At 72.7% G+C, this 48,874-nt stretch carries 40 protein-coding genes; 20 read left to right on the top strand and 20 right to left on the bottom strand.

Features of this window, described 5'->3' with window-relative positions; all coding sequences use genetic code 11:
- Positions 1 to 256: 256 nt before the first annotated feature.
- The 3 genes from AC07CM_RS32865 to AC07CM_RS32855 all read left to right on the top strand — a co-directional run bounded on the left by AC07CM_RS32865 (position 257) and on the right by AC07CM_RS32855 (position 2,610).
- A complete protein-coding gene (locus AC07CM_RS32865) occupies positions 257 to 1,630 on the top strand; it encodes a peptidase C39 family protein (protein ID WP_478880116.1) in 1,374 nt (457 codons plus the stop codon).
- Positions 1,631 to 1,736: 106 nt separating this feature from the next.
- Positions 1,737 to 1,877: an SCO1431 family membrane protein gene (locus tag AC07CM_RS32860; RefSeq protein ID WP_478880115.1), complete on the top strand. Its 141-nt coding sequence runs from the start codon at positions 1,737 to 1,739 to the stop codon at positions 1,875 to 1,877.
- Between the two features lie 79 nt (positions 1,878 to 1,956).
- On the top strand, positions 1,957 to 2,610 hold the full coding sequence (locus tag AC07CM_RS32855) for a TetR/AcrR family transcriptional regulator (RefSeq protein WP_478880114.1): 654 nt from the start codon (positions 1,957 to 1,959) through the stop codon (positions 2,608 to 2,610).
- Positions 2,611 to 2,663: 53 nt separating this feature from the next.
- Here AC07CM_RS32855 and AC07CM_RS32850 read toward each other — a convergent pair whose 3' ends face one another.
- The gene (locus tag AC07CM_RS32850; RefSeq protein ID WP_478880113.1) at positions 2,664 to 3,905 is read right to left on the bottom strand and encodes a glycoside hydrolase family 18 protein; all 1,242 of its coding nucleotides are present in this window, start codon (positions 3,903 to 3,905) and stop codon (positions 2,664 to 2,666) included.
- A 335-nt stretch (positions 3,906 to 4,240) separates the two neighbouring features.
- On the opposite strand from AC07CM_RS32850, the gene AC07CM_RS32845 reads away from it, so the two are divergent.
- The 3 genes from AC07CM_RS32845 to AC07CM_RS32835 all read left to right on the top strand — a co-directional run bounded on the left by AC07CM_RS32845 (position 4,241) and on the right by AC07CM_RS32835 (position 7,960).
- The gene (locus AC07CM_RS32845; RefSeq protein ID WP_478880112.1) at positions 4,241 to 5,413 is read left to right on the top strand and encodes an acyl-CoA dehydrogenase family protein; all 1,173 of its coding nucleotides are present in this window, start codon (positions 4,241 to 4,243) and stop codon (positions 5,411 to 5,413) included.
- Between the two features lie 343 nt (positions 5,414 to 5,756).
- Positions 5,757 to 6,854, top strand: coding sequence for an Rv3169 family protein (locus tag AC07CM_RS32840; RefSeq protein ID WP_478880111.1), 1,098 nt, complete (start codon positions 5,757 to 5,759; stop codon positions 6,852 to 6,854).
- An 11-nt stretch (positions 6,855 to 6,865) separates the two neighbouring features.
- On the top strand, positions 6,866 to 7,960 hold the full coding sequence (locus tag AC07CM_RS32835) for a phosphotransferase family protein (protein WP_478880110.1): 1,095 nt from the start codon (positions 6,866 to 6,868) through the stop codon (positions 7,958 to 7,960).
- Positions 7,961 to 7,982: 22 nt separating this feature from the next.
- Here the strand turns inward: AC07CM_RS32835 and AC07CM_RS32830 are convergent, their stop codons facing one another.
- Positions 7,983 to 8,420: a hypothetical protein gene (locus AC07CM_RS32830; RefSeq protein WP_478880109.1), complete on the bottom strand. Its 438-nt coding sequence runs from the start codon at positions 8,418 to 8,420 to the stop codon at positions 7,983 to 7,985.
- A 234-nt stretch (positions 8,421 to 8,654) separates the two neighbouring features.
- On the opposite strand from AC07CM_RS32830, the gene AC07CM_RS32825 reads away from it, so the two are divergent.
- The 4 genes from AC07CM_RS32825 to fxsA all read left to right on the top strand — a co-directional run bounded on the left by AC07CM_RS32825 (position 8,655) and on the right by fxsA (position 12,782).
- Entirely contained in the window at positions 8,655 to 9,095 is a 441-nt protein-coding gene (locus AC07CM_RS32825; protein ID WP_391328685.1) for an Lrp/AsnC family transcriptional regulator, read from the top strand.
- Positions 9,096 to 9,207: 112 nt separating this feature from the next.
- Entirely contained in the window at positions 9,208 to 10,812 is a 1,605-nt protein-coding gene (locus AC07CM_RS32820) for an amidohydrolase (RefSeq protein ID WP_478880108.1), read from the top strand.
- 536 nt (positions 10,813 to 11,348) lie between these two features.
- Entirely contained in the window at positions 11,349 to 12,143 is a 795-nt protein-coding gene (locus AC07CM_RS32815) for a polyprenol monophosphomannose synthase (protein ID WP_478880107.1), read from the top strand.
- A gap of 87 nt (positions 12,144 to 12,230) precedes the next feature.
- The gene (gene fxsA, locus AC07CM_RS32810) at positions 12,231 to 12,782 is read left to right on the top strand and encodes an FxsA family membrane protein (protein WP_478880106.1); all 552 of its coding nucleotides are present in this window, start codon (positions 12,231 to 12,233) and stop codon (positions 12,780 to 12,782) included.
- A 112-nt stretch (positions 12,783 to 12,894) separates the two neighbouring features.
- Here the strand turns inward: fxsA and AC07CM_RS32805 are convergent, their stop codons facing one another.
- The 4 genes from AC07CM_RS32805 to yczE form a co-directional block, all read right to left on the bottom strand.
- Positions 12,895 to 13,269, bottom strand: a complete 375-nt coding sequence (locus tag AC07CM_RS32805; RefSeq protein ID WP_003977404.1) for an RNA polymerase-binding protein RbpA — start codon at positions 13,267 to 13,269, stop codon at positions 12,895 to 12,897.
- Between the two features lie 255 nt (positions 13,270 to 13,524).
- Positions 13,525 to 14,871, bottom strand: coding sequence for an MFS transporter (locus AC07CM_RS32800; protein ID WP_478880105.1), 1,347 nt, complete (start codon positions 14,869 to 14,871; stop codon positions 13,525 to 13,527).
- A gap of 61 nt (positions 14,872 to 14,932) precedes the next feature.
- Positions 14,933 to 15,709, bottom strand: coding sequence for a glycerophosphodiester phosphodiesterase family protein (locus tag AC07CM_RS32795; RefSeq protein ID WP_478880104.1), 777 nt, complete (start codon positions 15,707 to 15,709; stop codon positions 14,933 to 14,935).
- Entirely contained in the window at positions 15,706 to 16,356 is a 651-nt protein-coding gene (gene yczE, locus AC07CM_RS32790) for a membrane protein YczE (protein WP_478880103.1), read from the bottom strand. Before yczE ends, AC07CM_RS32795 begins: the two co-directional genes overlap by 4 nt.
- A gap of 102 nt (positions 16,357 to 16,458) precedes the next feature.
- On the opposite strand from yczE, the gene AC07CM_RS32785 reads away from it, so the two are divergent.
- Positions 16,459 to 17,967: an SCO1417 family PLP biosynthesis transcription factor gene (locus tag AC07CM_RS32785; protein ID WP_478880102.1), complete on the top strand. Its 1,509-nt coding sequence runs from the start codon at positions 16,459 to 16,461 to the stop codon at positions 17,965 to 17,967.
- Between the two features lie 151 nt (positions 17,968 to 18,118).
- Here the strand turns inward: AC07CM_RS32785 and AC07CM_RS32780 are convergent, their stop codons facing one another.
- On the bottom strand, positions 18,119 to 19,780 hold the full coding sequence (locus AC07CM_RS32780) for an ATP-binding cassette domain-containing protein (protein WP_478880101.1): 1,662 nt from the start codon (positions 19,778 to 19,780) through the stop codon (positions 18,119 to 18,121).
- 41 nt (positions 19,781 to 19,821) lie between these two features.
- A complete protein-coding gene (locus AC07CM_RS32775; RefSeq protein ID WP_020938770.1) occupies positions 19,822 to 20,016 on the bottom strand; it encodes a hypothetical protein in 195 nt (64 codons plus the stop codon).
- Between the two features lie 264 nt (positions 20,017 to 20,280).
- Between AC07CM_RS32775 and AC07CM_RS32770 the strand changes: the two genes are divergently transcribed.
- The 5 genes from AC07CM_RS32770 (at position 20,281) to AC07CM_RS32750 (ending at position 25,847) form a co-directional block, all read left to right on the top strand.
- Entirely contained in the window at positions 20,281 to 20,673 is a 393-nt protein-coding gene (locus tag AC07CM_RS32770) for an ankyrin repeat domain-containing protein (protein ID WP_478880100.1), read from the top strand.
- 300 nt (positions 20,674 to 20,973) lie between these two features.
- Positions 20,974 to 22,392, top strand: a complete 1,419-nt coding sequence (locus AC07CM_RS32765) for a HEAT repeat domain-containing protein (RefSeq protein ID WP_478880099.1) — start codon at positions 20,974 to 20,976, stop codon at positions 22,390 to 22,392.
- A gap of 196 nt (positions 22,393 to 22,588) precedes the next feature.
- Positions 22,589 to 23,719, top strand: a complete 1,131-nt coding sequence (locus AC07CM_RS32760) for a glycosyltransferase family 4 protein (RefSeq protein WP_478880098.1) — start codon at positions 22,589 to 22,591, stop codon at positions 23,717 to 23,719.
- A complete protein-coding gene (locus tag AC07CM_RS32755) occupies positions 23,716 to 24,894 on the top strand; it encodes a glycosyltransferase (RefSeq protein WP_478880097.1) in 1,179 nt (392 codons plus the stop codon). Before AC07CM_RS32760 ends, AC07CM_RS32755 begins: the two co-directional genes overlap by 4 nt.
- Entirely contained in the window at positions 24,891 to 25,847 is a 957-nt protein-coding gene (locus AC07CM_RS32750; RefSeq protein WP_478880096.1) for an SGNH/GDSL hydrolase family protein, read from the top strand. The genes AC07CM_RS32755 and AC07CM_RS32750 overlap by 4 nt, the downstream gene beginning before the upstream one ends.
- Here AC07CM_RS32750 and AC07CM_RS32745 read toward each other — a convergent pair.
- From AC07CM_RS32745 to AC07CM_RS32725, 5 genes are read right to left on the bottom strand one after another with little or no spacing between them, the layout of a single operon-like run.
- A complete protein-coding gene (locus AC07CM_RS32745; protein ID WP_478880095.1) occupies positions 25,748 to 26,617 on the bottom strand; it encodes a 5-oxoprolinase subunit C family protein in 870 nt (289 codons plus the stop codon). The genes AC07CM_RS32750 and AC07CM_RS32745 overlap by 100 nt on opposite strands.
- A complete protein-coding gene (gene pxpB, locus AC07CM_RS32740; RefSeq protein ID WP_478880094.1) occupies positions 26,614 to 27,231 on the bottom strand; it encodes a 5-oxoprolinase subunit PxpB in 618 nt (205 codons plus the stop codon). Before pxpB ends, AC07CM_RS32745 begins: the two co-directional genes overlap by 4 nt.
- A complete protein-coding gene (locus AC07CM_RS32735) occupies positions 27,228 to 27,986 on the bottom strand; it encodes a LamB/YcsF family protein (RefSeq protein ID WP_478880093.1) in 759 nt (252 codons plus the stop codon). Before AC07CM_RS32735 ends, pxpB begins: the two co-directional genes overlap by 4 nt.
- Positions 27,987 to 28,035: 49 nt before the next feature.
- The gene (locus AC07CM_RS32730; protein ID WP_478880175.1) at positions 28,036 to 28,866 is read right to left on the bottom strand and encodes a putative hydro-lyase; all 831 of its coding nucleotides are present in this window, start codon (positions 28,864 to 28,866) and stop codon (positions 28,036 to 28,038) included.
- Positions 28,867 to 28,871: 5 nt separating this feature from the next.
- A complete protein-coding gene (locus AC07CM_RS32725; RefSeq protein ID WP_478880092.1) occupies positions 28,872 to 30,191 on the bottom strand; it encodes an MFS transporter in 1,320 nt (439 codons plus the stop codon).
- A gap of 178 nt (positions 30,192 to 30,369) precedes the next feature.
- Between AC07CM_RS32725 and AC07CM_RS32720 the strand changes: the two genes are divergently transcribed.
- From AC07CM_RS32720 to AC07CM_RS32705, 4 genes are all read left to right on the top strand, one after another.
- The gene (locus tag AC07CM_RS32720; protein WP_478880091.1) at positions 30,370 to 31,077 is read left to right on the top strand and encodes a GntR family transcriptional regulator; all 708 of its coding nucleotides are present in this window, start codon (positions 30,370 to 30,372) and stop codon (positions 31,075 to 31,077) included.
- A gap of 69 nt (positions 31,078 to 31,146) precedes the next feature.
- The gene (locus AC07CM_RS32715) at positions 31,147 to 32,676 is read left to right on the top strand and encodes a hypothetical protein (RefSeq protein ID WP_478880090.1); all 1,530 of its coding nucleotides are present in this window, start codon (positions 31,147 to 31,149) and stop codon (positions 32,674 to 32,676) included.
- Positions 32,677 to 32,779: 103 nt separating this feature from the next.
- Entirely contained in the window at positions 32,780 to 33,658 is an 879-nt protein-coding gene (locus AC07CM_RS32710; protein WP_478880089.1) for a hypothetical protein, read from the top strand.
- Positions 33,659 to 33,723: 65 nt separating this feature from the next.
- Positions 33,724 to 38,382: a hypothetical protein gene (locus AC07CM_RS32705; protein ID WP_478880088.1), complete on the top strand. Its 4,659-nt coding sequence runs from the start codon at positions 33,724 to 33,726 to the stop codon at positions 38,380 to 38,382.
- A gap of 46 nt (positions 38,383 to 38,428) precedes the next feature.
- On the opposite strand, the gene AC07CM_RS32700 is transcribed toward AC07CM_RS32705, so the two are convergent.
- The 7 genes from AC07CM_RS32700 to AC07CM_RS32670 all read right to left on the bottom strand — a co-directional run bounded on the left by AC07CM_RS32700 (position 38,429) and on the right by AC07CM_RS32670 (position 48,584).
- The gene (locus AC07CM_RS32700; protein WP_478880087.1) at positions 38,429 to 39,988 is read right to left on the bottom strand and encodes a GMC family oxidoreductase; all 1,560 of its coding nucleotides are present in this window, start codon (positions 39,986 to 39,988) and stop codon (positions 38,429 to 38,431) included.
- A 26-nt stretch (positions 39,989 to 40,014) separates the two neighbouring features.
- Complete coding sequence (locus AC07CM_RS32695) at positions 40,015 to 41,583, bottom strand: APC family permease (protein WP_478880086.1); 1,569 nt, start codon at positions 41,581 to 41,583, stop codon at positions 40,015 to 40,017.
- Positions 41,584 to 41,663: 80 nt separating this feature from the next.
- Entirely contained in the window at positions 41,664 to 43,130 is a 1,467-nt protein-coding gene (locus tag AC07CM_RS32690; RefSeq protein WP_478880085.1) for an aldehyde dehydrogenase family protein, read from the bottom strand.
- Positions 43,123 to 44,253: an aromatic ring-hydroxylating oxygenase subunit alpha gene (locus tag AC07CM_RS32685; protein ID WP_478880084.1), complete on the bottom strand. Its 1,131-nt coding sequence runs from the start codon at positions 44,251 to 44,253 to the stop codon at positions 43,123 to 43,125. Before AC07CM_RS32685 ends, AC07CM_RS32690 begins: the two co-directional genes overlap by 8 nt.
- A gap of 10 nt (positions 44,254 to 44,263) precedes the next feature.
- The gene (locus AC07CM_RS32680) at positions 44,264 to 46,819 is read right to left on the bottom strand and encodes a GcvT family protein (protein WP_478880083.1); all 2,556 of its coding nucleotides are present in this window, start codon (positions 46,817 to 46,819) and stop codon (positions 44,264 to 44,266) included.
- A gap of 56 nt (positions 46,820 to 46,875) precedes the next feature.
- Complete coding sequence (locus tag AC07CM_RS32675) at positions 46,876 to 47,502, bottom strand: MBL fold metallo-hydrolase (RefSeq protein ID WP_478880082.1); 627 nt, start codon at positions 47,500 to 47,502, stop codon at positions 46,876 to 46,878.
- Complete coding sequence (locus AC07CM_RS32670; RefSeq protein WP_478880081.1) at positions 47,499 to 48,584, bottom strand: S-(hydroxymethyl)mycothiol dehydrogenase; 1,086 nt, start codon at positions 48,582 to 48,584, stop codon at positions 47,499 to 47,501. The genes AC07CM_RS32675 and AC07CM_RS32670 overlap by 4 nt, the downstream gene beginning before the upstream one ends.
- Between the last annotated feature and the right edge of the window lie 290 nt (positions 48,585 to 48,874).

Here is a 48,874-nt window from a genome sequence, read left to right as displayed (position 1 = left end):
CGTCGACCGCGCGCGCGCCGACGGTTTCCCCCGCCGCCCCCCCCCCCCCCCCCCCCCCCCCCCCCCCCCCCCCCCCCCCCCCCCCCCCCCCCCCCCCCCGCCGCCTGACCTCACGGTTTCCTCCAGTGGACCAGACCAATATTGGTGGCGCGCCATACGCGGAAGTGCTGGCAGGGGCATGCCGTGTCCTCCATAGTTGGCGCACAACCACGCACCGGACCAGCACCTACTCGGACACCTGGGGGTAACCGCGCCCATGAGCAGAGCCCAGCAGCCGTCCCGCCGCACCCTCCTCACCGCCGCGATGGTCGCCGCGGTCTCCTCGGGGGCCGTGACCGCGTCCGCCGCCACCGCACAGGCCTCCGCGGCCGACACCGACGACACCGCACAGGCGCCCGCCCGCCCGATCGACTACCGCGCCTGGACGACGTACCGCGACTGGCGCTGTGGCACCGCGCTGGGCGTCCGGGCCGTCTCCGGTCCACGGCCCGGCGTCGAGATCGCCGCCCCCGCCGGGCGCACCGACTACACCGACCCGCACACGGGCACCACCGCCACCTGGGAGTACGCGACCTGGACCGCACCGGTCCACCGGCTCACCACGCCCGCGACCGAGGTCGTCGCCTCGTGGAACGCGCACACCCCCGACGGCACCTGGCTCCAGGTCGAGCTGCAGGGCACGTACTCCGACGGCACCGACACCCCCTGGTACGTGATGGGCCGCTGGGCGGCCGGGGACCAGGACATCAAGCGGACCTCGGTGGACGACCAGAGCGACGGCAGGAGCACGATCTGGACCGACACCTTCGCCATTGACGACGCGAGCACCGGCCTGCGCCTGGCCTCGTACCAGCTGCGCCTGACCCTCTACCGCAGGCCCGGCACCCGCCTCACCCCGACCGTCTGGCGGCTCGGCGCGATGGGCTCCGACATCCCCGACCGTTTCACCGTCCCCGCCTCCACCCCCGGACTCGTCCGGGAACTGGCCGTCCCGCGCTACTCGCAGGAGATCCACAAGGGCCAGTACCCGCAGTACGACAACGGCGGCGAGGCCTGGTGCAGCCCCACCTCCTCGCAGATGATCGTCGAGTACTGGGGCGGCCGGCTCACGTCCGAGCAGCTGTCCTGGGTCGATCCGTCCTATGCCGACCCGCAGGTGGACCACGCGGCCCGCTTCACCTACGACCACCAGTACCAGGGCTGCGGCAACTGGCCCTTCAACGCCGCCTACGCGGCCACGTTCAAGGACCTCCAGGGCGTCGTCACCCGGCTCGCCTCGCTCACCGACCTGGAGACCTTGGTCGCGGCCGGCATCCCGGCCATAACGTCCCAGTCCTTCCTGAAGACCGAGCTGACCGGCGCCGGGTACGGCACCTCCGGCCACCTGATGACGGTGATCGGCTTCACGGCGGAGGGCGACGTGATCGCGAACGACCCGGCCTCCGTGGACGACGGGGCGGTCCGGCGGGTCTACCTGCGGCGGGAGTTCGAGAACATCTGGCTGAGGACCAAGCGCTACAACGCCTCCGGCAAGGTCGTCTCCGGCACCGGCGGGGTCTGCTACCTCTACTTCCCGGCCCGCCCGAACCCGCGCCAGCGCAAGGCGCTCGCGGCGGTGGGCGTGCGCTGACCCGGCCCGTGTGAGCAACGTCTCTGCCGCAAACGCCGTCGTGGGTGGCAAGGTGGACAAATGGGTGGGGGACTCGACCGTGTACGTCCGACCTCTGCGAGAAACCATGAGCGCACACCCCGCCACCGCCACCCGCGTCCGCACCGGCGGCCCCAAGGACGACGGCCCGAAGATCCTCGAACACGTCATGGGCTGGGTGCTCGTGGTGGTGGTCGCGATGCTCGTGACCCGGCTCGGCCTGCTCTGACCCGACCCTCACCCGGCGCGCATGTTCTGACATACTGCGGATGTCCCGCCGACCTCCCAGACCAGGGTCGAAATTGAATATGCGTCAACAGCGTGCCGCCGTCCGTCCCCGGGCGCGCGGCACCGAGCGCTCTGTGGCGCGTCGCGCCGAACTCATCGCCATCGGGCGGAAGCTGTTCGCCGACACGTCCTACGACGCCCTGTCCATGGACGACATCGCCCGCCAGGCGCATGTCGCCAAGGGGCTGATCTACTACTACTTCCATTCCAAGCGCGGCTACTACCTGGCGATCATCCAGGACTCCGTCGCCGATCTGGTCACCTTCGCCGCGAGCGGCCGCGACTTGCCCGCCGTGGACCGCGTCCACCGCACGATCGACAGCTATCTGCGCTTCGCCGAGCACCACCAGGCCGCCTACCGCACCATCGTCAGCGGCGGGGTCGGCTTCGACACCGAGGTGCACGCCATCCGGGACGGCGTACGCGAGGCGCTCGTCGCCACCATCGCCGAAGGGGCCTACGGCCGCGGTGACATCGCCCCGCTGGCCCGCATGGGCCTGCTCTCCTGGGTGTGCAGCGTCGAGGGGGCCACCCTCGACTGGATCGACCGCCCCGGCCTCTCCCGCGACACCATGCGCGAGCTGCTGGTGAAAACCCTCGGCGGAGCCCTGCGCGCCGTCGAGGAACTCGACCCGTCCTACCCGGCCCCACCGGCGGCCCGCCGCGACGGCTGACACCAGGGAGCGGAGGCTCGTGGTCCTCCGCTCCCGAGTCCCCGCTGAAGGGGCTAGTTGATCGCCTTGATCAGCTCACCGTTGGCGGTGTCGCCGCTCAGCTCCCAGAAGAAGGTGCCGCCCAGACCCTGCTGGTTCTTGTACGTCATCTTCGTGCCGATGGTGGCCGGGGTGTCGTAACTCCACCAGTTGTTCCCGCACTTCGCGTACGCCGTGCCGCCCGCCGTGCCCGTCGCCGGGCACTTGGCCTTGAGCACCTTGTAGTCGTCGATGCCCTGCTCGTACGTCCCTGCCGCCGGACCGGTCGCCGTGCCGCCCGGCGCCGCCTGGGTGACCCCGGTCCAGCCGCGCCCGTAGAAGCCGATGCCCAGCAGCAGCTTGGAGGCCGGAATGCCGAGGCCCTTGAGCTTGGCGATGGTCGCCGAGGTGTAGAAGTTCGCCTTGGGGATGCCCGAGTAGGAGTTCAGCGGGGAGTGCGGGGCGGTCGGGCCGGTCGAGTCCCAGGCGCCGAAGTAGTCGTACGTCATCGGGTTGTACCAGTCGACGTACTGGGCCGCGCCCGCGTAGTTCGCCGCGTCGATCTTGCCGCCGCTGGTGGCGTCAGCGGTGATCGCCGCGGTGACCAGGTTGCCGGAGCCGAACTTCGACCGCAGGGCGGCCATGACGTTCTTGAAGGCCTCCCGGCCGCTGGTGTCGCAGCTGTTGCCGCAGGCGTTCGGGTACTCCCAGTCGATGTCGATGCCGTCGAAGACGCCCGCCCACTTGGAGTTCTTCACCAGGTCGTAGCAGGACTGGGCGAAGGCGGCCGGGTTCTTCGCGGCCTCGCCGAAGCCGCCGGACCAGGTCCAGCCGCCGAAGGACCACAGCACCTTCAGGCCGGGGTGCTTCTTCTTCAGCTTCAGCAGCTGGTTGAAGTTGCCCCGCAGCGGCTGGTCCCAGGTGTCGGCGACACCGTCGACGGACTCGGCGGCGGTGTACGCCCGGTCGGTGGCCGCGTAGGAGTCGCCCAGCGCGCACTTCCCGCCGGTGACGTTGCCGAAGGCGTAGTTGATGTGGGTCAGCCTGGCCGCGGAGCCCGAGGTCTCGATGTTCTTGACGTAGTACTTGCGGTCGTAGGTGCCCCACTCGGTGAAGTATCCGACGACCTTGGAGCCCGCCTTGAGCTGGGGAGCGGCGGGGGCGGCCGCGGTCGCGGTGCCCGCGCCGGCCAGCAGCCCGGCGCCGAGGGCGGCCGAACACACGGCCGCGAGGAGCGCCCGGAACCGGGCGCGAGGACGGTGGGGAGTGCTGTGCATCGGGTGGCTCCTCGTGGGGGAGAGGGGAACGCGCGCCGATTGGCATGAACGCGGTAAAGCGTTGGCAATGCACAGTAGGAGGACTAGACCACTACGTCAATGGTTCGGACCAATCCCGGGCGTGTGGACGCTCCCGGCTGGATTCTTGAAGTAAGCGGTCGTTAACTGGTGACGAGAGGTCGCTGATCGGGCATACTCACGGCACACAGCCGCTGGTCAGCAGCTTCCGAGACCCGGGAGCGGGTGCCCTCGGCCGAACCGGAACGATCAGGCGGAGCCGCCCCACCCAAGGCGCACGTCCGCCGATGTGCCCGAACAGGGAGGAGAGCGACGCCATGTCCGACCGCGACCCGCAGCCGGTGGAGCGTCAACTGCCCACGGAAGAGGCGAGGGATCTGCTCGCGCTCGTCCGTGAGATCGCGCAGCGCGAGATCGCGCCGAAGGCGGCCGAGGAGGAGGACGCCGGACGCTTCCCGCGCGAGGTCTTCACCCTGCTGTCGGAATCGGGGCTGCTGGGCCTGCCGTACGACTCCGAGTACGGCGGCGGCGACCAGCCCTACGAGGTGTACCTGCAGGTGCTGGAGGAGCTGGCCGCGGCCCGCCTGACCGTCGGCCTCGGCGTCAGCGTGCACACGCTCGCCTCCTACGCGCTCGCCGCGTACGGCACCAAGCAGCAGCAGGTCGAGCACCTGCCCGCGATGCTCGGCGGCGGCCTGCTCGGCGCCTACTGCCTCTCCGAGCCGTCCTCCGGCTCGGACGCGGCCTCCCTGCGCACCAAGGCCGTCCGGGACGGCGACAGGTGGGTGATCACGGGTTCCAAGGCCTGGATCACGCACGGCGGCATCGCAGACTTCTACACCGTGATGGCCCGCACCGGCGAGGACGGCCCGCGCGGTATCACCGCCTTCCTGGTGCCCGGCGACGCCGAGGGGCTGAGCGGCGCGGTGCCCGAGAAGAAGATGGGCATGAAGGGCAGCCCGACCGCCCAGGTCCACCTGGACGGCGTGCGGGTCGGCGACGACCGGCGCATCGGTGAGGAGGGCCAGGGCTTCGCCATCGCCCTGTCGGCCCTCGACTCCGGGCGCCTCGGCATCGCGGCCTGCGCGATCGGCCTGGCCCAGGCCGCGCTGGACGAGGCGGTCGGCTACGCCGCCCAGCGCCGGCAGTTCGGACGGCCCCTCGCCGACTTCCAGGGCCTGCGCTTCATGATCGCCGACATGGCCACCCAGATCGAGGCCGGCCGGGCGCTCTACCTCGCGGCCGCCCGGCTGCGCGACGCGGGCAGGCCGTTCGCCAAGCAGGCGGCCATGGCGAAGCTGCACTGCACCGACACGGCCATGAAGGTCACCACGGACGCCGTGCAGATCCTCGGCGGCTACGGCTACACCGCCGACTTCCCGGCCGAGCGCTACATGCGCGAGGCCAAGGTGCTGCAGATCGTCGAGGGCACGAACCAGATCCAGCGGATGGTCATCGCCCGTCACGTGGCAGGGCCGGAGGGTCGCTGAACTGCCCCCTGCGGACCGTCGGGGCCGCCAGCCTGACCCACTCCGGGTCGTGGCGGCCCGGCAGGGTGCGGCCCCCGTCGGCCCAGGCCCGCATCAGATCGCGGTAGATGGGCGGATCCTGCGGCGGAAGCGGCGGAAGCGATTCTGCGGGACGGGGCACGAAGATACGGCGCTGACGCACGGGTGCCGAATACGTGGGGGCCATGTCAGGAGAACGCCGCGCGGCCCGGGGAGGTCACCGCCCGGCGGAATCGCGCGTGAGTTCACCGACGACGACCGGTTCCCGCTCTGGCCCCCCGCAGCCGGCTGACGTACCGTCAGCTATCCGTCCCAGGGGGTGTCCGTGGCCGACGACCGTCCCGTACCGCTCGACGAGTACCCCGTCCACCAGGTGCCGCTGTCCATGAAGCACGTGGCGACCGGGGACCGCAACGCCTACGACCGCTGCATCTTCCACGTCTTCGACCACGCCGGCCGAGCCCTGCTCGTCCTCGGCCTCGGGGTCTACCCCAACCTGGGTGTGATCGACGCCTACGCCACCCTGCGCACCGGGGACACCCTGCACGCCGTCCGCTCCTCGGACGCCCTCGGCGAGGACCGGATGCGGCTCGAGGTGGGCCCTCTGCGCATCGAGGTCCAGGAGCCGCTGCACCGGCTCCGCCTGGTCTGCGAGGACGAGTTGTCGTACGACCTCACCTGGACCGCGGCCTTCCCGGCGCTGTGGGAACCGCACCACCTCCAGCGGCGGGGCGACCGGCTCACCCTGGAGGGGCGCAGGTTCGTCCAGGCGGGCACGGTGGAGGGCGCGATCCGGGCGGGGGACACGGAGTTCACCGTCTCGTCGCGGGGGTGGACCGGAACACGAGACCGCAGCTGGGGCGTGCGGCCGGTCCCGGGCGAGGACGGCGGGCGGCTCGCCGAGGAACACCCGGCCGAGGGGTTCCACTGGATCTGGTGTCCGGTCCGCTTCGAGGACCGCTTCCTGATGGTCATCACCCAGGAGGACGCCGACGGCCACCGCTCCCTGAACGACGCCACCCTGGTCCGCCCCGGTCACCGAGACCGCCAACTGGGCTGGCCGCAGGCGGAGATCGGCTACCGTCCGGGCACCCGCCATCCCGAGCACGCGGTCATCCACCTGGGCGACCCGCGCACACCGCAGGAGCTTCAGGTGGACGTCCTCACCTCCTCGCCGCTCGCGGTCGGCGCGGGCTACCCGCCGGCGGACGACTGGCAGCACGGCACCTGGCGGGGGCCCGGCTGGGTGGACCGCCGCACGTACGACATGACGAAGCCGCACCCCCTCGCCGGCTACGGCGTCACCGACCACTCCGCCCGCTTCCGGATGGACGGGCGGACGGGCTACGGCATCTTCGAGCACGGCTCGTTCGGCCGGCACGACCCGAGCGGCTTCACCGGCTTCGACTCCGTCGCGTCCTGAGGGAGGACTGGATGGCCACGGCACCGCGTCCCCGTACCAGCACCCGCGACCCCGAGGAGCTGGCCCGCCGGCTCACCGCCTGGCTGGGCACCCGGCTGCCCGGCGCCAAGGCCGTCGGCGTCACCGTTCCCGCCTCCAACGGCATGTCCAGCGAGACCCTGCTGTTCGACATCGAGCACCCCCGACCGCCGGTGCGCTCCTGCGCGTTGCGGCTCGCGGCGGATCCGGCGGCGTACACCGTCTTCCCGGAGTACGACATGGTGCGCCAGTACCGCACCCTGAAACTGGTGGCCGACCGCACCGACCTCCCGGTACCCCGGGTGCTGTGGCTGGAGGAGGACCCGGGCCCGCTCGGGGCGCCGTTCTTCGTCATGGAACGGGCGGCCGGACGCGTCCCTCCGGACGTCATGCCGTATACGTACGAGGGCAGTTGGCTGCACGCGGCCAGTGACGCGGAACGCGAGCACCTGGAATCCGCCACGGTGGCCCTGCTCGCCCGGCTGCACGACCAAGTGCCGCCCGCGGACGCCGGGTTCCTCGCGCTGCCGGGTGAAGGGAACGCCCTGCGCCGGCATGTGACGGCCCAACGGGCCTACTACGCCTGGGTGATCGACGGGCTCGCCCGCTCACCCCTCATCGAGGCCGCCTTCGACCGGCTGGAGCGGCTGTGGCCGCACGAGCCCGGCGACGCCGTCCTCAACTGGGGCGACGCACGCATCGGGAACGTCGTCTACGACGGCTTCGACCCGGTCGCCGTCCTGGACTGGGAGATGGCGGCCCTCGCGCCGCGCGAGGTGGACCTCGGCTGGACCGTCTATCTGCACCGCTTCTTCCACGACCTCACGGTCGCCTCAGGACAGCGCGGACTGCCCGACCTCCTGCGCCGCGACCGCGTCGAGGCCCGGTACGCGCGGCTGACCGGCCACACCCCGCGGGACATGGAGTTCCACACCCTCTACGCGGCCCTGCGGCACGCGATCGTCATGCTGCGCATCGCCTACCGCCAGGTCCACTTCGGCGAGGTCGCCCTTCCGGCGGACCCGGACACACTGATCCTGCACCACGGCAGTCTGCGCGCCATGGTGCAGGGCAGCTACTGGGACTGAACGGTGGCCGGTCCGGCGGGACTCAGGCGGCCTGGCGGCGCATCGCCGGCACATGCATCGGGCGCGAGCCCGGGCCACCGACGTGCGAGAACGGCTGCGTCCGCCAGTCCAGACCCTGGGGAAGCGTGAGCAGCAGGCCCATCTCCTGCTCCTGCGGTGCGAAGGACTCGTCCGCGGGGCGGGCCTCGGTCGCCGTGCGACCGGTGCCCGCACAGACCGTGAGCCCGAACGGGTTCCACGGCGAGGCGCACAGCGCGTGCTCCGGCAGGACCTCCTCGTCCGCCAGCAGCGCGATCGGCTGGGCGCAGTCCGGGCAGATCACCCGGTACATCTCGAAGGTGTCGTAGAAGTCGAGTTCCTCGGGGTCGTAGGCGTCGGGTTCGACGCCCTCCGGCTCGGGCTCGACGACCGGCTGCTGCCGCTTGGACACGGAACGACCAGGGCGCTTGACACTCTGCATGGGATTCTCCCCCTAAGGCTGGGCCGTGAAGGCACTGCGGCCTCGACCACAGCAAGCACTTCCCGCCCCGTCTCGGCGGTAATCACGAGATCATCACGGAGGCCGTCCGAGCGCTGTGGCGTTCGTCACATGCCGTGCGCAGGTGCCCGGTGCGGTGCTTTTTGTACCGAACCGGGTATGACCTGCGTTGCTCGAGTATCCGAAGAGATCAAGCGCACTGTAGGTTTTGGCGCCATGGAGGAGCTGGACCGTCAGATCGTGCAGCTGCTCGTCAAGGACGGGCGGATGAGCTACACAGACCTGGGCAAGGCCACGGGCCTGTCCACGTCGGCCGTGCACCAGAGGGTGCGCCGGCTCGAACAGCGTGGCGTCATCCGCGGCTATGCCGCGGTCGTCGACCCCGAGGCCGTCGGGCTGCCGCTCACCGCCTTCATCTCGGTGAAACCCTTCGACCCCAGCGCCCCCGACGACATCGCGGACCGCCTCGCCGGCGTCCCCGAGATCGAGGCCTGCCACAGCGTCGCCGGCGACGAGAACTACATCCTCAAGGTGCGGGTGGCCACCCCGCACGAACTGGAGGAGCTGCTCGCCCGTGTGCGCACCCTGGCCGGGGTGTCCACCCGCACCACCGTCGTCCTGTCGACCCCGTACGAGGCACGTCCCCCGAAGATCTGAGGCGACCGGGCCCGTACCGAGCCGGCGCCGCCGCACCCGCCCGCACGCCGCCGCGCGAGGGGCGGCCGCCCCGGTGCCCGGTGGCCCCCGCGCACGCGAGAGACTGTCGGGCATGAGTGAGCAGTCCGCCGACCCCAAGACCGTCCTCCTGCGCCGCGGAGAGGTCCACAGCCCCGCCGACCCGTTCGCCACCGCGATGGTGGTCGAGCGCGGACAGGTCGCCTGGGTCGGCTCCGAGGGCGCCGCCGACGCCTTCGCCGACGGCGTGGACGAGGTGATCGACCTCGACGGCGCCCTGGTCACCCCGGCCTTCACCGACGCCCATGTGCACACCACCGCCACGGGCCTCGCCCTGACCGGACTCGACCTGTCCGACGCGCCGTCCCTGGAGGCGGCCCTGGCACTGGTCCGCGACTTCGCCACCGCCCGCCCGGACGACCGCGTCCTGCTGGGCCACGGCTGGGACGCCGCCCGCTGGCCCGGCGGCCGTCCGCCGACGCGCGCGGAACTCGACGCCGCCACAGGCGGCCGCCCGCTGTACCTCTCCCGCATCGACGTCCACTCGGCGGTCGTCACCACCGCCCTGCTGGACCTGGTGGCCGGCCACGTCACCCGCGAGGACGCGCCGCTCACCGCCGACGCCCACCACGCCGTCCGCGAAGCCGCCCTCGCCGCCGTCACCCCCGCCCAGCGCGCCGAGGCCCAGCGCACCGCTCTCGCCCACGCCGCCTCCCTCGGCATCGGCTCCGTGCACGAGTGCGCCGGCCCGCAGATCTCCTCCGAGGACGACTTCACGGACCTGCTGCGGCTCGCCGCCGAGGTGGCCGGGCCGCGGGTGGTCGGATACTGGGCGGAACAGAACGTCGAGAAGGCCCGCGAACTGGGAGCCCTCGGCGCCGCCGGCGACCTCTTCGTGGACGGCGCCCTCGGCTCGCACACCGCCTGTCTGCACCAGCCGTACGCCGACTCCGGCCACACCGGCACCGCCTACCTGGACGCCGACGACGTCGCCGCCCACGTGGTCGCCTGTACCGAGACGGGCCTCCAGGCGGGCTTCCACGCCATCGGCGACGCCGCCGTGACCGCCGTCGTGGAGGGCGTGCGCGCCGCCGCCGAGAAGGTCGGCCTCGCCCGCGTCCGGGCCGCCCGGCATCGGGTCGAGCATGCCGAGATGCTCACCCCCGAGACCGTCGCCGCCTTCGCCGAGCTGGGTCTGATCGCGTCCGTCCAGCCCGCGTTCGACGCGCTCTGGGGCGGCGAGGACGGCATGTACGCCCGGCGCCTGGGCGCCGAGCGGGCCCGCTCCCTCAACCCCTTCGCCGCCCTGCTGCGGGCCGGCGTGCCCCTCGCGTTCGGCTCCGACAGCCCGGTCACCCCGCTCGACCCCTGGGGCACGGTCCGCGCCGCCGCCTTCCACCACACCCCCGAGCACCGGGTCTCCGTACGCGCCGCCTTCACCGCGCACACGCGCGGCGGCTGGCGGGCCATCGGCCGTGACGACGCGGGCGTCCTGGTGCCCGGCGCGCCCGCCGACTACGCCGTCTGGCGGACCGACGAGCTGGTCGTCCAGGCCCCCGACGACCGCGTGGCCCGCTGGTCGACCGACCCGCGCTCCGGCACCCCCGGCCTGCCCGACCTGACCCCGGGCCGCGACCTGCCGGTCTGTGTGCGCACCGTGGTGGGCGGACGGACGGTGTTCGTAGGGCCGGGCGAGTGATCTCCCGGGGTGGCGCGGCGGTGATCATCCGCCGCCGCCGCGTCGCCCCACCTGCGCATCCTCCCTGCTCACCGCGATCCGGAGGGCGTCGGTGCAGGTCAGGCGGCTGTTGACAGTCGGCGGCCGGGGGCCGGTAGGTTCGGCCGGGTCCACCACCGGACGCCCGACCGGGGAGCGTTCACGCAACTCGTCGCAGCGCTGCTGGGTCAGGGACGGTGTGCCGCACCGGGGCACCGCCACTGGGAGCCAGGCTCAGCGCCCGCGCCGACGAGCGAGCGCTCCGGCCGGTCGGCAAGGTGTGACCCGGGTGGGGCCCGGGCGCTCAGTAGACAACGGCTTTCGGTAGATCCGCAGCCAGCGGGTCCCAGGTCGGCCCGAAGGGCGCCGGGCCCCTATCCGTCGCGGGACGCAGGTGCGAAAAGCACATCCTTACCCCACTCTTGTGGAATCGACACCCCCGTATGAACGTGGGGGCGCGTCATCCCAGGCCGCGGCCACTATGGTGGACGCCTGCGTACGACATTGAAGGGGCAGCAGTGAACGACGGCGACGGGACCCTCGCGGCCAAGGCTCAGGGGAGGCAGTTCGGTCCGCTCGGCACGGCCTTGGTGATCATTCCGACCTACAACGAGGCGGAGAACATCAAGACCATCGTCGGCCGGGTGCGCAGGGCCGTCCCCGAGGCACACGTACTGGTGGCCGACGACAACAGCCCGGACGGGACCGGCAAGCTCGCCGACGAGCTGGCCGCCGAGGACGACCACGTCCAGGTGCTGCACCGCAAGGGCAAGGAGGGCCTGGGCGCCGCCTACCTCGCGGGCTTCCGCTGGGGCCTGGAGCGCGGCTACGGCGTGCTGGTCGAGATGGACGCCGACGGCTCCCACCAGCCCGAGGAACTGCCCCGCCTGCTCACCGCCCTCAAGGGCGCGGACCTGGTGCTCGGCTCCCGCTGGGTGCCCGGCGGCCGGGTGGTGAACTGGCCCAAGTCCCGCGAGTTCATCTCCCGCGGCGGCAGCCTCTACTCCCGCCTCGCCCTCGACCTGCCGCTGCGCGACATCACCGGCGGCTACCGCGCCTTCCGCCGCGAGACCCTGGAGGGCCTGGGCCTGGACGCGGTCGCCTCCCAGGGCTACTGCTTCCAGGTCGACCTCGCCCGCCGCTCGGTCAAGGCCGGCTACCACGTGGTCGAGGTCCCCATCACCTTCGTGGAGCGGGAACTCGGTGACTCCAAGATGAGCCGCGACATCCTCGTCGAGGCCCTGTGGCGGGTCACCGCCTGGGGGGTCGGGGACCGCGTCGGCAAGATCACGGGCAAGGGCAAGCAGGCCTAGCCAGAGCCTCGGGGGGCGGCGCAGCTCCGGCCGGTCGCCCCGGGCCCGCTTATCCCGCACTGAGGCGGGTCCAGGCACACTGGGAGCATGACGACTGGCGTTCCCACCTCTCCGTCCACCGTAAGGCCCCGGCGCTCCCGGCCGCGCAGGTATCTGCCGCTGGGGATCGCCGCGTGGCTGGTGCTGGAGATCTGGCTGCTGACCCTGGTCGCGGGCGCGGCGGGCGGCCTCACCGTGTTCCTGCTGCTGGTGGCGGGCGTGATCGCGGGCTCCGTGGTCATCAAGCGGGCGGGCCGTCGCGCCTTCCGGAACCTCAACGAAGCGCTGCAGCGCGGCGGATCACCGGCGAGCGGCGGCGGCAACGGCCTGATGATGCTCGGCGGCCTGCTGCTGATCATCCCGGGCCTGATCTCCGACGTGGCCGGCCTGCTCCTGCTCCTCCCGCCGGTCCAGAAGGCCGTGAGCCGCTACACCGAGAGCGTCCTGGAGCGACGGCTGCGCCGGGCCGCCCCGGGCAGTCTGGGTGACGTCTTCCAGCAGGCCCGCATCCACCGCCCCGACGGCAAGGTGGTGCAGGGCGAGGTCATCAGGGAGGACGGCCACGAGCCGCAGGAGCAGTGGCCGCCGTTGACCCGCTGAGCCCGGTCCCCCTGGGGCCGTCGCCCGGCAAGGTCGGCCGGCAGGGCAGCACGAAACCGCGGGCGCCGTACGTCTTCACGTACGGCGCCCGCGGTTACTCGTGTGTCTCGCGTCAGGCGGACTTGCGGCTGTCCCGAGGGTGAACGGCGATGTTCATCGCCCCCGAGCGCAGAACCGCCAGGCGCTCCTCGAGGACCTCTTCGAGTTCCTCACGGGTGCGCCGCTCCATCAGCATGTCCCAATGGGTACGCGCGGGCTTGGCCTTCTTCTCCTCAGGGCCGTCGCCGTCCACCAGGAGTGCCTGGGCCCCACAGACCTTGCACTCCCACTCCGGCGGGATCTCCGCCTCGACCGAGAAGGGCATCTCGAAGCGGTGCCCCTTCTCGCATGCGTACTCCACGGCCTGGCGCGGAGCCAGGTCGATACCGCGGTCCGTCTCGTAGCTGGTCACTACGAGGCGCGTACCGCGAAGAGCTCGCTCACTCATGAATCGTGCCTCCCGGGCTTGTCGCCCACAGGACAGGTGTCGCTGTCGTCGTCATCCGGTCAACGTCCGGTCGGCGGTAAAGATTCCCGTTCCGGGTCATGCGTCGCCGTCGTAGCCGCCCCTTGTTCTACCCACAGGCGCCCGGTTTGTCACATCTGCTAGCAGATGTCACCCAGCGTTCCGGCATCTTTGACGCGCAGTAACGGTACGCCTGGCAGGCCAAACGCGTACACTACCGCCCTTTCGCGCCGAGTGCTAAATCGTGTCCGGAACCGGGTTGCCCGCCGCCCCGATCGCCCGGCGTACCGGAACCCGGGCGAGCAGGGCGAACCCTATGACGAAGAACGCCACCAGCGAGATGATCGCCGAGCGATAGCTGCCGGTCAGCTGGTACGTCACGCCGAACAGCAGCGGGCCCAGCCAGCTCATCCCGCGGTCGCTCAGCTCGTAGGCGGAGAAGTACTCGGCCTCCTTGCCCGGCGGCACCAGATGTGAGAACAGCGACCGGGACAGTGCCTGGCTGCCGCCGAGGACCAGCCCGATGCCGGCGGCCAGCACGAAGAACCACACCGGTGCTCCGGCGGGCAGGAAGTAGCCGGCCCCGAGCGTCACCGTCCAGGCCACCAGCGAACCGAGGATCGTCCGCTTGGCGCCGTACGTCCGTGCCAGCCGCCCCATCGCCAGCGCGCCCGCCACGGCCAGCACCTGCACCAGCAGGACCGCCCCGATGAGAGTGGACTGACCGAGCCCCAGCTCCTCGGAGCCGTAGACCGAGGCCTGGGAGATCACCGTCTGGATGCCGTCGTTGTAGACGAGGTACGCCAGCAGGAAGGCCAGCGTCAGCGGATGCCGGCGCATGTCCCGGACGGTCGCCGCCAACTGCCGCCACCCGGGGGCGGTGGGCCGCTCCACACGCGCGTGCCGGTCGCGCAGCCGTCGCAGCGGTACGAGCGTGAAGGCGCCCCACCACAGCCCGGCCGAGGCCAGACAGACCCGGACCGCGGCCGTCTCGGACAGGCCGAAGGAGGCGTGCGCCGAGTACAGGACGAGATTGGCCACGAGGACCAGGGAGCCCGCCGCGTAGCCGAAGGCCCACCCCCGGGAGGAGATCGCGTCACGCTCCTCGGGCGGGGCGATCTGCGGCAGATAGGAGTTGTAGAGCATCATCCCGACGGACTGCGCCGCGTTCGCCACGACGAGGAGCACCCCGCCGAGCAGATAGCGGTCGCCGTCGAGGAAGAACAGGCCCGTCGTCGCGGCCGCCCCCGTGTACGCCGCCGCCGCGAGCAGCGGCTTCTTGCGCCCGGTGCGGTCTGCCGCCGCGCCCACCAGGGGCATCAGTAGCACGGCCACGATCACCGAGAGGGACACCGAGTAGGCGAAGAAGGAACCCGCGCGGACCGGCACCCCCAATGGATGCACATAGCCGTCGGCGTCCGCCGCCCGCTCGGCGACCGAGGTGAGGTACGGACCGAGGAACACGGTCAGGACGCTCGTCGAGTAGACCGAGCACGCCCAGTCGTAGAAGTACCAGCCGCGCTGCTCGCGCCGCAGTCCGGCGGCCTCGTCGGCTGTCCCCGCCCGCACGGTCTCGGTGCCCACCCGTGCCCTCGCTTCCCCGCTGAAGTGCCGTGCGAAGGCGTGGCCCGGCCGCCCCGGGCGCTCAGACCCAGACGCCGCGGTCCTCCATGACCTTGCGCAACGTGTCGATGTGATCGGTCATGATGCCATCGACACCCAGGTCCAGGAGCCGGTGCATCCGCGCCGGCTCGTTGATCGTCCACACGTGCACCTGCAGCCCGCGCGCGTGGGCGGCCCGGACGAAGCGGTGGTCGACCACCGGAACGCCCGACTGGGCCTCGGGCACCTGCGCGGCGACGGCGGACCTGCGCACCGCGGCCGGCAGTCCCCAGGAGCGCAGCCGCAGGCTGAGCACCCCGCGCGTGCCGAACGAGGTGGCCAGCCGGGGCCCGGCCAGCCGCTGCGCCCGCAGCACCCGAGCCTCGGAGAAGGAGCCCACGCAGACCCGCTCCCAGGCGTTCGTGCGCTCGATCAGCTCCAGCAGGGGCCGCAGCGCCGGCTCCGCCTTGATGTCCACGTTCCAGCGGACCTCGGGGAAGGTCTCCAGCAGCTCCTCGAAGAGGGGCACCGGTTCCCGCCCTCCCACGCGCGCGTGCCGTATGTCCGCCCACGGCAGGTCGGCGATGCGGCCGAACCCGTCGGTGACCCGGTCCAGGGTCGTGTCGTGGAAGGCGACGAGCCGGCCGTCCGCCGACGCGTGCACGTCGGTCTCGATGTACCGGTAGCCCATCTCCACCGCGCGCCGGAACTGCGCCACGGTGTTCTCCAGCCCGTCGGCGGCCCCGCCGCGGTGGGCGAAGGCGATCGGGCCCGGGTGGTCCAGGTAGGGATGGCGCAGGGGCGGCGTCGTGGTGGTCACGGACGCAGTATCGCTCGCCCGGGTGTCCGCTCGGCAACGACCGTGCTGCCCGACGCCGCAGGTGCGGCGAACATCCGCAGGAACAGCTGCGCAAGCGGCCCGATGGACAGCGCGTAGAGCAGGGTGCCGACACCGATGGTGCCGCCCAGGGCGAAGCCGGTGACCACCACCGCCACCTCGACCACCGTCCGCATCAGCCGGATCGAACGGCCGGTGCGCCGGTGCAGCCCGGTCATCAGGCCGTCGCGCGGCCCCGGCCCGAAGCTCGCCGCGATGTACAGGCCGGTCGCCACGCCGTTCAGCACGATGCCCGCCACCAGCAGCGGGACCCGCACGGCGAGGCTGTGCACGTCCGGGACCAGGGCGAGGGTGCCGTCCATGGCGAGGCCCACGACGAAGACGTTGGAGACCGTGCCGAGACCCGGCCGCTGGCGCAGCGGGATCCACAGCAGGAGCACACCTGCCCCGACGAAGATCGACACCACGCCGATGGTCATGCCGGTCAGTTCCGCGAGCCCCTGGTGCAGCACGTTCCACGGTTCGAGCCCGAGACCCGCCGCCACGAGAAGCGCGGAACTCGCGCCGTACAGCGCGAGTCCCGTATACAGCTGGATCAGCCGTCGTCCGAGACGGCCGGGAGTGGACACGAAATACCCCCCTGGGTGGTGGTGGTGGCCTGGTGCATGACACTCTGTGGCGTGGGATGAATCGCCATCCATGGCCAATTCGGAGAAGGTGGACTGATCGTCATGGCGCAGTGGACCTCGGCGGTGGGGGCCGCACAGCTCGCCCGGCTGCTCAACTCCCAGCAGGACCGCCCGGCCGGCCCCGGCACCCGCCGCCCGCCCGCCTACCGCGCCCTCGCCGACGGTATCCGGCTCCTGGTGCTCGAAGGACGGGTCCCGGTGGCCGCCCGGCTGCCCGCCGAACGCGAACTGGCCCTGGCCCTCTCCGTCAGCCGCACCACGGTCGCGGCCGCCTACGAGGCGCTGCGCAGCGAGGGCTTCCTGGAGTCCCGGCGCGGCGCCGGCAGCTGGACCGCCGTGCCGGCGGGTAACCCGCTGCCCGCGCGCGGTCTGGAGCCCCTGCCCCCGGAGGCCCTCGGCTCGGTGATCGACCTGGGCTGCGCCTCGCTCCCGGCACCCGAGCCGTGGCTGACCCGCGCGGTCCAGGGCGCCCTCGAGGAACTCCCGCCCTACGCCCACACGCACGGCGACTACCCGGCCGGACTGCCGGCCCTGCGCTCGATGATCGCCGAGCGCTACACGGCGCGCGGGATCCCCACGATGCCCGAGCAGATCATGGTGACGACCGGCGCGATGGGCGCCATCGACGCGATCTGCCACCTGTTCGCGGGCCGCGGCGAACGCATCGCCGTCGAGTCGCCGTCCTACGCCAACATCCTCCAGCTGATGCGGGAGGCGGGCGCCCGGCTGGTCCCGGTCGCCATGGCCGAGGGGCTGACCGGCTGGGACCTGGACCGCTGGCGCCAGGTCCTGCGCGAGGCCGCGCCCCGACTCGCCTACGTCGTCGCCGACTTCCACAACCCGACCGGCGCGCTCGCCGACGAGGACCAGCGCCGCCGGATGGTGGACGCGGCCCGCTCGGCAGGGACCGTCCTCGTGGCCGACGAGACGATGAGCGAACTCTGGCTCGACGAGGACTTCGAGAGCGGCGGGATGCCGCGCCCGGTGTGCGCCTTCGACCCGGCCGGCTCGACCGTCATCACGGTCGGCTCGGCCAGCAAGGCGTTCTGGGCCGGCATGCGGATCGGCTGGGTGCGCGCGGCCCCCGACGTGATCCGCAGCCTGGTCGCCGCCCGCGCCTACGCCGATCTCGGCACTCCGGTGCTGGAACAGCTGGCCGTGAACTGGCTGTTCAGCACGGGTGGCTGGGAGCAGGCCGTCGAGCTGCGCCGCGCCCAGGCCCGCGAGAACCGCGACGCCCTGGTGGCCGCGGTGCGCCGAGAACTGCCCGACTGGGAGTTCGAGGTTCCCCAGGGCGGTATGACCCTGTGGGTCCGCGCCGGCGGTCTGTCGGGCTCGCGGCTGGCCGAGGCGGGGGAGCGGGTCGGCGTCCGGGTCCCCTCGGGCCCGCGCTTCGGCGTCGACGGCGCCTTCGAGGGCTACGTCCGCCTCCCCTTCACGGTCGGCGGAGCGGTGGCGGAGGAGGCAGCGACCCGCCTGGCCGCCGCGGCCCGCCTGGTGGAAACGGGGGCGACAGGGGGGACGGAGGCACCCAGGACGTTTGTGGCGTAGGGCGTCGCAGCCGGCGTCGGCTGCGGGCAGTCGTGCCTCCCCCAGTGCCTCAAGGGGCTGCGGGGACCCCCGGGCGGCACGGGTGGGCGCAGCGGCACCCGTTCAGCACGGGCAGCGTCCCCACCCCCGCCCAGCACCGGCCGGCCGCCGCCTACGAACTCTCGGCAGCCACAGCCTTCGCAGGAACAGGCTCCGCAGCCACCGGTGCCATCTCGACAGCCTCGGCCGAAGCCGCGTCAGCCGAAGCAGCCTCGGCCGAAGCAGCGTCAGCAGAAGCCGCGTCGGCCGGCGTCGTACGCGGCGGCAGCAGCGACACCACGGCCTGCCGATCCGCCTCACTCGTCGCATCGTCGTACGGATCCGGAGTCGACGGCACCTGAAGCCGATGCACCGGCCCCGACCCCAGCCGCGCATACCCCCGCCCGGGCGGCACCTGCGCCGGCGGCGTCGTGTGCGGCGGCACCCCCAGCACCGCCCGCACCTGCTCGGGCGCCGCAGGCCCCAGCACGACACGCGCGCGCGTGTGCTGCCGTACCGGGTCGCTCAACGCCTCCGCGCTGTCGAACTGCTCGGCCACGGCCACGGTCACGTTCGCCGCGCGCCCGTGCCGCAGCGGCATCTGCAGCAGCGTCTGCGGGTCCTTGCGGCCGTCCGCGGCGGTGAGGTGGGTGAAGACGGTCGGCCGGTCCAGGAGGATCCACAGCGGGCGCCGGGTGTCCTCGGGCGGCGGATCGCCCACCTGCCGGGCCCGGTTGATGGCGATGAGCCGCCGCTCGGTCTCCTGCGCGGCCCACTCCAGACTGGCCAGCGCGCCGGCCGGCGCGCACTCCACGGCCAGCACGCCGTCCCGTCCGATCAGGCAGGCGTACTCACCGGTGCCCCCGCCGTCGACGATCAGCACGTCGCCGTACTGGAGCGCCTGCAGGGCGATCGAGCGGAGCAGGGTCGAGGTGCCACTGCCGGGGTGGCCCATGGCGAGCAGGTGCGGCTCGGTGGAGCGGAGGCCGGTCCGCCAGACGACCGGCGGGGTGTCGCGCTGTTCCTCTCCGTAGGAGAGGGGAAGCGTGCGCTGGACCTCGCTCGGGTCCGTGAAACCGAGGACCGTCTCGCCCGGCGCGGTGACGAAGCGCTGGGCGGCGATGTCGGTGGGCAGCGGTGCGAGGACGGTCACCGTGAGCCGGTTGCCCACCTCGTCCCACGCGAAGTGGTACTCGCGGCCCCGCCCGGCCTTCGCGGTGAGCAACTGCTCGATCCGCGCGCGGGCCTCGGGCTCGCCGTCCGGGAAGTAGGCGGGGTAGCGGATGACGAGGTTGCCCACGCGCCCGCCTTCGTCGAACTCGTGGGTCTCGAAGACCTTCTGCCACTCCCCGCCGTGCGCGTACAGCGGTGCCGGGTCCTCGGCGGTGGAGAAACAGGGCACCAGCGCCTCGTACAGGGACCGGAGGCGCTCGGTCTGCGACTCGTCCGGCCCTTCCGGCGCCGGTGGGGTGCGGTCGCGGCCCTGCCAGGCCGCCGCCGCCATCAGGGAGATGGCGGCCAGCAGCGGTCCGTACGGCACCAGTGCCACGACCAGGACCACGCAGGCCGCCAGGAACAGCAGCGGACCGCGTTTGTCCTTGGGCGTCTCGGCCCACTTGCGCCGCCCGGCCGAGGCCAGCCGGCGCAGCCCGCGCGAAACGGTGATCAGCGGATGGAGGACGTCGGTGGCGCTGTCGGCCGCCGTCCGGGCCAGCTCCCGGCTCCGGGCGAGCTGCGTCCGGGCGATCTGCGCGCTGTCTTTGCTCAGAATGCGGGGGAGAGGGCGCCGGGCCACTGGTGTCTCCTGATGGTGCGTACGGGCGGGAGGTGGGGGCGTCAGAACTTGATGCCGCCGAGGAGGCTCGCCAGACTCTCGCCACCCGCCTTGATGCTGGGGGCAATGCCCGTGCTGGCCAGGTAGAAGCCGAACAGGGCCGAGGTGCATGCGTGCGAGCCCTTGAGGCCGTCCTTGCGGAAGAACAGGAAGACGACGACGCCGAGCAGCATGACGCCTGAGATGGAGAGGATCATTTGGGGCCTCCTGGTGTCGAGGGGGACAGTCACCCTGAGTACTTCCAGAATCACAGGATGTATCTATACGATAAAAGGTGCAACTGGGTGAATTCCCGCCCATTTACACCAGGCGGCGGAGTCCTCGGTAGGCCGGATGAGCGGGGCGCTTGCGTCCGGCGGAGTCTGCAGTGATCTTTACCTCGGGCACTTCGGGTCATGTGAGGCGCGAGCCAGTACCCTTGCGATTCACCTGAACGGTTGTAACGAGAGGCGGTCCGGCCGATGAGCGAAGCCCCCGACCCCGAGGTCGTGGAGCTGGCGACCAAGATCTTCGATCTGGCCCGGCAGGGGCAGACGGAGGAGCTCGTGGCGTACGTCGACGCGGGCGTTCCGGCCAACCTCACCAACGACCGCGGTGACTCCCTGGTGATGCTGGCCGCCTACCACGGTCACGCCGACGCGGTGCGTGCCCTGCTCGCCCGGGGTGCCGAGGCCGACCGGATCAACGACCGAGGCCAGACCCCGCTCGCGGGAGCCGTCTTCAAGGGTGAGACGGAAGTGATCAAGGTCCTCCTGGAGGGCGGCGCCGATCCGGCCGCGGGGACTCCCTCGGCCGCCGACACGGCACGTATGTTCGGCAAGACGGAACTCCTGGAACTGTTCGGCGCACACTGATGCGTATGTCCTGACCAGGTACGGCACGGAAAACGGGGGAGGCGGTACAGGGCCGCCGGAAATACGGTCGCGGCAGCTCACAGCGCGGGTCATCATGACGACGTGATTCACGGACGCGATGGCTGGGCAGGTGTTGCCGCACCGCGCGGGCCGTGATGCGGTCCGCATGGGCCACCGACGAGAGGCAGAGAGAGATGGTCTTCAGCAAGCAAGAGACGGCGGGCGCTCCGACGTTGTGTCACGCGGCCAGGTAATGCGTGTTTCCCGGTTGCGTCGACGCTTGATGTGAGGCTGTTTCCCATGTTCGATCCGGTCATAGCGCCCAGCGGTACGCTGCTCGGCCTGCTCCAGCGGGGCCGCGGCGACGGCACGCTGCACGCGCTCACCGCCCCGCGCGCCGAAGCGCTCGCGGCCCTGAACCACTGTGTGCTCCGCGACCCCCGCCACGACTGGCAGGTGGAGAACCGCTCCCTCTACTACGCCCGGCTCCACCTCGACCTGAACGGCGAGCTGGACGCCATCGAGGCGCACCTCTTCGACCCCGAGGACGTCCTCGACGACGACGAGTCCCGTACCGGCCTCGCCCTGGCCGTGCTCGGGCACCTCGCCTCCTACGGCAGGCGGGACGCGCTCGGACTGCTGCGCAGGTATGCGGCCCAGGGCTCCAACTGGGCCTGGGCCCTGGACGAGCTGGCCCTCCGGGACGACGACGCGGGCCTGCGTGCCCTCGCCGCGCCCGTGCTGGCCCGCTTCGCCACGGACCCCGAGGGCGAGGCCGAGCTGGCCGTCGCCGTGCGCGACGCCTTCGAGCCGCGGCCCTGGCGGCTGTGGGCCGAGGATCCGCGCGAATCGATCGCCACACGCGTGCGTGCCGCCCAGGAAGCCGGCTGCTTCGACCGCTGGCAGCGCCAGATGCGACCCACCGGACCCCGCCCGGGGTGGAGCGTGCGAGCGGTCTTCGAGTGGGCCCAGCAGGGCGTCGAACGCGGCGCCGCACTCCATGTGCCGGCCGCCCGCTGCCTGGTCGCCGTGGCAGGCCCCGAGGACCGGCCGGAGATCCTCCAGGCCGCCAGGGCGGGCACCGACGGCGCCCGCTGCACGGCACTGCGCTACCTCGCCGACAGCAACGACCCCGACGCCCTCGACCTGGTCGAGGCCGCGGTCGCCGACGGCCCGACCGTCGTCGTGGAGGCGGCCGTCGACGCCTTCGAACGGATGCGCAGTATCGCCGCCGTCGACCGCGCCCGCGGCTGGGCCCAGCGCCCCGACGCCCTCGGCGCCGCCGCCGGACGCATGCTCGCCTGCCGCGGCGGGGCCCAGGACCGCGGCCTCGTCCTCGGCGCCCTCCGCGAGGCCGTGCGCGGAGAGGGCCCGGACGCGCCCACCTTGTGGACCCTGGTCGACGGCACCGGACGCCTCGGCATCGCCTGCGCGGCCCCCGTGCTGCGGCACATCTACCGGGAGACGGCCTCCTCCCATCTCCGTGGCCGCGCAGCCCGCGCGCTGGCCGCCACCGACCCCTCCTTCGCCACCGGCTTCGCCGTCGAGTGCCTGTGGGACTGCGAGGAGACCACCCGGGAGGTCGCCGCCCGGCACGCCGAAACAGGTGACGCGCGGGTCGTCGAACGACTCCGCCGCCTCGCCGCCGACCCGGCCGAGGAGGCCGAGGTGCAGACAGCGGTCCGCAGCCGCTTCGGACCGGACGCACAGACCATGTGACCTGGCCGGGCCCCGCCGTGAGCACCCGGCAGGGGCAGCAGACCGCCCGGAGTGTGAACACCGGGTGACCCACAGGTCAGGCGGGCATGGCGGCCGTCTGACCTGCTCGGGTGTGCAGTCCAACGCTCATGGGACGTTCCCCGTACGGAAAGATCGACGTTGACGCTGCCACGTCCGGCGCGGCGACAACACCCGTATGCGTGTCGTCATAGTGACCGAATCCTTTCCCCCCGATGTGAACGGCGTCGCCCACTGCGCGCTCCAGACCGCCCGGCACCTCGTGGATCGCGGCCACCTCCCGCTCGTCGTCGCGCCGGCCACCGCGCCCGGCACCAGGGCCGACGCCCTCGAGGCACCGTGTCCCGTCGTCCGTGTCCCCTCACTCCCGCTCCCCGGCTACCCCCAGGTCCGCGTCGCCCTCCCCAGCCGGCGCCTGGCCGCGGCGCTCACCGAGCACCGCGCCGACGTGGTCCACCTGGCCAGTCCCTTCGTCCTCGGCGTCCGCGGCATGGCGGCCGCCGCCCGGCTCGGCATCCCGGCCGTGGCCGTCTACCAGACCGACCTGGCCGGCTACGCCCGCACCTACATGGGCGCCGGAGAGGCCGCCGCCTGGCGCCGGATCCGCTCCGTGCACTCCGCCGCCGACCGCACTCTCGCCCCGTCCAGCGCCGCACTGCACGACCTGGAGGCGCACGGTGTGCCCCGGGTACGGCTGTGGCCGCGCGGCGTCGACACCGTCCGTTTCCGGCCGGACCACCGCGACGAGGCGCTGCGCCGCGAACTGGCCCCGAACGGCGAGCTCATCGTCGGCTACGTGGGCCGGCTGGCCCCCGAGAAGCAGGTCGAACTCCTGGCGGGCGTCTGCGGTCTGGAGGGCGTCCGGGTCGTCGTGGTCGGCGACGGTCCCAGCCAGGCCCACCTGACCGAGGCCCTGCCCGGCGCGGTCTTCCTCGGGCGCCGCACCGGTGACGAACTCGCCCGGATCTTCGCCTCCCTGGACGTGTTCGCGCACACCGGCCCCTTCGAGACCTTCTGCCAGACCGTCCAGGAGGCCATGGCCAGCGGGGTGCCGGTGGTGGCACCCGCCGCGGGCGGCCCGCTCGACCTGGTCGCGCACGGCCGCACCGGACTGCTCGTCCCGCCGCGCGACGCGGACGCCGTACGGGAGGCCGTGCGCACCCTGGCCGCCGAGCCGGGCCTGCGGGCCGCGTACGGCGCCGCCGGACGGGCCACGGTCGAGGGCCGCACCTGGGCCGCCGTCGGCGACCAGCTGATCGCGCACTACGAGGACGTGCTCGCCGCGCGCCGGACGGTGGTGGCGGCATGACCGGCACGTCCCTGCGCATCGTCCGGCTCGCCAACTTCGTCACCCCCGCCTCCGGCGGCCTGCGCACCGCCCTGCGCGAACTGGGCAAGGGCTTCCGGGCCGCCGGCCACGAGCCGGTGCTGATCGTGCCGGGCGAGCGGCACACCGACCGCGACACCGAACAGGGGCGGGTCATCACCCTGCCCGGACCGGTGCTGCCCGGCACCGGCGGCTACCGCGTGCTGGCCGACAAGCGGCGCGTTGCCGCCCTCCTGGAGGACCTGGCCCCCGACCGCCTGGAGGTCTCCGACCGCACCACCCTGCGCTGGACCGGTCGCTGGGCCCGCCGCGCGCGCGTGCCCTCCGTGATGGTCTCCCACGAGACCGCCGACGGAGTGCTGCGCACCTGGGGCCTGTCCGAGAACCTGGCACGGCGGACCGCCGACGCCCTCAACACCCGTACCGCGCACGTCTACTCGCGGGTCGTGTGCACCACGGAGTTCGCCGAGCGCGAGTTCGTACGGATCGGCGCGCGCAACGTCGTACGCGCTCCCCTGGGCGTCGACCTGATGGGGTGCCATCCCGCGCTGCGCGATCCGGAGCTGCGCGCACACCACGCGCGCGGGGACGAGGCGCTGCTCGTGATGTGCTCCCGGCTCTCCGTCGAGAAGCGGCCCGGCACGGCCCTTGACGCCCTGGAGGCGCTGCTGCGGCGCGGGCGGCGGGCGGTGCTCGTGGTGGCCGGTGACGGCCCGCTGCGGGCGCGGCTCGAGCAGCGCGCGCGGGACCGCGGGCTGCCCGTGACCTTCCTCGGGTACGTCTCCGGCCGGGCCGCTCTCGGCGCCCTCCAGGCGTCCGCCGACGTCTGCCTGGCGCCTGGGCCCGCCGAGACCTTCGGGCTCGCCGCGCTGGAGGCCCTGGCGTGCGGGACGCCCGTGGTGGCGAGCGCGTCCTCGGCGCTGCCCGAGGTGATCGGCGCGGCGGGCGCCGCGGCCGCCGACCGCGCGGAGGCGTTCGCGGACGCCGTCGAGACGATCCTGTCGCGACCCCAGCCCGAGCGCAGGGAGGCGGCACGCGCGCGTGCGGAGTGCTTCGGCTGGGGAACGGCGGTCGAGGCCTTCCTGGCGGCGCACGACGCCGAGGTGCTCAGGCAGGGCGCGCCGGCCCGGCCCGCCGCCCGGGAGGGCGTGGCATGAGACCCGTCCGCTTCGTGGCGCTCGGGGACTCGCTGACCGAGGGCGTGGGCGACCCCGCCGGGGACGGCTGGCGGGGCTGGGCGGCGCTGCTGGCCGCCGGCCTCGCCGAGGCCGCCGGGCAGGTGGAGTTCACCAACCTCGCCGTCAGCGGCGCCCAGACGCGCGACGTACTCGAACGGCAGACGCCGGCCGCTCTGGGCCTGCGCCCCGACCTGGTGTCGGTGGTCATCGGCGTCAACGACACGCTGCGCCGCACCTTCGACATCCAGGCGGTGGCCACCCGGCTCGACCAGGTGTACGCGGCCTTCGCGGGCCAGGGCGCCACGCTGCTCACCGCCTGCCTGCCCGACCCCGGCGCGATGCTGGGACTCCCCGGCGCCCTCGCCCACCCGCTGGCCCGTCGGCAGCGGGCGGTCAACGCGGTCGTCCACGCCCTGTCCGACCGGTACGGGGCCGTCCACCTGCACGCCTCCGAGGGCGCCTGGCTCACCGACCGCGGCCTGTGGAGCGCGGACCGGCTGCATCCGGGCGAGCGCGGCCACCGGCAGCTCGCCGTCCGCTTCCACGCCCTGCTCCGCGCGGCCGGTCTGGCCACCGGGTCGCCGCCGTCGCCCGAGCCGGAGTTTCCCGCCCCGACCCGCTCGGCGAGCCTGTGGTGGCTCGCCACCGCCGGTACCGGCTGGGTGCTGCGGCGCTGCAACGATCTGCTGCCCCAGCTGCTGCGGCTGGCCGCCGACGAGCTGCGGCACCGCGCGGGCGGCACCAGCGCCCGCCTCGACCTGCGCGCGTCCGCAGCGGTCTCCGAGGCACTGGCCGCACTGTCGACGGCGGACCTCGATGCCGGCGCCGAGGCTCAGCGGCGCCGCACCGCCACGAACCTGACCGGGGTGCCCGGGACCGCCTGCGCGGCCGCCGGGAGGTCGGCGGCGCGGACCACCGCGATCACCGGGTAGCCGCCGGTGGTCGGATGGTCGGCCAGGAAGACCACCGGACGGCCGTCCGGCGGGACCTGGACCGCGCCGAGCACCATGCCCTCACTGGGCAGTTCGCCGCCGCGGGCCCGCTCCAGGGCGGGCCCGTCGGTGCGCAGACCGATGCGGTTGCTCGCCGAGGACACCCGGTACGCGCGCGTGGTGAGCTCCCGGACCGCGCGCGCCGTGAACCAGTCGTCGCGCGGGCCCAGGGTCACCCGGAGCAGGAGTTCGGCCGGCGGGCGGGGCTGCGGGACGGCGTCCACGCGCGCGGGCGGCCCGGCCGGGCTGCCGAGCGGCAGCACCGTGCCCTCGGCGAGCGGTGCGGGGCCGAGGCCGGACAGCAGGTCCGTGGCACGGCTGCCGAGGACCGGTTCCACCGCGACACCGCCGGAGACTGCCACATAGGCGCGTACGCCGGCCACGGCCGCCCCCACCTCCAGCAGCGCACCCGCGGGCACGAGGACCGGAGCGCCCCAGGGCGCCGGCCGGCCGTCCACCGTCACCGGGCAGGGCGCGCCCCCGACCGCCACGGTCACGGTCGAACGGGGGCGCAGGGCACAGCCGTTGAGGGTGGTCTCCAGGACGGCCGCGTCCGGCGGATTGCCGACCAGCCGGTTGACGAGGGCCGCCGCGCGCGGGTCGAGCGCCCCGGAGCGCGGGACGCCGAGATGCGCGTACCCGGGCCGCCCGCCGTCCTGCACGGTGGTCAGCGCCCCGGCCCGTACGACGAGCAGGGCACGGTCGGTCATGCGTCCCCCGCCGGTACGAAGCGCACGCGGGTGCCCGGTGAGAGCAGCGCGGCCGGTACGCGCGCCTGGTCCCACAGCACCGCCTCCGTCGTGCCGATCAGCTGCCAGCCGCCCGGCGAGGAGCGCGGGTACACGCCCGTGTACGGCCCGGCCAGCGCCACGGCACCGGCGGGGACGGAGGTGCGCGGGGTGGCCCGGCGCGGAACGTCGTAGCGGGCGGGCAGCCCGGTGAGATAGCCGAAGCCGGGTGCGAACCCGCAGAAGGCCACGGTGAACTCGGTGTCCGCGTGGAGACGCGCGGCCTCCCGCTCGGACACCTTCCAGTGGGCGGCCACCTCGGCCAGGTCCGGGCCGTCGTAGCGCACGGGGAGTTCGATCAGCTCACGCGCGCGTGGCGGAGCGGGCGGGACCGCGGAGGAGGTCAGTTCGGAGGCCCGGCGATCCCGCTCCGCCAGGCCGTCGAGCAGCACCGTACGGGCCGCCGGGACGATCTCGCGGACGGTCAGCGAGCCCTCCGCGCGGCGGCGCAGCAGCTCCGCGTGCAGGGCCCGCGCCTCCGCGTCCGAGGCGACCTCCACGAGCAGGGCGTCGTCGCCGACGGGCAGTGCCCTCATGCGAAGGCCTCCACCCGCACGCCGGCCGTCACCAGCCGCTCGCGCACCCGGCGGGCCAGTTCCACCGCGCCGGGCGTGTCGCCGTGCAGGCACAGCGAGCGGGCGCGCACCTCGATGAGCGCACCGGAGTGTGCGACGACCCTGCCGAAGCCCGCGAGGCTCACCGAACGCTCCACGACGGCGTCCGGATCGGTCACCACGGCGCCGTCCCGACCGCGCGGCACCAGCGTGCCCTCGTCGGTGTAGGCGCGGTCGGCGAACGCCTCCGTGACGGCCGGCAGGCCCGCCTTCGCGGCCAGCTCCAGCAGACGCGAGCCGGGCAGACCGAGCACCGGCAGCGAGCCGTCGGCCAGCAGCACACCGTCGACCACCGCCGCGGCCTGCTCCTCGTCGTGCACGACCCGGTTGTAGAGCGCGCCGTGCGGCTTGACGTACGCCACGCGCGCGCCCGCCGCCCGGGCGAACACGTCCAGGGCGCCGATCTGGTAGGCCACTTCGGCGGTCAGTTCGGCGGACGGCACGTCCATCGCGCGCCGCCCGAACCCGGCCAGGTCCCGGTAGGAGACCTGTGCGCCGATCGTCACCCCGCGCTCGGCTGCCAGCTCGCACACCCGGCGCATGGTGGCCGCGTCCCCGGCGTGGAACCCGCAGGCGACGTTGGCGCTGGTGACGACGGACAGCAGCTGCTCGTCGTCGGTCAGCCGCCAGCGGCCGAAGCCCTCGCCGAGGTCGGCGTTCAGATCGATCGCGGTCATGGTCTCTTCGTGTCTCCGTTCCTCGTGTGGTGGTTGCCGCATGCAGGTGTCAGTCGACACCGACCACGCGGTACTGCTCGTCGCGGGCGTCGGTCAGGAACATCTGGCCCGGTGCGTGGGTGATGGCGAACGGCGGCCGGGAGGCCATCACCGCCGCCTGCGGGGTCACCCCGCACGCCCAGAACACCGGTATGTCGTCGTCGGCGGCCGCCACCGGGTCGCCGAAGTCGGGACGGCCGAGGTCGTCGATGCCGAGGGCCGCGGGATCGCCGCAGTGCACGGGGCCGCCGTGCACGGCCGGCAGCAGACCGCTCTCCCGGATCGCCGTGCGCAGGTGCTCAGGCGGCACCGGCCGCATCGACACCACCATCGGCCCGCGCAGCCGGCCCGCCGGACGGCACTGCCGGCCGGTCACGTACATCGGCACGTTGCGGCCCTGCTCCACGTGCCGGATCGGGACGCCCGCCCCGGCCAGCGCCCATTCGAAGGTGAAGCTGCACCCCAGCAGGAAGGACACCAGGTCGTCGCGCCAGTGGGCGCGCACGTCGGCCGGCTCCTCGACCAGCTCGCCGTCCTGCCACACCCGGTAGCGCGGCAGATCGGTGCGCAGGTCCGCGCCCTCGGCGAGGACGGTCGTGACGGAGCCCGCGTCCGTGACGTCGAGCACCGGGCACGGCTTCGGATTGCGCTGACAGAACAGCAGCATCTCGTACGCCCAGTCGGCCGGCACCGCGATCAGGTTGGCCTGCGTGTGGCCCGCCGCCACGCCGGCCGTGGGACCGGCCAGGCCCTCCCGGAAGCGGGCCCGTGCGGTCTGTGGGCTCCACGCGTACGCGTGCTCGTCCACGAGGGTCACGGGCCGGTCCCCGGTACGGTTCACCCGCGTCACGCCAGCTCCTTCCCGAGCGTCTCCGGCAGCCCGAGCAGCGCCAGTGCCGCGAGGCCGTAGCCGACCGCGCCGAAGACCAGCGCGCCCCCCACGCCCCAGCTGTCGGCCAGGAAGCCCACCAGGGTCGGGAACACCGCGCCCACGGCGCGGCCCGTGTTGTACGTGAAGCCCTGGCCGGTGCCGCGCACCGCCGTCGGGTACAGCTCGCTCAGGTAGGAGCCGAAGCCGCTGAAGATCGCCGACATGCAGAAGCCGAGCGGGAAGCCGAGGACCAGCAGCAGGGTGTCGGCGCCGTGCGGGATGTTCGCGTACGCCAGGATGCACACGGCGGACAGCAGGGCGAACAGCCAGATGTTGCGGCGCCGGCCGAGCCGGTCGGTGAGGTGGCCGCCGGTCAGGTAGCCGAGGAAGGCGCCGGAGATCAGGAACGTCAGATAGCCACCGGTACCGACGACGGACAGGCCGCGTTCGGTCTTCAGGTAGGTCGGCACCCAGGTCGCCAGCGTGTAGTAGCCGCCCTGCACACCCGTCGACAGCAGGCCGGCGAAGACCGTCGTGCGCAGCAGGCCCGGGCCGCCCTTCGTGCCGGGGCGGAAGATGGCCGCGAACGAGCCGCGGTGCGCGCTCTGTTCGCGGGCCGCGGTCGCCTCGGGCGCGTCGTGCACCTGGCGGCGCAGCCACACCACGAGCAGCGCGGGCAGCGCACCGGTCCAGAACATGATCCGCCAGGCCAGGTCGTCACCGGCGAAGGAGAAGACCAGCGTGTAGACGACCGCGGCCAGCGCCCAGCCGACCGCCCAGGAACTCTGGACCGCGCCGAGCGTACGGCCCCGGTGCCGCGCGCTCGCGTACTCGGCGACCAGGATCGCCCCGACCGCCCACTCACCGCCGAAGCCGAGGCCCTGCAGGGCGCGGAAGACCAGCAGCGTCTCGTAGTCGGGCGCGAAGCCGCACGCCACGGTGAAGACGGCGTACGTGATCACCGTGATCATCAGTGCCCGGACCCGGCCCACGCGGTCCGCGACCACGCCCGCCACGGCGCCGCCGATCGCGGAGACCACCAGCGTGACGGTGGTGAACAGGCCGGTCTGGCCGCTGTTGAGGCCGAAGTGGGCCGCGAGCGCCACCATGCTCAACGGCAGTGTGAAGTAGTCGTAGGAATCCAGGGCATATCCACCGAAAGCGCCGGCGAACGCGCGCCGGCCACGGGGGCCGAGGGCGCGCAGCCAGCCGAACGCGCCGTCCTCGACGGCGCGTTCACCGTGGGCGGGTCGTACGCCCGACGCCACGGAGCGGGGCGGAGGGGTCGTGCTCATGGGCACCTCGCAGTAAGGGGACGGAGGGTGCGGGGAACTGAGCAGTGCCGTGCGGAAGCCGACAGCCGTGCCGCGGGGAAGCCGGCAGCCGTGCCGTGCGGAGCACCGTAGAGGATCGTTCAACGATCCTTCAATACCCACGTTGTCTCGTCCCTGGGTCTGCGATTGAATTCCGGGCATGGCAGAGCAGCTGACGGGACTGGCCGACGACCGCGCCCTCCTGGGGCGCACCAGCACCGCCGAACGGGTCTCCGACATCCTCAGGAGCCGCATCGCCGAGGGCTACTTCCCGCCGGGCACCCGCCTGTCCGAGGACGCCATCGGCGGTGCGCTCGGTGTCTCCCGCAACACCCTGCGCGAGGCGTTCCGGCTGCTCACCCACGAGCGTCTGCTGGTCCACGAACTCAACCGCGGCGTCTTCGTCCGGGTCCTGACCGTGGAGGACGTCGAGGACATCTACCGCACCCGGACCCTGGTCGAGTGCGCGGTCGTCCGGGGCCTCGGGGAACCTCCGTACGAGCTCGACCGCCTCGCCGCCGCCGTCACCGAGGGGCAGCTGGCCACCCACGAGAATGACTGGAAAGCACTGGGTACGGCCAACATCCACTTCCATCGGGAGCTGGTCGCGCTGGCCGGCAGCGAACGCACCGACGAGCTGATGCGCAGCGTCTTCGCCGAGCTGCGGCTCGCCTTCCACGTCGTGGACGACCCGCGCCGGCTGCACGAGCCGTACCTCGCCCGCAACCGCCAGATCCTCCAGGCCCTGCAGGCCGGGGACCGGTGCGCGGCGGAGCGGCTGCTGGAGACCTACCTCGCGGACTCGCTGGAGCGGGTCGTCGAGGTGTACCGGCGACGGGTCGGCGAGGACGGCGCCGGCGCCTCTTGAGCTTCTGTGACGGCCGTCGCTTCTGCGTCGTTTGGGTCGTTGTCAGACCAAGGACCTACTCTGTGCACCGTGACTTCGCCTGCATCGACGGACAGCGTTCCGCCCCGGCTCGGCGTGGGGCCGCGCCCGGCACCGGGCCCGGCCGCCGACGAGGGGCTGGCGCGTCGGCTGCGCGCGCTCGCCTGCACCGCGCCGCTGCACGACCTCGACGCGCGCAAGGCCAACCTCGCGGGCGAGTACTCGGTGTACGGCATGGCGGAGGTGGCCCTGGCCGCCATCGACCTGGTCACGCTGAACATGGACTTCGACACGGGCGCCGACCACGAGCAGATCGTGGCCCGGCTGATCCCGCGCATCGCCGCCCAGGCCCCGCACCGCCCGGTCGTCGAGCACGAGCGGGTGGCCCGCTGGGTCCTGGAGAACCTGATCAACGTCGGCAGCGTGGACCGCGGCTTCCGCGCGGTCTACGGCACCTTCACGCCGGACGGCAGCTACGTCCGCCGCGACTACGACTTCAAGCTGATCGAAGAGGTCCCCGGCCCCGGCGGCACCGTCTACCTCCGCACCACGGACGAGGCGGTCAACGTCCTGGTCGGCGCCCTGGACACCGACGTCACCAGCGCGCAGATCGCCGCCGAGGTCAAGCTCGAGGTGCTGATCAACCGCGGCCGCCTCGCCGACGCCCAGCTCGCCGCCGAGCAGGCCCGGTACCGCACGGTGCAGTACTCGGAGACCCTGCGCCGCGCCCTGGAGGCCACCCGGCGCAACGTCCGCGCGGTCGACTGGCTCAACGCGGTGCCCGACATGATCGCCGAGGCCCTGGACCACGTGGCCGACCGGTACCGCCACGAGAACGCGATCCTCACCAACATCCGCAAGGCCCGCGACGAGACCGAGGAGCCCGAGCACAAGCGCCGTGCCGCCGAACTGGTGGACATCGTCAAGGACTGCATCCGGCGCCACACCCAGCTCCAGTCGCGCCTGCTGGAGGCCGGCCCCCTGTTCCGCGCCGAACAGGACCGGCAGGCCTTCGCCTCGCACGCGACGACCTCCGGCACTGATCTGTACGGCCACCTGGTCGCGCCGCTGCTGCCGCTGCCCCTGGAGCAGGCGATCCGGGTGACGGACACGTTCTTCACCCAGGGCACCGGGCTGCGTACGCCGGTTTCGGTGCGGGTCGGCGACCTCGTCGACATACTGCTGACCCCGCCGGTGGAGCGCGAGCACCTGGGCGCCGAGATGCCCGAGCCCGACCTGATCGCGACGCCGGACGACAGCCGGTTCAGCGAGGAACAGCTGGCCGCTGCGACGGAGTTGCTGGATCTGCCGGCCGACGCGCCACGCAGACTGTCCGGGTTGCTGGCGGACGCCAGGTACTCCGGTGGCTTCGATCTCGCGTATCTGGTCGCTCTCCTGGCGGTCCATGCGGCCAGTCCGGCGGTGGGTACGGCGTATCGCCAGGGCGAGGAGAAGCTGCTGTTCGCCGTGGACGACGGGACGGAACTGGACGATCCGGACTTCGGCGGAGCCGATCTGATCGTCGGGACCGCGTTGCTGGATGCGGCCGGGATGGCGGCGGACCGGACGGAGGCCGCGTGACCTCGTCTGCCGGGTGCGGCTCCGTCGTGGCGGGCCGCGCAGTTCCCCGCGCCCTCGGGGGAGTTGCCCGCGCCCCTCATTTCAAGATCAAGGAGTTGCAGTCGTGAGCGAGCACGTCGAGTGGAGTGACACGGAGGCCCCGGCCCCGTCGGCGGCCACCGCCGTCACCCCCGCCGACGCCGCCGACGCGGCGCGGCTCGTCGCCTTCGGGCTGCAGCCCAAGCTGCAGCCCGCCCGCGACCAGGAGTACACGGAGCTGCTGCGCCGCTACCGTGACGACCCGGCGTTCGCCCGGCTCGCCGACGCCGTCGCCGCCGGGCTCGGGCTCGTCGTGCTGGAGGTGTCCCCGCGCGCGGGGATGGCCGTGACGGCCGCCGAGGACTCGGTGTTCGCCGTCCGCATGGGCGACTACGCGCGTCGCACCGCCGCCGACTCCGCGGACCGGTTCCTGCACGGGCTGGCCCATCTCGCCCTCGCCGCACTGGCGTTCCCGCGCCCCGAGGACCTGGCCGACGACTCCTACATCGGCCGCGTCACCGTCAACGGCGTAGACGCCTTCGTACGGCAGGCCTGCCGCCGTCTGGAGGAGCGCGCCGAGGAGCAGGGCGAGAACACCGACCCGGCGACCGGCGCGCCCGGACTGGAGGCCGCCTGGCGGATCTGGGCCAGACGCAGCGCCACCGGCGCCACCAAGGACGCGCGCCGCCCGGCCGCCTCCACCACCGGCATCGTGGCGAAGGCCGCGGTCTTCCTCACCGACTCGGGCTTTCTGCAGCGCACCGGCGACGACCACGGCGGCACCTACCGCACCACGGCGCGCTACCAGCTCCAGGTGCGCGACATGGCCGGCAGCGCCGCCATGGCCGAGCTGCTGGAGCTGGGTGTCGTCCCGGTCACCGACGGCACGGCCAGCCTGCTGCCCGCCGAGGACACCGAGGACCTGGAGCTGGTGGCCGACGCCGGGCTGCCGTTCCACTCCTGACGTCCGCGGCCGCTGCAGCCACCGAACCACCGCACCTTTCCGAAGACTTAACGCGAGAGTCCGCCATGTACGAGCTGTCCCGGGTCCGCCTCTACTCCATCGGGCCCGCCGGTGCGCGCTACGCCGACACCGTGCTTGACCTGCGGGGCGTCGGTGAGCCCGTGCCCGACCCCGCGCCCACACAGGCGGAGTTCTTCGAGGAGGAGCCGGCCGGCCCGCCGCGCCGGCCCGCGCCCGCGGGCGTGCTCTTCCTGGAGAACGGCGGCGGCAAGTCGGTGCTGCTCAAGCTGATCTTCTCCGTCATGCTGCCGGGCCACCGCAACACCCTCGGCGGCGCCAGCTCAGGCGTGCTGCGCAAGTTCCTGCTCGCCGACGACTGCGGGCACGTGGCGCTGGAGTGGCAGCATGTGCAGACCGGCGAGTGCGTGGTCGTCGGCAAGGTCAGCGAGTGGCGCGGACGCCAGGTCTCCAACGACCCGCGGAAGTTCGCCGAGGCCTGGTACTCCTTCCGGCCCGGCCCCGGCCTGAGCCTGGACAACCTGCCCGTCGCCGAGTCGACCGCCGTACGGCCGCCCGTCGAGGGAGCCTCGGGCGCCCAGGGCCGCCGCCGCACCATGAAGGGCTTCCGAGACGCCCTCACCGAGGCCGGGAAGGCGTATCCGCATCTGGAGGTGCACTGGGAGGAGATCCACGACCGCTGGATCGAGCACCTCGGCGACCTCGGCCTCGACCCCGAACTCTTCCGCTACCAGCGGGAGATGAACGCCGACGAGGGCGAGGCGGCCGGCCTCTTCGCGGTCAAGAAGGACTCCGACTTCACCGATCTGCTGCTGCGCGCGGTCACCGACACCCGCGACACCGACGGCCTCGCCGACCTCGTCAGCGGCTTCGGCAACAAACTGGGCCGGCGCGCCGAGCTGATCGCAGAACGGGACTTCACGGCCGGTTCCGTGGACCTGCTCGGGCGGATCGTCGAGGCCGCCGAGGCACGCTCACGCGCGCGTGACGTCCACACCGGCGCCGAACGCCGTACCCGCACCCTGGCCCGCCGGCTGTCCGCGCGGGGGGTACGGGAGCGGGTGCGCGCCGGCGACCTGGCGCAGCGCGTCACGGCCGCCGCCTACGCCGTCACGCACTCCGAGGGCGCGCGCGAGCGCAGCGCCCTGATCGCCGCCGAACTCGCCTACCGGCACGCCTCCCTGGCGCTCGCCGCCGCCGAGAAGTCCGCGGCGGCGCAGAAGCGCGAGCTGGCCGACGCACGCACCCTGCACTCCGCCTGGCAGGCCGCCGAGGCCGTGCTGCGCCACCGCGCAGCCGCCGACCGGGTCGCACGCGTGTCCGCCGCCATCCAGGAGGCCGAACGGGACGCGGCCCCGGCGCTCGCCGCCCGCGCCAAGGCCGCCGTGGACCTCGTACGGGCCCTGCACGCGGCCGCGGAGAGCGCCGAGGCGCTCGCCAACGAGGAGGAGGAGCGTTCCGCCGGCCTCCAGGAGCTCAGCGACTGCGCCTACCGGGACTCCACGGCCGCCGCCACCGAGGCCCAGCGCGCCCGCAGCGAGGCCGGGCATCTTCGCCAGCGGCTCGCCGAGGTCGAGCAGGAGACCGCCGAGGCGGTCCGCGCGGGCTGGCTCGACGACAGCACCCCGGACGCAGACCCGGCCCGTGCCGCGCTCGCCGCGAGCGACGCCGAGAAGACCGCCGTGGCCGCCTGGGACGCGGCCCGTGAGGCCGCCCGCAGGGCGACCGAGCACGCCCGCGAGGCGGCCTCCGCGGAGTCCCGCGCGGAGCTGACCGCGGCCCGCGCGGCGGACGCGGCGACGGCGGCCGAGCGGTCCCACGAGGCCGAGCGGCGCCTCGCCGAGTCCCTGGCCGCCGAGGAACGGCTCGCCGAGCTGCTCGGCCTGCCGGGCGCACCCGGCACGGCACGCGTCGCCGTGCCCGCACCCAGGACGGGGGCCGCCGACTCGGGGGGCGACCCGGCCGAGAGCTCCCGCGCCTCGGCCCAGGGCCCGCTCGGCCCGGAGGAACTCGACCGGTTCGCGGACGAGTTGCGCGCGCTCCTCGACGACGCCGTCTCGACCGCCGAGCGGCACCTCTTCGAGCTGCGCACCGCGGCCGCCGACGACGCCCGCATCCTCGGCGCCCTCGGCGACGGCGGCCTGCTGCCGCCCGGCCCGGACGTGCTGGCCACCGTGGAGTTCCTCGGCGAGCACGGCATCCCCGCGCTGCCCGGCTGGCGCTATCTCGCGCAGGCCGTCGACCGGGCCGACCACGCGCGCGTGCTCGCCGCCCGCCCCGAACTGGTCGACGGCGTGATCATCACCGACCCGGACACACACGCCCGGGCCCGCGAGGCGCTCAGCGACGCCGCCCTGCTGCCGCGCTCCGCGGTGGCCGTCGGCACGGCCGCCGCCCTGCTCGCCCCGACCCCGGCGCCCGACGCCACCCCCGGTGACGTCTTCCTGGTGCCGCCGAACCCGGCCATGCACGACGAGCACGCCGCCGACGAGGAGCGGCAGGCGCTGCGCGCGCGGGCCACCGAGCGCGACGAGGAGATCCGCACCCGCGCGGCCCGTCTCGGCAAGGACCGGGAACTGGCCGCGCGACTCGCCTCCTGGCGCACCGGCTGCCCGGCCGGGCGGCTCACCGAACTCGCCGAGGCCGCCCTGGAGACCCGGACGTTCGCGGAGGAGGCCGAGGCCGAGCTCGGCGAGGCACGCACCACGCGCGCGGAGGCCGACGAGGCCGCCGCCGAGGCCACGCACGTCCGCGACGAGCGGCAGGAGGCCGCGCAGAAGGCCCGCCGTGCCGCCGACGCCCTCGCCGGACTCGCCTACCGGCTGCGCGAGCGCGCCGGCTGGCAGGTCAAGCTCCGCGAACTCGCCGACGAGGCCACCGAGTCGGAGGCCGGCGCGCAGGCCTGCCTGGACCGTGCCCGCGCCGCCGACGAGGACCGCCGCGCCGCCCAGCGTGCCGCCGACGACGCCCGCCGCACCGCGCGTGCGCTGCGCGCCGAGCGCTCCGAGATCGCAGGCGCACCCGATGACGTACCGGCGGCGGACGCGGACGCCCCGAAGTCGTCCCTGCCGGCCCTGCGCGAGGCCTACCGTGCCGCCTCCCAGGTGTACGAGAAGGTCGGCGTCGGCGCCGACCTGCGCGCCGAGCAGGCCCGCGCGGAAAGCGACGAGAGCGCGGCCCGCGCCGAACTCGACCGGCTCAGCAACAAGGTCCGCACCCGCGCCGAGCAACTGCTCCAGTCGCCCGACGGGTCGGACGGCCCCTCCCGGCAGGCCGCCGCCGCGCGCGCGGAGGAGCTGGTGCAGCTCCTGGAGACCCGTATGTCGACGGCGAGCGAGCAGCTCGGCCGGCTGCGCGGCGAGGCCGAGCGGCACGCGCCCGAGGACGGTGAGTCCCACACCGAGCTGTCCGACGAACTCGTCCCGCGCGACGCCGAGCACGCCCAGGCCCTGCTGCGCACCGCCACGTCCGAACTCGCCGCCCGCACCGAGGCGCTGGCCGGGGCCAGGGAGGCCCACGCCGAGCTGCTGGAGGCCCACCGCGCCGCCGAGGACGCGGCCGGCGGCTTCGACGAGATCGCCGCGATGCTCCGCGACCTGCTGCGCGAGCACACGGTGGAGGAGGAGCAGGAGGAGCCGGAGCCGTACCCCGGCACCCCGGAGGAGGCCCGGCACTCGGCCGCCGAGGCCCGCCGCTCGCTGCGCGGCTGCGCCGCCGACCTGTCCGCCGCCGAGACGGCCGTGCGCGAGGCGAGCGACGTGCTCGTACGGCACGCCAACTCCACCCGCTACGAGCAGGTCCGCACCCCCGCCCGGCAGCAGATCCGCGAGCTGCCCGCCGCCGCGCTGCCCGAGCACGCCCAGAAGTGGGCCGACGCCTTCGCGCCCCGGCTGCGCGTCCTCACCGACGAGCTGGCCCAGCTGGAGCGCAACCGGGACTCGATCGTGGACCGGCTCAGGGGACTGGTCGAGTCGGCCCTCGCCACCCTGCGCTCCGCCCAGCGGCTCTCCCGCCTTCCGGAAGGCCTCGGAGAGTGGTCCGGACAGGAGTTCCTGCGCATCCGCTTCGAGGAGCCCGACCACGCCACGCTCACCGAACGGCTCGGCGAGGTCATCGACGAGGCCACGCGCGCGGCCGTCAAGAAGAACTCCGACCTGCGCCGCGACGGCATGTCCCTGCTGCTGCGCGGAGTCGCGGCGGCGCTGCAGCCGAAGGGCGTGGCCGTCGAGATCCTCAAGCCCGACGCCGTGCTGCGCGCCGAGCGTGTGCCCGTCGGACAGATGGGCGACGTGTTCTCCGGCGGTCAGCTGCTCACCGCCGCCATCGCCCTGTACTGCACGATGGCCGCGCTCCGGTCGAACGACCGGGGCCGCGACAAGCACCGGCACGCGGGCACGCTGTTCCTGGACAACCCCATCGGCCGCGCCAACGCGACGTACCTGCTGGAACTGCAGCGGGCCGTCTCCGACGCGCTGGGTGTGCAGCTGCTGTACACCACCGGCCTGTTCGACACGACCGCGCTCGCCGAGTTCCCGCTGGTCATCCGGCTGCGCAACGACGCCGACCTCAGGGCGGGCCTGAAGTACATCAGCGTGGAGGAACACCTCCGGCCCGGGTTGCCGCAGCAGCCCCGGGCCGGAGAAGCGGTGCACAGCGAGATCACGGCGACACGGATGTTCAAGAAGCCGGCCGGATCAGCGGGTTGACCGTTCCATTGATCAGCCGTCCTCCTTGATCAGCCGTTCCCTTTGATCAAGCGTCCTCCTTGATCAAGTCGGCGCACTTCTCCCCGATCATCATGGTCGTGATGCACGGGTTGACGGCGATCAGGTCCGGCATCACCGACCCGTCGGCGACGCGCAGCCCCTCGATCCCCTTGACCCGCAGCCGCGCGTCGAGCGGGGCCGAGGGATCGTCGTCCGCGCCCATCTTCACGGTGCAGGACGGGTGGTAGACGGTGTTGTGCGTCTTGTGGATGTAGTCGAGGAGTTCGTCGTCGCTGCGTACGTCCGGTCCCGGCGCCAGCTCCGCCCCCGCCCAGCCGCTCAGCGCGGGTTGTGAGGCGATGCGGCGCGCCAGCCTCAGTCCGTACGTCATCACCCGCACATCGTGCTCGTGCGTGAAGTACCGGGGGTCCACCTTCGGCTTGTCCCGGTAGTCCCGCGTCCGCAGCCGCACGGTGCCGCGCGACTTCGCCCTGGTCACGTTCGGCGTCAGGCAGAAGGCGTTTTCCGAGGTGGGGTAGCCCCACCGCGCGGTGTTCATGTCGAACGGCACCGAGCCGTAGTGGAACATCAGGTCGGGACGGTCCAGGCCGGGTGCGGTGTCGTAGAAGACGCCCGCCTCCCACCACTGGCTGGACGCGGTCGTCATGGGCTGCTTCGCCTCCCACATGATCACGCCCTCCGGGTGGTCCTGGAGGTTCTCGCCGACCCCCGCCGAGTCGACCACGACCTCGACGCCGGCCTCGCGCAGATGCCCGGCCGGGCCGATGCCCGACAGCATCAGCAGCTTCGGGGAGTCGATCGAACCGCAGGAGACGATCACCTCGCGCCGGGCCCGAACCGTGCGCGTGTGCACCAGGTCGGGGTCCAGGTACTCGGCGCCCACGCACCGCCGCCCCTCCAGCACCAGCCTCTTGGCCCGCACCCCCGTCCGCACGTCCAGGTTCGGGCGTTTGCCCAGCACCGGGTGCAGATAGGCCACGGACGACGACTGGCGGATGTTGTTCTCGTCGGAGTTGATCTGGAACCAGTTGGCCCCGCGCACCACCGTCCTGCCGGTGTTGAACGGGACTGTGGGAATGCCCGCTTGCGCGCACGCCTCCAGCAGGGCCGCACCGCACGGGTCCCCGCCCTTCAGGGTGCGCAGCTTCACCGGGCCCGTGCGGCCGTGGTGGTCGCCGGGGGCATCGTTGTTCTCCAGCCGCCGGTACAGCGGGAACAGCTCCGCCGCGCTCCAGCCCGTACAGCCCTGGGCCGCCCAGTCGTCAAGGTCCTCGGCCGGCGCCCAGAAGGCGATACAGGAGTTGTGCGACGAACAGCCGCCCAGCACCTTCGCGCGCGCGTGCCGCATGAAACTGTTGCCGGTGGCCTGCGGTTCGACCGGGTAGTCCCAGTCGTAGCCGGACTCCAGCAGGCCCATCCAGCGCTCCAGTTTCAGGACGTCGTCGTCACCGACGTCGCTGGGGCCCGCCTCCAGGACGCACACCGTCAGGGACGGGTCCTCGGAGAGCCGCGCCGCCACGACGTTGCCCGCGGTGCCTCCGCCGACCACGACGTAGTCGAACTCGTCGAACTCATCGATGCTCATGAGCAGTGACCTCCTTGGAGCCGGAATCAGTCGGCCGCCGGGGCGGCGAGGGGAGCGCTGGGGGCGGGGGCGGTCTCCAGACGGTGCTCGGCGAGCACGCCGGTCCGGTGCCGCTGGACGAACCAGTAGTACGCGTAGCCGCCGCCCGCGATGACGGCGACGAACAGCACGGCGCCCCAGCGCAGGTACCAGTGGTACGGAGCGCTCGCGTTGTAGACGGCGGCCCGCGGCCAGATGAGGTTGATCGTCATGGCCGCGCCCCACAAGACCGCGACGATGTTGACGAGCAGGCCCCAGCGGCCGAGCGAGAACCTGCCCTCGCCCGCCGGCTGCCACTTCCCGCGCAGCCGGGCCGCCAGCATCGGCGCGGTGACGCCCAGGTAGGCGAGGTAGATCATGACGATGCCGATGCTGGTGACGACCGTGAAGATCTGCGGCTGGCGGATGTTGACCACGAGGATCGCCAGCGCCAGCACGCCGATGATCACGGCCGGCAGGACCGGTGTCTTGAAGCGGGGGCTGACCCGGGCCACCAGCGAGGACGCGGGCAGGTTGTTGTCCCGTGCCATCGCGAAGGCCAGCCGGATCGCGGCCGTGTGGACTGCCAGGGCGCATACCGTGACGGCGATCAGCACGCACCAGAGCATCGCCTTGCCGGCCGTCGGTCCGAGGACGTCGAGCACGATGTACTGCAGGCCGTCCGTGGACAGCTTCTCGCCCTTGAGGCTGGCGACGCTCATCAGGGCGAGCAGCAGCACCAGTCCGCCCAGGACGAAGGAGGCGACGATCGCGCGGATGATGGCGCGCGGCGCGTTGCGGGACGGATCCAGGGACTCCTCGCCGAGCGAGGCCGCCGTGTCGAAGCCGTACATCACGTAGGCCGACGCCAGCGAGGCCACCAGGAAGGCGCCCAGGTAACCGGCGCCGTAGCCGGACCCGGTTCCGTTCGTCTGCATGACGACCTGAGGGCCCCGGGTGATGTGGACGGCGAAGAGGACGATCAGTACGACGGTGGCGATCAACTCGATGAACACACCCGCTGTGTTGATCGTGGCCATCAGCTTGACGCCGAAAGCATTGACCAGCGTGGTGAACAGGATCAACACGGCCGCGAGGATCACCGCATTGGTCGCCACGTCGTACTTGCCGGTGCCGTCCCCGACGAACTGGAAGGCGGAGGAGATCTGCGGCAGCGTCAGCTGGTAGGCGAGCGCGACCGCCGAGATGGAAACGATGGACGCGATCAACATCATCCAGCCGGCGAGCCAGCCGAGATGCGGATTGCCGATCTTCTTCGACCAGTTGTAGACCGATCCCGCCACCGGGTAGCGGGCGGCCAGTTCGGCGAAGCACAGGGCCACCGTGAACTGGCCGACGAACACCATCGGCCACGACCACCAGTAGGCGGGGCCACCGCTGCCGTAGCCGAAGTAGAACAGCTGGAAGGTGCCGGTCAGGATCGAGATGTAGCTGATCCCGGCGGCGAAGGTGTGGAAGTTGCCGAGGGTGCGCTTGAGTTCGGGCTTGTAGCCGAACTCGGCCAGCTCGGCGTCGTCGTGGTGGTGTGGTCCTGGCGATTGCTCGCTGGTCGTCATGAGCGGACTCCTCGTGGGCCTGGAGGGAGGGGAGGGAGTGGCTCGTGCGGGTGCCGGGGTCGGAGGGACACGCCCTGGGGTCAGTCGAACCAACCCTGGGGCGACGGCGCGGTGTTGCGCCAGATGTGCTTCGTCTCCCGGTACTCGGCGAGCCCCGAGGGCCCGAGTTCGCGGCCGAACCCGGACTGCTTGCAACCACCCCATTCGGCCTGGGGCACGTACGGGTGGTAGTCGTTGATCCAGACCGTGCCGAGCCGCAGCCGCGCCGCGACCCGGGCTGCCCTGGCCTCGTCGCTCGTCCACACGGCGCCGGCGAGGCCGTACACGGTGTCGTTGGCGAGCCGGACGGCCTCCTCCTCGCCGTTGAACCGCTCGACGGTCAGCACCGGCCCGAAGGACTCCTCCTGGACCACGGTCATGCGGCTCGTGCACGCGTCCAGGACGGTCGGCAGGTAGTAGAAGCCCTCGTCGAGGCCGGGACCGGAGGGCCGGGCGCCGCCGCAGCGCAGCACCGCGCCCTCCTCCAGGCCCTTGGCCACATGGGCCTCGACCTTCGCCCGGTGCGCCGCCGAGATCAGCGGGCCGGTCCGGGCACGCTCGTCGAACGGCCCGCCCAGCGGGATCAGCCGGGCCCGGCGTACGACCTCGTCCACGAACCGGTCGTGCAGCGCGTCCTCGACCAGCAGCCGGGCCCCGGCCGAGCACACCTGCCCCGAGTGCAGGAACACGGCGGTCAGGGCCATGTCGACGGCCGCCTCGAAGCCGGCGTCCGCGAAGACGATGTTCGGGTTCTTCCCGCCCAGTTCGAGCGCGACCTTCTTCACCGTGCCGGCGGCGGCCGCCATCAGCAGGCGCCCGGTCTGCAGACCGCCGGTGAACGAGACCAGGTCGACGTCCGGGTGGTCGCCCAGCGGAGCCCCCGCCTCCGGACCGGCGCCCAGCACCAGGTTGGCCACGCCGGGCGGCAGCCCGGCCTCCGCGAGCAGCCGCACCAGGCGGATCGCGGTGTGCGGGGTCAGCTCGCTGGGCTTCAGGACGAAGGTGTTGCCGGCGGCCAGGGCCGGGGCGACCTTCCACGAGGTCTGCAGCAGCGGGTAGTTCCACGGCGTGATCAGGGCGCAGACCCCTACGGGCTCGTAGACCACCCTGCTGTCGACGTCCGCCCGTCCGGTGTCGACCACCCGCCCGGCCTCGCTCGCGGCCAGCCGCCCGAAGTAGCGGAAGCAGTTCGCGACGTCGTCGATGTCGTAGACGCTCTCCACCAGCCGCTTGCCCGTGTCCAGGGACTCGGCGCGGGCCAGGGCGTCCTTGTCGCGGGCGAGGAGGTCGGCGACGTGAAGGAGCAGATCGCCTCGCTCCTGCGGGGAGGTGTGCGGCCAGGGTCCGGAGTCGAACGCCCGGCGGGCCGCCGCGATCGCCTCCACCGTGTCCTTGCCGCCCGCCTCGTCCACGACGCCCACGAGGGAGCCGTCTGCGGGACAGCGGATCTCCCGGGTGCGCCCGTCCAGGGCGCCCCGCCACACGCCGTCGATGAAGAGATCAGGCACGGCCGCCTCCCAGCTTCTCCTGGAGCCACTCGTGGAAGATCCCGATGTGGTGCTCGTTCGGGACCAGCACACCGCCCTCGCGGTACGCGCGCGAGGACATCGCCGGCTGCGTGCGCTCACAGGCCTCGAAGTCCTGGGCGTTGACCCGGTGGAACAGCTCCACCGACTTCGACACGTCGGCTCCGGAGGCCACCACCTCGGGCGCGTACAGCCAGTCGCACTCCACGACCGTGCGGTCCTCGGCCAGCGGGAACATCCGGTGCAGGATGACGTGGTCCGGCACGAGGTTGACGAACACGGTCGGCTTGATCGTGATGGCGTAGTAGCGACGGTCCTGGTCGGCGGCCACCTCAGGGAGCTTGGCGAAGCCCGCGCTGCCGTCGACCGTGAAACCCTTGATCTCCTCGCCGAACTCCGCGCCGTGGCCCACGTAGTACTGGGCGGCGTAGCCGTCCGCGAACTCCGGCAGGACCTCGGTGAGTTCGGGATGGATCGTCGCGCAGTGGTAGCACTCCATGAAGTTCTCGACGATCAGCTTCCAGTTGGCCTTGACGTCGTAGGTGACGCGTCTGCCGAGTGCCAGTCTCTCGGTGCCGTAGTGCTCGATGGCGGCCACGTCACCGAGCCGCTCCACGGCCGCGTACGTCACCGTGTCCTCGAAGGAGGGCGGTGCGTCGGCGAGGCAGACCCAGGCGTAGCCGAGCCACTCGCGCAGGGCCACGTTGATCAACCCGTACTCGACTCGATCGACGTCGGGCATCTTGATCAAGTTGGGCGCGGCGATCAACTTGCCGTCAAGGTCGTAGGTCCATGCGTGGTACGGGCACTGCAGACTGCGGCGCACCTCGCCGGACTCCTCCGTGCACAGCCGCGCCCCGCGGTGCCGGCACACATTGAGGAACGCGCGCAGCTCGCCGGTCCGGGTACGGGTGATGATGACGCTCTCGCGGCCCACCTGGACGGTACGGAAGGCACCCGGCTTGTCGAGGTCGCCGCTGCGCACCGCGCAGAACCACATGGACTCGAAGAGCTTCTCCTGTTCCTGCCGGAAGATCTCCGGGTCCGTGTAGTAGTGGCCCGGCAGGGTCGCGATGAGGCTCGGGGGGATCGGTGTGGTCGTCACGAGTCGCCTCCTACCGGCGGATACGGGTCATCTTCGGGTCGAACAGCGGCTCGTCGGCGACCGTGGCCGGGACCTTCTCGCCGAAGTACTCGATGTGCACGCCGGTGCCCGTGGCGAGGCCGGCCGGGAGCCAGGCGTAGGCGACGCAGCGGCCGAGCGTGTAGCCGTACGACGCGCTGGTCACGTAGCCGGCCGGGGTGCCGATGGGGGCACCTCCCGCTCGAGCGGAGCCGAGAGTGGGGGCGAATACGGGCTCCTTGCCGAGGACTACGGCGGCAGGGTCGTCGAGGAGGAGCGGGGTGAGCCTGCGGGTGGGCTCGGTCAGGCTCCGGAGCGCGTCCCGGCCGACGAAGTCCTCCTTGTCCATGCGGACCGCGAAGCCGACGCCCGCCTCGAAGGGAGTGTGCTCGGCGGTCATGTCGGTGCCCCAGGCGCGGTAGCCCTTCTCCAGACGCAGGGAGTTGAAGGCGGAGCGGCCGGCCGCGATCACGCCGAGGTCCCGCCCGGCCTGCCAGAGCGTGTCCCAGAGCCTGAGGCCCATATCGGCGGTGGTGTACAGCTCCCAGCCCAGCTCGCCGACGTAGCTCAGGCGCATCGCGGTCACCGGGACGTGCCCGAGATGGGTCTGCTTCGCCCGGAAGTAGCCGAAGCCCTCGTGGGAGAAGTCGTCGCGGGTCAGCGGCTGGACGAGGTCGCGGGCGAGCGGGCCCCACACGCCGATGCAGCAGGTGCCGGAGGTGATGTCCCGGATCTGCACGTCGGCGGGTGCGTGACGCAGCAACCAGTCCAGGTCCGCCGGGGAGTTCGCGCCGACCTGGAAGCGATCGGGCGCCAGCCGGGCGACCGTGAGGTCGGAGCGGATGCCCCCGGCCTCGTCCAGAAGCAGGGTGTAGGTGACCGCGCCGGGCTTCTTGCGGAGATTGTTGCTGGTCATGCGGTCGAGGAAGGCGAGGGCGCCGGGTCCGGCGACCTCCAGGCGGCGCAGCGGCGTCATGTCGTACAGGGCGACCTTCTCGCGGGTCGCCCTGGCCTCGGCGGCGGCGATGGGGGACCAGTAGCGGGCCGACCAGGAGTCGCGTTCGGGGAGATCCCCGAGGGCGTCCACGAGCGGGGCGTTCGCCTCGTACCAGTGCGGGCGCTCCCAGCCGGTGCCCTCCAGGAAGAACGCGCCGAGTTCCTGCTGGCGTGCGTAGAAGGGGCTGACGCGCAGCGGGCGTGGCTGCTCCATCGGCTGCAGCGGGTGCAGGACGTCGTACACCTCGACGAACTGCTGTGAACCGCGCTCACGGACGTACGACGGTGAACGCTGCGCCTCCTCGAACCGCGTGATGTCGCACTCGTGCAGGTCGGTCGACGGCCGCCCGTCGACCATCCACTCGGCGACGGCCTTGGCGACTCCGGCGGAGTGGGTGACCCAGACCGCCTCCGCCAGCCAGAAGCCCCGCAGCTGCCGCGCCTCTCCGAGGACCGGCATGCCGTCGGACGTGAAGGAGAAGACCCCGTTGAAGCCGGCCTCGATCTCCGTGCCGCGCAGGGCGGGCAGCAGCCGCCGGCAGTCCTCCCAGCTCGGCGCCCAGTCCGCGGTGGTGAAGGGGTACGAGGACGGCATCTCCATGTCCTGGGCGCGCGCCTCGTCGTACGGCGGGACCGTGAACGGGTCGACGGGCATCGGCCGGTGCGCGTACGAGCCTATGCCGATGCGGTCGGTGTGCTCGCGGAAGTACAGATCCCGGTCCTGGAAGCGGAGGATCGGCCTCGGGGCCTCGGCGGTGGCACCTCTCAGCTCGGGCAGCGGGCCCGTCCTCGCGTATTGGTGGGCGAGGGGCTGCAGGGGTACGTCGACACCTGCCATGCGGCCGATGACCGGGCCCCAGAAGCCTGCCGCCGAGACGACGTGGTCCGCGGGGAAGGTGCCCTGGTCGGTGACCACGGCGGTGACCCGTCCGTCTTCCTGCTCGATGCCGGTGACCGTGTGCCGGTCCAGGAAGCGGGCTCCGCGTGCCGCGGCCCGGTCCATCTGGGCGCGGGCGGCGAGCAGGGCGCGGGCGAGGCCGTCGTCGGGCGTGTGGAAACCGCCGAGGACGACGGAGTCGTCGAGCAGCGGCCAGAGTTCCTTGCAGCGGGCGGTGCTCACGATCTCGCCGCGGATGCCCCAGGAAGCGGCGTAACCGGCCCTGCGGTGCAGGTCGGCCAGGCGTTCCGGGGTGGTGGCGAGTTCCAGGCCGCCGACCTGGTTGAAGCAGGAGACGCCGTCGACTTCGAGGGAGCGGAACTTCTCGACCGTGTACTTGGCGAACTCCGCGAGCGTCTTCGACGGGCTGGTCCGGAAGACGAGACCGGGTGCGTGGGAGGTGGAGCCGCCCGGGGCGGGGAGGGGGCCCTGCTCGAGGACGGTGACGTCGGTCCAGCCGCGGGCGGTCAGCTCGTCGGCGAGGGAGCAGCCGACGATGCCGGCGCCGATGACGACCACACGGGGGCTGCCGGGGTGGTTCTCGGGTGTGCCGGAGCGGTCTGCGGGCGTGCGGGAGTGCTCTTCGGGTGTGCCGGGTTCGGGTGTGCTGGACATGCCCCTCCTTGTTCTGGCGGGGATGGCAGGGGTGGGGAAGGTCGCTGTGATGTCGCTTATGCGACGGGTACGTTGGGCCGCTCGGCGGCGATCGTCGTGTTCTGGCCGTGCCCGGTGTGGACGACTGTGTCGCCGGGCAGGGTGAGGAGCCGGTTGCGCAGGGACGCCTCGATGGTGGGGCGGTCCGAGCAGGAGCGGCCGGTGGCGCCGGGGCCGCCGTGGAAGAGGGTGTCGCCGGTGAACACGGCGTCCAGGAAGGGTGCGTGGAGGCAGCAGCTGCCCCAGGTGTGGCCGGGAGTGTGCAGGACCCGCAGTTCGATGCCGGCGACCGTGAGGACGCGGCCGTCGAACAGCTCGCCGTCCGGCTTGCGGGCCGGGTGGGTGTGGGACCACAGCTCGTGGTCGTCGGGGTGGAGGAGCACGGGCGCGCCGGTCAGGACGGAGAGCGCGGGTGCGGCGTCGATGTGGTCGTCGTGTGCGTGGGTGCAGACGACGGCGGCGACCCGGCGGCCGGCCGCCGCGCGGTGGATCGCCTCGGCGTCATGGGCGGCGTCGACGATGAGCACCTCCTCGTCGTCGCCGACGAGCCAGACGTTGTTGTCGACGTCGAACGTCTCGCCGTCCAGGCTGAACGTGCCCGAGGTGACGACGCGTTCGACGCGGACGCTCCCGTGGACGCTCACAGGACCACCACCGAGCGCAGTACCTCGCCCCGGTGCATCTTGCCGAACGCCTCCTCCACCTGGTCCAGGGCGATCGTCTCCGACACGAAGGCGTTGAGGTCCAGCAGGCCGTACAGGTACTGGTCGACGAGGTACGGGAAGTCGCGGCTCGGCAGGCAGTCCCCGTACCACGAGGACTTGATGGCGCCGCCGCGCGAGAAGACGTCGATCAGCGGGAGTTCGACCTTCATCTCGGGGGAGGGGACGCCGACCTGGACCAGCAGGCCCGCGTGGTCGCGCATGTAGAAGGCCTGCCTGAAGGTCTCCGGCCGGCCCACGGCGTCGATCGCGATGTCCACGCCGAAACCGTCGGTGAGTTCGCGTACGGCCTCGATCGGGTCCGTGCCGCGGGAGTTGACGGTGTGGGTGGCGCCGAACTTCTCCGCCTGGTCCAGCTTCTTGTCGTCGATGTCGACGGCGATGACCTTCATGGCGCCGTTGAGACAGGCGCCCGCGATCGCCGCGTTGCCGACGCCGCCGCAGCCGATGACGGCCACCGAGTCGCCGCGGCCGACGTTGCCGGTGTTGACCGCGGCGCCGTAGCCGGCCATCACCCCGCAGCCGATGAGTCCGGCGGCCTCCGGACGCGCGGCCGGATCGATCTTCACGGCCTGACCGGCCGCGACCAGTGTCTTCTCGGCGAAGGCGCCGATGCCCAGGGCATTGGTGAGCGGGGTGCCGTCCAGCAGGGTCATCGGCTGGGCGGCGTTGCGGGAGTCGAAGCAGTACCAGGGCCGGCCGCGGCGACAGGAACGACAGCTGCCGCAGGGCGCCCGCCAGGCCAGCACCACGTAGTCACCGGGCTTCAGGTCGGTGACCTCCGGCCCCACCGCCTCGATCGTGCCCGCCGCCTCATGGCCGAGCAGGAACGGGAAGTCGTCGGTGATCGCGCCCTCGCGGTAGTGGAGATCCGTGTGGCACACCCCGCAGGCCTGCACGTTCACGAGCACCTCACCGGGGCCCGGGTCGGGCACGACGATCGTCCGCACCTCGACGGGTGCGCCCTTCTTCACAGCGACTACGGCACGGACCTCGTGTGGCACGACAAGCTCCTCTGCTGTTGCGCATTGCACGATGGGTTGCGCGATGGGGAACATACTGAGAACGGCGTCACGGAGCCGTCAAGGGGTGCGCGTTAACCCTTGGCAAAGGGAACCCACGGGGCGAAACCTGTCGGACACAGGGCGACACACGGCGACACACGGCGGCGCGGACACGGCGCGGGGGGGGGGGCGGGGGGGGGGGGGGGCGGGCAGCGGCTTGCGCAACCTGGCCCCCCCTCCTTCGTCCTTCTGTGTCTCGCTGTCCCTTCTTCCCCCACTTCCTCACAAGA

The organism is Streptomyces sp. NPDC044061 (assembly GCF_056434305.1).
Note: the sequence above shows the minus strand (reverse complement) of the source record. Positions and strands in the feature narration are given on the sequence as shown.

Bases quoted from the DNA above. Each gene is read 5' to 3' on its own strand.
- AC07CM_RS32825 (WP_391328685.1), top strand. From the start codon at position 8,655: ATGGAGGAGCTGGACCGTCAGATCGTGCAGCTGCTCGTCAAGGACGGG.
- AC07CM_RS32745 (WP_478880095.1), bottom strand. From the start codon at position 26,617: ATGACCGACCGTGCCCTGCTCGTCGTACGGGCCGGGGCGCTGACCACC.
- AC07CM_RS32770 (WP_478880100.1), top strand. From the start codon at position 20,281: ATGAGCGAAGCCCCCGACCCCGAGGTCGTGGAGCTGGCGACCAAGATC.
- AC07CM_RS32820 (WP_478880108.1), top strand. From the start codon at position 9,208: ATGAGTGAGCAGTCCGCCGACCCCAAGACCGTCCTCCTGCGCCGCGGA.
- AC07CM_RS32760 (WP_478880098.1), top strand. From the start codon at position 22,589: ATGCGTGTCGTCATAGTGACCGAATCCTTTCCCCCCGATGTGAACGGC.
- AC07CM_RS32775 (WP_020938770.1), bottom strand. From the start codon at position 20,016: ATGATCCTCTCCATCTCAGGCGTCATGCTGCTCGGCGTCGTCGTCTTC.
- AC07CM_RS32845 (WP_478880112.1), top strand. From the start codon at position 4,241: ATGTCCGACCGCGACCCGCAGCCGGTGGAGCGTCAACTGCCCACGGAA.
- AC07CM_RS32860 (WP_478880115.1), top strand. From the start codon at position 1,737: ATGAGCGCACACCCCGCCACCGCCACCCGCGTCCGCACCGGCGGCCCC.
- AC07CM_RS32700 (WP_478880087.1), bottom strand. From the start codon at position 39,988: ATGAGCATCGATGAGTTCGACGAGTTCGACTACGTCGTGGTCGGCGGA.
- AC07CM_RS32830 (WP_478880109.1), bottom strand. From the start codon at position 8,420: ATGCAGAGTGTCAAGCGCCCTGGTCGTTCCGTGTCCAAGCGGCAGCAG.
- AC07CM_RS32750 (WP_478880096.1), top strand. From the start codon at position 24,891: ATGAGACCCGTCCGCTTCGTGGCGCTCGGGGACTCGCTGACCGAGGGC.
- AC07CM_RS32735 (WP_478880093.1), bottom strand. From the start codon at position 27,986: ATGACCGCGATCGATCTGAACGCCGACCTCGGCGAGGGCTTCGGCCGC.
- pxpB (WP_478880094.1), bottom strand. From the start codon at position 27,231: ATGAGGGCACTGCCCGTCGGCGACGACGCCCTGCTCGTGGAGGTCGCC.
- AC07CM_RS32785 (WP_478880102.1), top strand. From the start codon at position 16,459: ATGGCGCAGTGGACCTCGGCGGTGGGGGCCGCACAGCTCGCCCGGCTG.
- AC07CM_RS32695 (WP_478880086.1), bottom strand. From the start codon at position 41,583: ATGACGACCAGCGAGCAATCGCCAGGACCACACCACCACGACGACGCC.
- fxsA (WP_478880106.1), top strand. From the start codon at position 12,231: ATGACGACTGGCGTTCCCACCTCTCCGTCCACCGTAAGGCCCCGGCGC.
- AC07CM_RS32855 (WP_478880114.1), top strand. From the start codon at position 1,957: ATGCGTCAACAGCGTGCCGCCGTCCGTCCCCGGGCGCGCGGCACCGAG.
- AC07CM_RS32805 (WP_003977404.1), bottom strand. From the start codon at position 13,269: ATGAGTGAGCGAGCTCTTCGCGGTACGCGCCTCGTAGTGACCAGCTAC.
- AC07CM_RS32835 (WP_478880110.1), top strand. From the start codon at position 6,866: ATGGCCACGGCACCGCGTCCCCGTACCAGCACCCGCGACCCCGAGGAG.
- AC07CM_RS32680 (WP_478880083.1), bottom strand. From the start codon at position 46,819: ATGTCCAGCACACCCGAACCCGGCACACCCGAAGAGCACTCCCGCACG.
- AC07CM_RS32720 (WP_478880091.1), top strand. From the start codon at position 30,370: ATGGCAGAGCAGCTGACGGGACTGGCCGACGACCGCGCCCTCCTGGGG.
- AC07CM_RS32755 (WP_478880097.1), top strand. From the start codon at position 23,716: ATGACCGGCACGTCCCTGCGCATCGTCCGGCTCGCCAACTTCGTCACC.
- AC07CM_RS32705 (WP_478880088.1), top strand. From the start codon at position 33,724: ATGTACGAGCTGTCCCGGGTCCGCCTCTACTCCATCGGGCCCGCCGGT.
- AC07CM_RS32850 (WP_478880113.1), bottom strand. From the start codon at position 3,905: ATGCACAGCACTCCCCACCGTCCTCGCGCCCGGTTCCGGGCGCTCCTC.
- AC07CM_RS32765 (WP_478880099.1), top strand. From the start codon at position 20,974: ATGTTCGATCCGGTCATAGCGCCCAGCGGTACGCTGCTCGGCCTGCTC.
- AC07CM_RS32865 (WP_478880116.1), top strand. From the start codon at position 257: ATGAGCAGAGCCCAGCAGCCGTCCCGCCGCACCCTCCTCACCGCCGCG.
- AC07CM_RS32725 (WP_478880092.1), bottom strand. From the start codon at position 30,191: ATGAGCACGACCCCTCCGCCCCGCTCCGTGGCGTCGGGCGTACGACCC.